Source organism: Holophagales bacterium (assembly GCA_016719485.1).
Classification (GTDB): domain Bacteria; phylum Acidobacteriota; class Thermoanaerobaculia; order UBA5066; family UBA5066; genus UBA5066.
In genome coordinates, this window is sequence record JADJZB010000004.1 from 380,001 (window position 1) to 437,671 (window position 57,671).

Below are 57,671 nucleotides of genomic sequence, written 5' to 3' on the forward strand. Positions count from 1 at the left end.
TGCGCGTGTAGGCGAGGTTCGTCTCGGCCTGCCTGAGGGCGGCCGTGGATTGTTCGACGGCGGCCGCCGCTCCGTCGCGGTTCGCCTTCGCCGTGTCGTACTCCGACTGCGCCTGCAGCTGCGCCTCGAGGAGCTTCTTCGCACGGGCGAGGACGAGCTCGGCGTTGCGCAGCTCCACCCTCGCCCGCTCGAGGTCGGCGCGCCGCTGGTCGACCGAGGTCTGGAAGGGGGTCGGGTCGAGCCCGGCGAGGAGCTGCCCCTTCTTCACCTCGGAGTTGAAGTCGGCGTGCAGGCTCGCGATGATCCCGGAAACCTGGCTCCCGACCTTGACGGTCGTCACCGCCGAGAGGGTTCCCGTCGCCGTGACGGTCGCCACGACGTCGCCCCTCGTGACCTTCTCCTTGCGGAACTTCGGGCCGCTCTTCTTGTCCTTCGAGAGGATCAGGACGCCTCCCGCGACGATGGCGGCGACGATCACCGCTCCGATCAGGGCCTTCTTCATCGAATCAGCCTTTCCCTCCCCGGCCGGCGCCGGGAGACGTCCCGAACGGGAACCGGACGACCAGCCCGAGCCGGAACGCGTTGAAGGTCCGTACGGATTCCCCGTTCCGGATTCTTCGCGCGGCGTACTCGACGGTGGCCTCGATCCCCTTGCGGCCGATCCAGACGGCCGCGGGCTGGTGGATTCTCTCGTTCGCATCGGCGTCCGTGTAACGCCACTCGCTGTAGGTGTAGCGGAAGATGACCGTCGGGAGCTCGAACCGGAACGCTCCGCGCCACGCCAGGCCGTCCATTTCGGCCGCAGGGCGGAACTCCCCCGCGGAAGGATCGCCCGCGGCCCGAACGAGCACCTGGAGCTCCAGCGAGATCGGTCCGAGGGTTCCCGTGACGTCGGCGAGGCCGTCGCTCCGTCGGTACTCGGCCCTTCCGTCCGTCGGGACGATGCGCGCCGTGCCGCCGGAAAGGCCGGGACGAAGCGTCCAGAGCCCCTTGTTGTAGAGGAATGTGACGCGGCCCGAAAAGCCGTCGTGAAGGAGCGCCGCCGGGTCCGATTCGACGCCTTTCCCTTCCTCTTCCCAGGCGACCCGGTCGTTCTGTCCGGCCCATCGCACCGCCCAGTCGATCGCGTGCCAGCCGAGAGGCCGGCTCCCCACGATCTGGACGCCCCAGTCGGGGTTCCGGTTGACGCCGTTCAGGGAGAAAAGGTCGCCCCCGAACGTCTGGTCGGCGAGACCGACGACGCTCACGACCTTTCCCGCACGCACCTCGCCAACGGGTGTGTCGACGAAGGCGTAGCCCTCCTCGAGCCAGAACGAGCCCGGGAAGTACTCCCGGAAGAGCCCTTCCCGGCCGCGCAACTCCAGGCGGGCACCCCATCCCTTCTCCCGGAAGGCGGCCGTCAGGAACGCGTAAAGGAGCTCCGCCTCCCGAAGGTCGCGGTCCCGCGTCGGTTCCAGGGCCGAAAGCGAGGCGCCGAGGACGAAGCGCGGGGGCTCGTCCGCCGGAGGATCGGCGGAGACGGGGCCGGGGATGACGAGGAGGCTCGGAACGAGCGCCCAGAGGAGCCGGGTAACTCTCAAGCCGGGCGATGATACGGCCCGGGGACGGAGAGGTTCTCGCACGGGGAGCATCCGCTCAGGCGGACGACTCGTCGGAGAGAGCGGAGAGGGCGGCGAAGCGGGCCGCGCGCCCCTCGACGACCCTGCGCACGCGCGTCCGGAAGGCGAGGACCTCGAGCTGACGAAGCCGGCTCGCCTCTCCGCTGCGACGCCGCTGCTGCTGCCTCGCGACGGCCAGCAGGAGGGCGCTCCTCACGTACTCCCGCCGCTCGTCGGCGCGGCCGAACCTCGGCTCCCGCCAGCGCCGCCAGGGGCTCACGAGGACGGCGAGGTCCTCGTCGGGAAGGATCCCGAGACGCGCCTCCTCGGAAAGCTCCCGCACGACGCGTCGACGCTCGAGGAAGACGGGAACGACCCAGGCGAGAAGACCGGCCAGCAGGCCCACGGCAGGCCCGACGGACCGAAGGTGGGGCGGAAGCGCTCCGCCCAGCGCCAGGAGGCCTCCCGCGATGACCGCCGGAAGGACGACGGCACTCGCCCACGCGAGCCCCCGGCGCCAGCCGACCTCCGTGTTTGCGCGGCAGCCCTCGGCGCCCCAGGTCGAAAGCGCGGCCGCGACCACCGTGCCGCCCAGGAGAGCCCCGGCGAGCCCCGCCCCTCGGAACGCGAGTCCGGCGACGGCACCGGCGCTCAGCGAGAGCGCGGCCGTCGCCCTCGCCGCCTCCGCGATGAGCGGCGAGTGACGCTCCGCCCCGAGAAACACCAGAACGAGAGACGCCACGAAGAGGCCGGCTCCGAGGACGACGGGTTGCGGGAGCGGATGGGGCCAGGCGCCGAACGCGGCGGCCGCTCCCGCCAGCCCCACCACGGCCGCCCCCTTCGGGCCGCGCGCCCGCCGGGCCGCGCCGACGGCGAGGAGCAGCAGCGCGAGGCGGGCGGCGAGAAGGACGGTCACTCTTCGCCTCGGGAGAGGAACCAGAGGCGCGTCGCCTCCACGTCGCGGCGGATCTGCGCCGTCAGCTCGAGCATCGAAGGGAAGACCTTCTCGTCCCGCAGGCGCTCGAAGAACGTCAGGCGGATCGGCTCGCCGTAGACGTCGGAGGAGAAGTCGAGGATGTAGGACTCCACCGTCGTCGCGTAGTCCTCGTAGACGGTCGGCCTGCGGCCGATGTTCGTGACGCAGGTGAAGGTCCGCTCGAAGGAGCGGAGGATGGACTTTCGTCACGTAGACGCCGTCTCGCGGGTAGAGCTCGTTGTCGGACTTCAGGTTGATCGTCGGGAACCCGATCTTCCGACCCATCCGGTCACCTTTGGCGATGAGGCCCTCCATCGCGAAGGGGCGCCCGAGGAGCCGCCGCGCCTCGGAGACCTTCCCCGCCTCCAGGAGGCTGCGAACCCGCGTCGAAGAGACCGGTTCCCCGTCCTCGGAAACGACGTCGAGGGGCACGACCTTGATCTCGGCCTCCTCCCCCAGCTGCGAGAGGAGCGTGACGTTGCCGCGCTTTCCGCATCCGAAAGCGAAGGCGGAGCCGACGTGGACTTCGCGCGCGCCGAGCGAGCGGCCGAGGAGGTCGCGGACGAACTCCTCGGCAGGCATCGCGGCGAACTCCCGCGTGAAGGGGACGACGACGAGGGCGTCGACCCCGAGGGCCGCGATCGCCTCTTCGCGCTGGCGAAGCGTCTGGATCAGCTTCGGTGCCCGCTGGGGATGGAGAATCCTCATCGGATGCGGGTCGAACGTCAGCACGACCGAAGGCGCGTCGAGCTCCCGGGCCCGGTCGACGACGCGGCGGAGCATCTCCTGGTGCCCGGTGTGGACACCGTCGAAATTCCCGATCGTCACGACGCCCCCTCGCGGGAGGTCCGTGCGCCGGAATGGGTCGACGTAGATGTTCACGGCTGGCGCGGGCTCACGTGACGATCCGCCCCACGAGATCGTAGTCGTGCGCTTCCGTCACCCGGACCTTCACGACGGTCCCGGGACGCGGAACGAAGCCATCGGGCGCGTCGTTGACCAGGAGCTTTCCGTCGATCTCGGGCGCCTGGCGCTTCAGGCGTCCCTCGAGGAGGAGCTCCGACTCGTCGGAGACCCCTTCGACGATCGCCTCGTGGACCTTTCCCTTCAGCAGGCGGTTCTTCCTGCGGGAAATCTCGCGCTGCGCCTCCATGACGGCCGCGCAGCGCTCGGCCTTCACCTCGGACGGGACCGGGTCGCCCAGACCCTCCGCCCCCGAACCAGGCTCCGGGGAATAAGGGAAGACGCCCAGGTGGTCGACCTCGACGTCCTTCACGAAGGAGAGGAGCTCCTCGAAGTCGGCGTCGGTCTCGGACGGAAAGCCGGCGATGAACGTCGTCCTGAGGGCGATCCCCGGAACCGTTTCGCGCATCCCGGCGAGCATGCGGGCGTAGCTCTCGGGATCGCCGCCCCTCTGCATCGCGGCGAGGACCCGGCGCGACACGTGCTGGAGCGGGATGTCGACGTACGGCACGAAGCGGGGCTCTTCCGCCATGAGCGCCAGGACCGACGCGTGCAGCGTCTTCGGATAGGCGTAGAGGAAGCGGATCCAGGGCAGCGACGTCTCTCTGAGGAGCGTCCTCACGAGCGTCGCGAGCCCCTCCCGGCCGAGACCGACATCCTCCCCGTAGCGGGTGGTGTCCTGTGAGATCAGGACGAGCTCGGAGATCCCCTGTGCCTCGAGGGAGAGCGCCTCGCGAACGAGGGACTCGACGGTTCGCGACCGCTGGAGCCCGCGCATCTGGGGGATCGTGCAGAACGTGCAGGGGTTGTTGCACCCCTCGGCCACCTTCAGGTACGCGTAGCCGCGCCGTCCCGTCAGGACGCGCGGCGCGAGGTCGTCGTAGAGGCGCGTGGCGAGCGGCTTGGCCGTGAAGCGCGGGAGCGACGGCAGGCCGAGCGCCGCGGCCGGCGCCTTCTCCAGCTCGTCGAGCCCGATGAAGTGGTCGACCTCCGGGATCTCCGCCGCCAGCTCGGCGCCGTACTTCTGGACCATGCAGCCTGCGACGACGACCCGGTCGATCTCCCCCGCCTCCTTGCGCCGGACCTGCTCGAGGACGGCGTTCACCGACTCCTCCTTGGCCTGGTCGATGAAGCCGCAGGTGTTGACGATGACCACCCGGGAGGTGTCCGGGTCACCGAGGGTCAGCCCCTCGCGCTGCAGGTAGCCGAGCATCACCTCGGTGTCGACGAGGTTCTTCGGGCAGCCAAGGGAGACGATTCCGACGGAGGGAAGCTTCAAGGCCATTTGCGGGTTCCTCGGGCGACGCGAAGCGGTCGCCGCGCGAACCCTTGATTATACCTGCCGCTCTCTTCCGGGGCCCCGCGACCCGGGAAGAGCGGAATCCGGGCCGGGCGGGGCGTGGAGCGTCACCACATCTTCACGCCCAGTGCCTGGGCGACGCGGCGAAGGTCCCCCATCATCGCCACGAAGAGGTCGGGCGTCAGCGCCTGGGCCCCGTCGCAGAGCGCCTCGGCGGGATTCGGGTGGACTTCCACGATCACGCCGTCGGCTCCCGCCGCGAGCGCCGCGCGCGCCATCGGCGCGACGAACGCGGTGATCCCCATCGCGTGCGACGGGTCGACGATGACCGGCAGGTGGGAGCGGGCCTTGAGGACCTGCACGGCCCCGAGGTCCAGGGTGTTCCGCGTCGAGGTCTCGAAGGTCCGGATGCCGCGCTCGCAGAGGACGACGTGCCGGTTCCCCGCCGACAGGATGTATTCCGCCGCCAGGAGGAGCTCCTCCACCGACGACATCATCCCGCGCTTCAGGAGGACCGGGCGCTTGCTCTGACCCACTTCCTTCAGCAGTGCGAAATTCTGCATGTTCCGCGCGCCGATCTGGAGCATGTCGGCTCCCAGCGCCACTTTCTCCACGTCCTCCGGCGACATCACCTCGGTGACGATCGGCAGGCCGTACTCCTGGCCGGCCCGGACGAGGATGTCGAGCCCCGCCATCCCGAGCCCCTGGAACGCGTAGGGGCTCGTGCGCGGCTTGAAGACGCCCCCCCTGAGGACCCGGCCTCCCCCTTCCCTCACGACGCGCGCCGCCTCGAAGACCTGGCCTTCGTTCTCCACGGCGCAGGGCCCCGCCACGACGACGAACCCCTCTCCGAAGACGACGTCGCCCACCTTGACGAGCGTCCGGCCGGCCTCGTCGCCCGCACGCCGCGCGGCGAGCGGGTAGGCGACCTTGCTCTCGGAAGCGAGGGGCGGCGCCGCCGGGCCCGGCGCCGCAGCCTCCTCGGCCGGGGAGAGGTCGACGTCCCTCGGCACCTGCAGGGACGGGTCCGCCTTCCGCGGGTAGCAGCCGAGGACGCGCAGGTACCGGGCGTTCCGTCCGATCCCCTCGAGGGCCGTCGCGACGCGCGGCTCCTCCACGTTCCCTTCGATGTCGACGTAGAACTGGTACTCCCACGGGGTGTTCTGCATCGAGCGGCTCTCGAGCTTCGTCATGTTGACCGAGGCGCGGGCCAGCTCGGAGAGGCACCTCTCGAGAGCCCCTTCCTTGTGGTCGGTCACGAGCAGCAGCGAGGTCCGGCAGGGAATCCGCACGTCGAAGCGAAAACGCCGCTTGTGGACGACGACGAACCGCGTCTGGTTGTTGCGCTGGTTGGCGATGTCGCGCCGGAGGACGACGAGGCCGTGGAGCTCTCCCGCCTCGGCGCTCGCGATGGCCGCGTTCTCCTCGCTCCCCAGCTCCTTCACCCGCCCCACGCTCGCGGCCGTGTCGAAGAAGCTCTCCGCGGTCGCCCCGGGCAGGCTCTCGAGGAACTCGGAACACTGCATGAGGGCCTGGGGATGGGAGTAGATCCGTTTCAGCCGGGCCAGGGGCACCTTCGAGATGCCGAGCAGGCAGTGCTCGACCGGCCAGACCTCCTCGCCCATGATGTGCAGCTTCGAAGTACCCAGGAGGGTGTAGGTCTCGTTGATGCTCCCGGCGACCGAGTTCTCGAGCGGCAGGATCGCGTAGTCGCACTCGTCCCTCTCGACGGCGTCGACCGCCTGCCGGAACGAGCGATAGCCGACGAATATCGGCTCTTCCGGGCGGTCTCCGAAGAACTTGCGTCCCGCGAGGTGGCTGTAGGCCCCCTCGGCTCCCTGGAACGCGACCCGCAGGACGTCCGGCTCGGCCCCCTCGTTCGCCTCGCGCGTCAGCCGGCTCTCCTGCCGTCGCACGGAAGCCTCGATGACGTCGCGGAAGATCTTGACGACGTGGAAAGCGTTCAGACCCCTTTTCTGGGCCTCCCGGCCAACCCGGGAGAGGAGGTCACGCTCCCGCTCGAGGTCCCTGAGGGAGAGATCCGACTCCCGGCTCTTCAACGCCGCCACCTCGTCGACGACCGCCGACCTCTCCGCGAGGAGATCGAGCATCGCGGCATCGATCCGGTCGAGGGCGGCCCGGACCTTCGGCAGGTCGCTCATAGCCTTCTCCGGGGCCGCGGCGGGGGGGGGGGGGCCCGCCGGGGGGGGGGGGGGGGGGGGGGGGGGGGGGGGGGGGGGGGGGGGGGGGGGGGGGGGGGGGGGGGGGGGGGGGGGGGGGGGGGGTCCCCGGCTTCATGGATAGATCCTGTACAGCATCCGGGGGTACGGGATGCACTCGCGCAGGTGCGGCACGCCGCACATCCACGCCGTGAAGCGCTCGAGCCCCATGCCGAAGCCCGAATGCGGGAACGTCCCGTACTTCCTCACGTCGAGGTACCACTGGAACGCCTCGATCGGCAGCTCCTGCTGCCGGATCCGCGCGAGGAGGAGGTCGTGGTCGTGGATCCTCTGCGAGCCGCCGATCAGCTCTCCGTAGCCCTCCGGCGCGAGGACGTCGACGCAGAGCGCCACCTCGGGGTCGGCCGGATCCGGCTGCATGTAGAAGGCCTTGATGGACGACGGGTAGCGGGTGACGAGGACGGGCGTGTCGAACCCCTCGGTCAGGGCCGTCTCCTCGTCGCCGCCGAGGTCGTCCCCGAACGTCACCGGGAATCCCTTGCCCGCCAGGTTCTCGATCGCCTCGCGGTAGGTCATCCGCGTGAAGGGCCTCGTCGCCGTCGCCTCGAGCTTCGTCGTGTCCCGCTCGAGGCGCTTCAGGTCCTCTTTCCGGCGGTCGAGAACGCGCGTCGTCAGCTCCTTGATGAACTCCTCGGCGAGGTCGAGAAGGCCGTCGATCTCCATGAAGGCGACCTCGGGCTCGACCATCCAGAACTCGCGCAGGTGCCGGCGGGTCTTCGACTTCTCGGCCCGGAAGGTCGGCCCGAAGCAGTAGACCTTCCCGAGCGCGGCGCAGGCGGGCTCGAGATAGAGCTGGCCGGACTGTGAGAGGTAGGCTTTTTCGTCCTCGGTGTACTGCGTCTCGAAGAGGTTCGAGGTCCCCTCGCAGGCATTCGGCGTCAGGATCGGCGAGTCGACCTTCGTGTACCCGCGGGAGTGGTAGAAGTCGTGGATCGCGCTCTCCACCTCGCTCCGCACTTTCAGGATCGCCACCTGCCTCGCCGAGCGGAGCCAGAGGTGCCTCTGTGACATCAGGAAATCGACGCCGTGCTCCTTCGGGGTGATCGGCCAATCGTGGCAGAGCGAGAGGACGGCGAGGCCCGTCACGCCCAGCTCGACGCCCCCTTCCTGGCGGGGCGCCTCGCGTACGACTCCCGTCACCTCGAACGACGACTCCTGCGTCAGGGTGCCGGATGATTCCCAGACTTCTTCCGGGACCTCCTTCTTCACGACGACGCACTGGAGGTACCCGGAGCCGTCCCGGAGGACGAGGAAGCGGATCTTCCCGCTGTCGCGCCGGTTGTAGAGCCACCCCTTCAGGGTGACCGTTTCGCCGACGGAAGAAGAGAGGCCGGAGATGGGGGGAGCGGAGCCGTTCGACATAGACGCCGAATTTAGCAGGCGGCGGGCCGAACGCCCCTGAGGGCTGCGCCCTCTACCTCCCGCGGACGCGGAAGGCCTGGATGACCGTGAGAGCCTGGGAGATCCGGAGGAGCCTCCGGTTCTTCTTCTGGCTGGCGTCCGCGTCGTCCTGGGCGACGACCGTTCCGCGGGTCTCGCGGGCGGCCCGCTCGAGCTCGGCCTGGAGCGCCGCCAGCTCGTGCGCCTCGAACTTCTTCAGCATCACGCTGTTGAGGGTCAGGTACCCCTCGGCCAGGTCGGCGGCGGACTTCCAGGCGGGAGCGGCCATGAGGCAGGCAGGATGCGCCCCGGCCGCCCGGCCCGTCAACGCCCGCGTGCTAGATTCCTCCACGTCCGCGCGCGGCCCCCCACCGTAGTGCGTCCGAGGAGGCATTCCGTGGCATTTCAGGGTGTCGATTTCTTCCAGCTCGACGGGCTCCTTTCCGACGAGGAGAGGGCCGTGCGAGACCTCGTCCGCGACTTCGTCGACAACGAGGTCCTGCCGATCATCGAGGAGTGCGCCTACGAGGGGCGATTCCCGCTCGAGCTCGTCCCGAAGATGGCCGCCCTGAACCTCTTCGGGCCGACGATCTCCGACTACGGGCTTCCCGGCCTGTCGAACGTGGCCTACGGGCTCATCACCCAGGAGCTCGAGAGGGGCGACTCCGGCATCCGGTCGTTCGCCTCCGTCCAGTCGTCCCTCGTCATGTTCCCGATCTGGAAGTACGGGTCGAAGGAGCAGAAGGACCGATGGATCCCGGCGCTCGCCAAGGGGGAGGCGATCGGCTGTTTCGGCCTCACCGAGCCGGACTTCGGATCGAACCCGGGCGGGATGCGCACCGTCGCGAAGCGGGACGGCGACGCCTGGGTCCTGAACGGCGCCAAGGCGTGGATCACGAACGGCTCGATCGCCGACGTGGCCGTCGTCTGGGCGAAGGTCGGCGGATCCGACGGGAGGATCCAAGGCTTCCTGGTCGAGAAGGGAACACCGGGGTTCACGACGTCCGAGCACAGGATGAAGATGTCGCTGCGGGCCGCCGTCACCTCGCAGCTCGCGTTCGAGGACTGCCGGATCCCGGCGGAGAACGTCCTGCCCGGCGTCGACGGCCTCAAGGGGCCGCTCTCCTGCCTGACGCAGGCCCGCTACGGCATCTCCTGGGGCGGCATCGGCTCCGCCATGGCGACGTACACCTGTGCCCTCGACTACGCCAAGAGCCGCAAGCAGTTCATGGACCGGCCGATCGCCTCCCACCAGATGGTCCAGGAGAAGCTCGCCTTCATGATCACCGAGATCACGAAGGGGCAGCTCCTCTCCCTCCAGCTCGGCCGGATGAAGGACGCCGGGACGATGAAGCCGGAGCACGTCTCCATGGCCAAGAGGAACAACGTCTGGGTGGCCCGCGAGTGCGCGAAGCTGGCCCGCGAGATCCTCGGCGCGAACGGGATCGTCGGCGAGTACCCCGTCTTCCGGCACCTCGCCAACATCGAGTCGGTCTTCACCTACGAGGGGACTCACGACATCCACACCCTCGTCCTGGGCCAGGCCGTCACCGGGATCCCCGCCTACAACCCCCCCGCCGAATAGTCCGGCGCTTCCCCTTCCGGGACGGGCCTCTCAGACGGTCCGTTCCGGAAGGCACCCCGGAACGCCGATGTCCCCTTAGAATGCCATCCGGATGGCCATCACCGGGAACCTCCGGACGATGCAGTTGTCGGAGCTGCTCCAATGGCTCTCCATGGGGCAGAAGACAGGTACGCTGGCCATTCGGGGCGGCTCGGGTGAGAAGCGGATCTACTTCCAGAACGGGCGGATCATCTCCTCCTCCTCGACGATCGAGCGCGAGTACCTGGGCCACTTCCTCGTCTCGTACGGCTACATCACGGAGGAGGAGCTGACCAAGGCGATGGAGGTGCAGGAGGAGTCGAAGATCCTCCTGGGGAAGATCCTCGTCATGATCGGGGCGATCGCCGAGGAGGACCTCGTCGAGCTGATCCGCCTCAAGGCCTGCGAGACGATCTTCGACATCTTCCTCTGGCCGGAGGGCGCCTTCCACTTCATCGACGGCGAGATCCCCCAGCGGCCGATGATCCCGATCGCCATCGACGTCACGGGGATCGTCATGGAGGGCCTGCGCCGGTACGACGAGTGGCAGCGGCTCAAAGAGCGGATCGTCTCGATGCGCGACATCCCGACCGTGGTCGCGCCGGTCGCCGCCGATTCCCTCGCCGAACCTCAGCGCATCATCCTTCGCAGCATCGACGGCGTCCGAAACCTCGCGGAGATCGCCGAGGCGACCCACAACCCGGACTTCCCCGTCGCCAAGCTCGTCTTCGACCTGCTCGAGAGCGGCCACGTCTCTCTGGCGTCCGCTTCGAGCATCGTCCCGCCGCGCAGCTCCGAGCTGACGCCGGAAGACCCCTACGAGACGGTGTTCGAGGAAGCGGCCACGCCTCACTTCGAAGGGATCCCGGACACCGCGGACGAGCTGAACATTCCGCCGCCGCCCGCGGACGCCCGACCGGCGCCGCAGAAAGACTTCACGCGGTTCCTTCGCCGAGGCCCCGACAGCAGCGGCCACATGGCCCGCCCGCCGGGCCCGGTGACGACGTCGATGTCGGCGCCCGTCGCTGCCCCGCCGCCCGTACCTCCGCCCTCGACGAGCTTCCGGCCGTCCCCACCCGTTTCCAGCCCCGTCCCGCCGCCGTCGTCCGGCTCGTTCAGGACCACGGACCGTTCGGCGGCCTCATTCCTCGAGGTCGGGGCCCCGCCGGCGTCCGTCCCCTGGCCTCCGGCCTCCGCCGTGTTCCGTTCGCCGCAGTCCGCCCCGGCGCCCCCCGTCTCGGTCTCCGTCCGGGTCCCGCAGTCCCCTCCGCCCTCCCAGGGCAACCTGCCTGCCCCTTCCTCCACCTCCTTCTCGAGCGCGATCGCCGCTGCGGCCATCCCGTCGCTGACGCGGCCGATGGAAGAGCTCATGTCCTGGTCGTTCACGCCGAACGAGGCGTTCATCCTGTCCCGGATCAACGGCCTGTGGGACGTCCGCTCGATCGCGAAGATCAGCCCGTTCCCCGAGGGGGAGGTCCGCAGGGTCTTCGAGAAGCTCCACGACGGCGGGCTCATCCGCTGGCGCTGACCAGAGGACCTCGGCATCCGGTGGACCTCCTCTCGCTCACGAACCTGCTCGCTCCCTCCCTGATCGCGGCCGGGGGCTTCGTGGCGTTCCAGATGTGTCGCCGGAATGCCGAACAGGAGCGCCGGAGGCGTGAAACCAGCGCTGCCGCTGAGCGCACGGCACTCCTCCTCGAGGACGAGGCCCTGCGCACGAGGCTTCACGCGGCGAACGAGGCGCTCCGCCTTCGCGCGGAGGCTCTTCACCGGATTCTCCGCGCGTCCACCGAGCTCAAGGCGCACCTCCCTCTCGAGACCGTCCTCGCCAACATCGTCCGGGCCGCCTCGGCGAGTCTCGGCTACCGGTTCGTCCTTCTTTCCCTTCACGACCGCGCCGACGGCGTGCTCGCACCGCGGGCGCACGTCGGGCTCTCCGACCGGTGGCCGGAGCTCGAGCCTCTCCGCATCCCATCCGAGCGGATCGCCGGCACGCGCTCGGCCGCCGGCTCCCCGTCGCCGTTCTCCGCGCTGCTTCCACGGTCCCCGCTCGACGAGGTCGTCTCCGTCGCCCTCGTCGCCGGCGAGCAGCTCGTCGGCCTTCTCGAGCTCGCGGGCCCCGACCGGGCCGACGCCGTGGGCGAGGAGGACCGGATCGTCCTGGAGCTCTTCGGAAGCCAGGTGGTCAACGCGATCCGGCTCGCCCGCGCCCACGAGACGACGCGCCTCGGCTCGCTCCGAGACCCTCTCACAGGCATCGCGAACCACGGACACTTCCAGGAGACTCTGTACCGCGAGGTGACGCGCCACGCCCGGAGCGGAGAACGGCTCGTTCTGCTGATGGCGGACCTCGACGACTTCAAGACGGTCAACGACCGGCACGGACACCCCGCCGGCGACGCCGTCCTGAAGGCCGTCGTCGCCCGCATCCTGGAGTCGGTCCGGGAGATGGACACCGTGGCCCGGTACGGCGGGGAGGAGTTTTCGATCATCCTCCCCCAGACGGACGCCGACAGCGGACGACGCGTTGCGGAGAGGCTCCGGGCCGCCGTCGCCTCCTCGCCCGTACAGGCCGGCGCCCCGGAGCCGCTGCGACTCACCATCTCGATCGGGCTCGCCGTCTACCCCGACGACACGGTCTCGAAGGGGGGGCTCGTCGAGTGCGCCGACAGGGCGCTCTACGCCGCGAAGAGAACGGGAAAGAACCGGGTCGTGAGATTCACGAAAGTCCCCGCGTCCGCGGAGTCGCTCCTCACGGGACGGACCTGAGCCGGGACCGGCGCGTCACCGCGGGGCAATCGGCGACGGCGAATCGGAGGGGCCAGGCGGCGGCTTCGCCCGCGTAGTCGACGCCGACGCGCGGGCCCGAGAGGACCCCGCGCGGACCTCCAGCGAGAGGCAGGAGAAGGTCCAGGCCGGGGCCCCGAAGCGGGATTCCCGACATCTCGCGGCCGACCGAGAGAGTCCGGCAGAGCCGTCCCGGTCCGGAGGCCGAAAGCAGGTCGTGGCGGGACACGTCCCGTCCCTTCCACCACTCCACGGGCACGGCCGCCCGCAGCAGGACTGCCTGAGGCAACCCCTCCGCCCCCGTGACGACGTTGAGGCAGTCGTGGACTCCGTAGACCCGATACACGTACGCGTGGCCCGGCGGACCCCACATCGGCTCGACGCGCGGCGTCCGCCGGCCGTTCCAGGTGTGGGCTGCCCGGTCGGTGATTCCGAGGTAGGCCTCGGTCTCGACGATCACCACCGTTCGCGCCGGAAGGCCCGGAAGGCGCCGGACGAGACGGCAGCCCAGGAGAGCGCGCGCCACCTCCTCCGTCGGTTTCTCCCAGAAGGCCCTCGGCGGCCGTGTGGCTTGTCCGGCTGGCGTCACACCGCTATTCTCGCGGACGATCATGACAGTCCACGTTCCGCAGCCCTCCGCCGGCTGCTCGGTCCTCGTCACCGGGGGCGCCGGGTTCATCGGTTCCCACGTGGCCGACGCCCTGCTGGCGCAGGGCCATCGCGTCGTCGTTCTCGACGATCTCTCGACGGGCGATCTGAAGCGCGTTCCGCCGGGCGCCCGATTCGTGAAGGCGGACATCCGGGAGCCGGGCCTCGACGCGCTTCTGCTCGAGGAGAGGATCGACACCGTCTTCCATCTCGCCGCCCAGGTCGACGTGAGGAAGTCGGTCGAGGACCCCGTCCACGACGCCGGGGTGAACGTCCTCGGGACGATCCGCGTCGCGCAGGCGGCCGGCCTCGCGGGCGTGGCCCAGGTCGTCTTCTCCTCGAGCGGAGGGGCGATCTACGGCGAACCCGAGGGACTGATGGCCGGCGAAGACCATCCCCTGAACCCCTGCTCGGCCTACGGCGTCGCCAAGCTCGCCGGCGAGAAGTACCTCGCCGCGCTCGCCCCGGCCGCGGGCTACCTTCTCACGGTCCTGCGCTACGCCAACGTCTACGGGCCCCGGCAGGACGGGCGCGGCGAGGCGGGTGTCATCGGGATCTGGATGAACCGCCTCCTCTCGGGGCAGGACGCGGTCGTGAACGGGGACGGCCGGCAGACACGCGACTTCGTTCACGTCGCCGACGTCGTGGCGGCGAACCAGGCGGCCTTCCTGCACCGTGTCGGCGGGACCTTCAACGTCGGGACGGGTGTCGAGACGAGCGTTTCGGAACTCTACGGCCTCGTTGCCGGCGCCTGTGGCGTTCCCACGCCCCCGCGCTTCGGCCCGGCGAAACCCGGCGAGCAGCGCAGGAGCGTCCTCGACCCGTCGCGCGCGCGGGCGGCGCTCGGCCTGAGCGAGTTCGTGGCGCTCGCCGAAGGGATGCAGGCCACCTCGGAGTGGTTCCGTCTCCACCGGGCCCAGCAGGGCCTCGGCTGACGGCCGTCAGGAAGACACGGGAGGCGACAGGGTCGGCGCGGGGAGACGGGGCAGTGACGCGTCCCTGGGACGCCCCGTCCGCCGGATCACGATGACCGTCCGGTCGTCTTCCGCCGGACGGCCCGCGCTGAAGTCGCTCACCGCCGACATGACCTTCTCCGCGGTCTCCTTCGCGGACCTCTTCCGGTAGTCGAGGAGGATGCGCCGGACGCGGTCCAGGCCGAACTCGCGGCCCCTCAGGTCGTGGGCCTCGACGATGCCGTCGGTGTACAGGAAGAAGAGATCGCCCGGCTCCATCTTCACCGCCCGGCGCGTGTACGGGGCGTTCGGGGACGGGCCGAGCACCATCCCGGTGGACTCCATCTCCGTGAAGCTCCGGCTCCGGGCGTGCAGGTGGAGCGGCCCGGGATGACCGGCGTTGGCGTAGATGATCTCGCCGTTCGCCTCGAACTCGCCGTAGAACAGGGACACGAACTTCGTGGAGAGGCGGCTCTTGTTCAGTATCCGGTTCAGCCTCTCGATGACCCGGGCGATCTTCAGGTCGCCGCCGATGCCCATCCTCAGGCCCACGTAGACGTCGCGCACGAGGAGTGCGGCGAGGAGCCCGTGCCCGGAGGCGTCCGCGATCGCCGCTCCGAAGCCGTCGGGGCCGAGCTTCAGGAAGTCGTAAAAGTCCCCCCCGACGGCGTCGGCTGGCGTCGTCACCGCGTAGACCTCGTAGTCTCCGACTTCGGGGAACGTGCGCGGGAGGATCGACTGCTGGATGCGGCGGGCTTCCTCGAGAAGGCTCTCGAGCTTCTCGCTCCTCACCTTCGAATCGAGCACCGTCCGGATGATCCCGAGCGATACGAGCAGGTCGTCGGCCGCGACGCGCGGGTGGACGTCGAAAGAGAGGATGTAGGCGCTGTCGCCGAACGAGACCGCGGCGAATCGCGAGACGCCGAGACGCGCCTCGAGCTCGCGGTCGACCGAGGGGTCCTTCAGGTCGGCGAGGACGACCCCCTCGTCGAGGGCCCTGCGGATCGGACCGTACGACCTCGGAACCGAGAGACCCTCGGGGACCTTCCGGGAGCGGCCGAAGCCGCGCTTGAGGACGTAGTCGTCGTCTTCCAGCTGGTAGAGGCGGCCTCCGATGATCCCGAGCTCGGAGCGGAAGTTTCCGACGACGGCTTCGCCGACGGCGGTGACGGTGGAGAGGACGTCGTCGCCCCCCTCGATGGCGGAGAGGGTCTTTTCGACGTTCTTGAGGAGCGCTCTGTAGTCCATAGGCGAGCCGTCGACTATACGCCCCGCCCGGATCCCGGTCCTCCCGGGAGGCTCAGCCCCAGCGGGCCAGCTCGGCGAGGATCCGGTCCTGCCAGGCGTGGCCCCGTCCCTCGGAGCAGCCGCCGTTGGCCAGGATGACGAAGGCGTAGCGCTGGCCGCTCCGGGCTTCGACGTAGCCGGTGAGGGTTACGACACCCGCGATGTTCCCGGTCTTGGCGAAGACCTTCCCGCGGGTGTCCGCCCCGAGCATCCGGTAGCGGAGGGAACCGGCCATGTCGCCCGTCACGGCGAGCGTCGGCTCGAACGCCTGGAAATGCCGCCACCGGGTTGCGAGGGCCTGGAGGAAGTCGAGGTAGGCCGCCGCCGTCGAGCGGTTCTCGCGCGAACGACCCGAGCCGTCGGCGATCCGGTAGCGGGACGGGTCGAGTCCGAGTGACCGGAGGAACTCGGCGACTTCGCTCCGGCCAGCTTCCCAGGTTCCGGACCCGCGCCTCTCGGCCCCCAGCGTCTTCAGGACCTGCTCGGCGTAGAAGGACTGGGACCTCTTGTTGCAGACGGCGAGCACGGGGAGGATCGGGGTCTCGTGGACGTGAAGGACCGTCTGCGGTGTGCCCTGCCTGGGCGCCTGCGTCCGGACCTCGGGGGGGCCACCCACCTCGATCCCCGTTTCCCGGAGGACTTTCGTGAAGGCCGCCGCGAGGTAGAGAGGCGGGTCCACGACGGTGACGTCGCCCGACCACGTCGTCCGCGAGCCGACGACTCCCGATGCGACGACCCGCGGGCTGCCCGCGCGCCGGGAGACGCCGACGTTCGCCCCTCGCCCGCGATGCGTCGAGACCCGGCCGACGACCGACATGAGGAACGGCTGCGCCGGGTAGAAGCCCAGGCTGGCCCTCCCGCCGGGGCGGAACGCACCCGTCACCCGGACGAGGACGACGTTGTCGTTGTAGGACAGGGCCGAGACCGGGGCCTGCCACCAGTGCTGCTCCTGCGCGGCCGGCCAGTCCGGGTGCGTCCTCTCGTCGTCGAAGAAAGAGGTGTCGAGGAGGAGGCCATCCCGGATCGACCGCACCCCGCGTGCCGCCAGGGCCTCGGACCAGGGACGAAAGACGGCCCACGGATCGTTGTCGTAGAGGCGCCCGGAAATGGCCGGATCGCCCCCGCCGCGAATCACGAGACGCCCCGGCAGGGTCCCGTCCGGCAGGAGCTCTCCCTCCCGCAGCAGAGTCGTACGGAACCGGTAGCCGGGTCCGAGCCGGTCGAGGGCGGCCGCGGTCGTGAAGAGCTTCGTCGTCGAGGCGAGGATCAGCTCGGCATCGGCGTTGTAGGAGAAGACGACCGGCTGTCCGACGGGCGCGATCGCCACGGCGACCTGGGAGCGGTCGCGGACCGGTCCCCGGCGGGCAACCGCGGCGAGCCGTTCGGAGAGGGTCATCTCCCGCGCGGGCCGGAAGACCGTCAGCTTTCGGGGCGCCGTCGCCTTCCTGCTGGAGGCGGACTCGGCGGGACCGCCCGAGAACGCCAGCACGGCCACCACCCAGACCGCGCCCCACGAGCGACTGCGTTTACGCTCTCTCGTCGTCACCGGGTCTGATTGTAGGCGACGCCGTCCGTAGAATGCAGCGTGCCGATCCGGGTCGACCTCGCCTCCAGGACCGTGACGCTCTCTCCGGGCGCGCTCCTCGCCCCCACCGCCCGCCGCATCGGGGACGGCCGGGGCGATGCGATGGAGCGGCGCTGGATCGGCCAGGCGGTTCACCGCCGCGTCCTCTCGGACGCGCTCGCCACGATTCCCGGCTACGCGGTGGAGAAAGCCGTCCGCCTCACGTTCCCCGTCGACGGCTTCACGGCGATCCTGGAGGGACGTCTCGACGGCCGCTTCGAGGACGAGGACGGAACGACCGTCGTGGACGAGGTGAAGTCGGTCCACTTCGCCGAGGAGCTGCCGCGCCTGCTCGGGTCGCCGCGCCTGGACCGCTTCGCCAGGCAGCTCCAGTGGTACCTCCTCGCCGTCTCGAGAACGGAGGGCCGCCCCGTCCGAGGGCGCCTCGTCCTCGCCGACATCGAGACGGGCGACACGAGTCTCGTTCCGGTCCCGCTGGACCAGGGCGAGGTCGAGGCGGACCTCGTCGAAAGGGTCCGGGGCGCCCTCGCGGCGTTCTTCGGAGAGCTCGCGCTCGCCGAGGCCAAGGCGGCCGAGGCCGACGACCTCGTCTTTCCGTTCGGCCGTTTCCGCCCCGGGCAGCGCGAGATGATGGCGGCCGTGGCCCGGGCGGTGCGCTCCGGCGAGCAGCTCCTCGTCGAAGCGCCGACGGGCATCGGAAAGACCGCGGCAGCCCTCCTGCCGATGCTCGTGGAGGCGCTGAGGCAGGGCCGCAAGCTCTACGTCCTGACGTCGAAGACGACCCAGCAGGAGATCTTCCGCAAGACTCTGGAGGCGATCGCCTCGTCCTCGGCCCGCTCGGTCCGCCTGCGCGCCAAGGAGAGGATGTGCGCCAACGGCGTCGTCCTCTGCCACGAGGACCACTGCGCGTACGCGAGGGATTACGCCGCCAAGCTCGACGCCTCCGGCCTCCTCGACCGGCTTCTCGCCGTCACGCCCCACCTCGAGCCCGACTTCATCTTCGAGGAATCGCGGGCCGAGGAAGTCTGTCCGTTCGAGGTCTCGCTCGAGCTGGCGGAGCGGGCCGACGTCGTCCTCGGTGACTACAACTACGCGTTCGACCCCGTCGTCGCACTGTCGGGACTGCGCGATCCGGCCTCGCTCGAGGGGGCGCTCCTGCTCGTCGACGAAGTCCACAACCTCGTCGACCGCGGCCGGGCCATCTGGTCTCCGGAGCTCTCCGAGACCGAGGTGCGGCGCCTCTCCGAGGTCATCGGCACGACGAACCCCAGGACCGCGGCGGCGGCGCAGGAGGCGGCAGCGGAGGTCCTCGCCCTCGTCCACGAAGCCGCTTCGGCGCTCGGGCCCTCGAGCGACCCGTGGAACCCGGCCACCGAGCTCGTCCCGCTCGACCTCGACCGGCTCGACGACGTGCGTCTCTCGATGGAGTCTCTCCTCGTCCGCCATCTCGCCGACCTGAGGAACGGGGCCGACCGCGTCCCCGACGACCCGGTCCTCGGCCTCTACTTCCTTTTCGCGGGGTTCCACGACGTGGCCCGGCGGGCCGCGCCGGCGGGCCGCCTCGCCGAGGCGTTCGACCTCATCGCCTCCCGCGGGCCCGGCGGAGCACGCCTCTCGATTCTCTGCAAGGACCCGTCGCGCCTCCTCGCCGAGACGTTCGACGCCGCCTTCGCGACGGTCGGCATGTCGGCGACGCTGAGCCCTCCCGAGTTCTACCGCGACCTCCTCGGCTTCGACCACGACCGGACCTCCGTCCTCCTGCTCCCCTCTCCGTTTCCACGCGAGAACCGCGTCGTCGTCGTCGCGCCACACGTCGACACGACCTGGAAAGGGCGGGCGGCCGCGATGCCAGAGATCGCCCGCGTCGTCGCGGAGATCGCCGACGCCTGTCCCGGGAACGTCCTCGCACTCTTCCCTTCGTATCGCTTCGTCGACGACGCCAGAGCTCTCCTGCCGCCCCTGCCGGGGCACCGCGTCCTGCGCCCGTCGGACCGTTCCACCGAGCTGGAGAGGAACGCCGTTCTCGACGCGCTACGGGAAGACAAGTCGCGGATCCTCCTGCTCGCCGTCTCCGGCGGTCCGTTCGCCGAGGGGGTCGACTACCCCGGCGAGATGCTCCACGGAGTCGTCGTCGTCTCCCCCGCTCTCCCGCAGGTCCGCTTCGAGCAGGAACGCATGCGCCTCTACTTCGAGGAGCGCTACGGCCGCGGCTTCGAGTACGCCTACGTCATCCCGGGAATGACGAGGGTGGTCCAGAGCGCAGGTCGTGTGATCCGGTCGGAGACCGACGTCGGCGTCATCGCTCTCGTCTGCCGCCGTTTCCTGCAGAACCCTTACAGGAAGTTCCTGCCGTCCCACTGGTACGACGAGAGCCCCGCGGAGCTCGCCTGCACAGCGCCGCGCGAGCCGGTCCGCGCTTTCTTCGACAGGGCCTTCGCTCTGCCTGCGGCCGTTTCCCCGGCCGGTGCCCCGCCGCTTCTGCCCGGTGCCGGAAAAGGAAAAGGCCCCGCGCGACGGCGGGGCCGGAAGGTGTCGGAGGAAAACTGAGCTTCAGCGCACGAGGGTGTTGTTGTTGACGATGAAGCGGCGGGTACCGGCCGAGCGGTAGTTCCCCCGCCCGTCGATGACCTCGACGAGGAGGTCGTGCTCCGAGTTGGCGATCTTCGTCGTGTCGAGGTAGAAGCGCCAGCGGGAGTTTCCCCTCTGCGGGTAGTTCGGGTAGATCGCGGAGACGTCGGGGCTCGGGAGCCCGTACTCGGCGTAGTCGCGCCCCGTGACGGCGTCGACCTGCGCGACCCCGTCGATCAGGACACGGACGCGGATGACGCCGTCCAGGTCGAGCGCCCAGCCGAAGACCGGGAAGATGCCGCCGATGAACTCGTAGTTCGACGGGTCGTCCACGTAGCCGAGCGGCGGGGGGTCGAGATTCTGCGTCGCACACTCGAGGTTGACCGGCAGCTCCTTGAGGAGGGTGACGTTGTCCTCCTTGTCGGCAGCCTTGATCTGGAGCATGTGGTTCCCCTCCTTGATCCCCATGTCGGTCAGGAGGTATCCCACGTCGACGGCGAAGAAGAACCCGGCGTTCGCCGACTGCGTGAAGCCGGGGTAGAGGACGTTCAGGTCGGGCCGGTAGAAGCCGTAGCAGTCGACGAGCGCGTTGTTCAGGTTGAACTCGCGCCGGCAGCCGAGCGTTCCGAACGCGCCGCGGGTGTCCTTGAGGACCGCCCCGTCCAGCTCGAGGAAGACGTGCGAGACGCCGCCGCGCTCGGCATAGATCGATGTGTCGAGGGCCCACCCGGTGACGGTCATGATGTACCGGGTGTCCCGGATCTCGCCGCCCGAAGGCCCGCCGGGGAGCCGCAGGCAGTTGCCGAACCACGTCGCCTGCAGGAGCGGGTACTCCACCTCGCCGAACGGCGGGAGGTTGGGCGCGTTGTTGAAGACCTGGAAGCGGCGGGTGGCCAGGAGCCCCTGCTGCCCCTGGTCGTCGGTCGCCTTGACGGTCAGCGTGTGCACGCCGTTCGTCAGCCGCGTCGAGTCGATGAAGATGACGAACCCCGAGCTGGTGGCATCGGGCACGTTCGGGTAGTACGCGGCGACGTCGGGACGGTTCACGCCAATGACGGCCTCGCGCTCGAGGAGTCCGTCGATGAAGACGTCGACGTGCTCCACGCGCCGGTCGTCGAGCGCCCAGCCGGCCACCGCGAGGACCCCGTTGGCGTGGACGGACGAGTCCGGAATCGGGACGTCGAGGACGCCGAACGGCGGCTGGTTCTTCGCGTTGTCGATCCGGATCGTGCGCGGCGCGAGGAAGTAGCAGCAGCCCGTGACGTCGGTGATCCGGACGTAGAGCTTGTGCGACCCGTTCGAGTAGTTCGCCGCGCGGAACGACATCTCGAAGCCGGGGGCCGCGCCGGGCGTCCCCGCATACTGCGGAAAGGCCTGCATGACGTCGGGCCGCGGCAGGTTGACGTTGGCGCCGCCGGCCGGCGTCACGCGGTTCGCCTCGTCTGTTCCATCGACGTAGAGGTCGATGTTCGAGACGAGGTTCCCGTTCAACGCGAACCCGGCCACGCGAACGTAGCCCGAGACGAGCGCCCCTTCCGCCGGGACCTCGATCGTCCCCACGGTCTGTCCGGGACACCCCTCGGTCGGGCAGTCCGCGAACGCGGGTGCTCCGACCGTCAGGAGGACCGCCGCCATCACCGGAAGGACCAGAGCGTTGAGCTTCATCAGTCTTCCTCCCCAGGCCCACGAGGTCTCAGGTTCACGGCTTCCGGCCACCTCGCGGAACAGACCGGGAACCTTGAGAACGTGCGTTCGTTTGCAGCGATTCTAGGAGCGGCCCAAAGCCCTGTCAATGCGGGGGTTCGCGGGATTCTCCGGCGGCCCGGGCGTGAGCGAGCGCCCCCTCGGCCGTCCCCGCCGGGTCGTAGCCCCCCTCGAGAACCGAAACGAGGCGGCCGGAAGCGAAGGTGTCGGCCGCTGCGACGAGAGCCTTCGTCATCCGGGCGAACCCCTTCCCGGACAGCCTCATGCCGCCGAGGGGATCGGAGCGGTGGGCGTCGAAACCGGCGCTGACGAGAACGAGGTCGGGCCGAAAGCGCCTGAGCAGGGCGTCCAGAGACGCCTCAAACCCACCCGCGTACGCGTCGTCGCCGGCACCGGCGCCGACCGGGACGTTCGCCGTCAGGCCGAGCCCCGGGCCGGATCCCGTCTCGTCCCTGCTCCCGGTCCCCGGATAGAAGGGATACCGGTGAACCGAGAGGTACGCGACGCTGCCGTCCTCCCAGAACGTCTCCTGAGTCCCGTTTCCGTGGTGGACGTCGAAGTCGGCCACCAGGACCCTGTCGGCACCGTGGCGCCGCTGGGCGTCCCGCGCCGCCACGGCGACGGCGTTGAAGAAACAGAAGCCCATCGCCTCCGCCGCCCGGGCGTGATGTCCGGGCGGCCGCGTCACGACGAAGCCGCGCCGGGTCGCCCCCGTCATCACGTCGTCGACGGCTGCGAGCAGGAGCCCGACGGTCCGCTCGGAAACGTCGTACGTCGAGCGGGACATCGGGTTGTCCGGGGAATCGAACAGCGTGAAGGGCCGGCCGAGCTCTTCCGGGCCGCGAGAAGCAGCCTCGCGGACCCGCTCGACGTACGCGGGGTCGTGGACGAGCGACAGGGAGCTCCACGTTCGCTCGGGAGACGGGGGCCGCCGCATCCCGAACCCGCCGGTCTCGAGCGCCTTCACGACCGAGACGACCCGCTCTGGCCCCTCTGGATGAAACGCCCCGGTCCCGTGCCGCAGGACGAGCGGGTCGTGGTAGATGCGAAGCGGGTCCGTCACCGGTCTTCGTTATACGACGGGACCCCGGGAAACCCGTGCATTACCATTCGCCCGTGTCGAAGACCGCCGCGAACGCGCTCCGGATCGCCGTCTCCCTGGGGCTGGCGGCTCTTCTGCTCTGGCTCTTCTTCCGCAACCTCGATCTCGCGGAGCTGGCGAAGACTCTGTCGGCCGCCCACCCGGGCTGGCTGGCCCTCGCCCTGGCGATCACCTTGTTCAACTTCCCCTTCCGTTCGTGGCGGTGGACGCGGCTTCTCCACCACGTCCAGCACGTCCCCCAGCGCGAGGCCCTCTCGGCCACGTGCATCGGATTCGCGGCGTCCGTCCTCCTTCCGGCCAGGGCCGGAGAGATCGTCCGGCCGGCGGTCCTCTCCCGGCGGACCGGCCTTCCCTTTGCGCCCGCGCTCGCCTCGATCGCCGTGGAGCGTCTCATCGATCTCGTCGCGGTCGTCTTCCTGTTCGTCGTCTATGCCATCGGCGGCTGGGAGCCGGCCGACCTTCCGGCCGAAGCCCACGGTCGGCTCGAGCTCCTGCGCCGCTCCGCGTTTCTCCTCGGCACGGCAACCCTCGTCGTCTTCGCCGGTCTCGGCCTCCTCGCGGCCAGGCCGCACCTGGCCGACGGGTTCCTCGGTCCGCTCGAGCGTCGGCTCCCGGCCCGGATCGCGACCCGGGTCGTCGCGCTCCTGCGCTCGTTCCTGGGTGGACTCGCGTCGATCCGCACGGGCAGCGACGTGGCCGTCATGAGCTCCTCCACGCTCGTGATGTGGCTCCTGAACGTCCTCCAGTTCTACGCGGTGGCGCGAGCGTTCGAAGTGGTGCTGCCATTCCCGGTGTTCTTCTTCGTCCTGACGTGGGCCGTCCTCGGCCTCGCCGTCCCGACCCCCGGAGGTGTCGGCGGCTACCACGCGGCCGTCGCCTACTCCCTGGCGGGCTTCTACGCCGTGGCGGCCGCGCCCGCGGCCGCCACGGCGCTCGTGACGCACGCCATCGCCTTCGTTCCGGTCACGATCGCGGGCGTCGCGTTCCTCGCCGCCAGCGGTCTGACGTTCCGGCGGCTCGCCGCCGGGCCTGCCGGGACCGGCACGGGCGGGAGTAGTCTCTCCACGTGAAGTGCCCCTTCTGCGACGGCGTCGCCGACAAGGTGGTCGATTCCCGCGAGAGCCGGGAGGGTGAGGTCATTCGCAGGCGCCGCGAGTGCCTCGCCTGCCAGAGGCGCTTCACGTCCTACGAACGGGTCGAGGAGGCGCCGCTCGTCGTCGTGAAGAGCGACGGACGGCGCGAGGAGTTCGACCGCGCGAAGATCCTCAGGGGCCTCCGCAGGGCCTGCGAGAAGCGACCGGTGGAGCCGTCCCGTCTCGAGGCGCTCTGCGACGAGGTGGAAGGCCTCTTCCCGACCCGCGAGCCGCGCGAGCTGAAGACCGGGGAGATCGGGGCCCACCTCATGGACCGCCTCAGGGAGGTGGACCAGGTCGCCTTCGTGAGGTTCGCCTCCGTCTACAGGCGCTTCGAGGACGCGGGCGACTTCGTGGAGGAGGTCGAGACCCTGCTCTCGGACGCGCGCGACGCTTCACGGAGGAGCCGATGACGAAAGGACGCCCCCAGGTCCGGTGGGCTTTCAGCTCCGGAGCGGGTGACCCCGGGGCTCCTCCTCCCCACCTTCCCCCCGTCGACGTCGTCGAGCACGCTCACGGCTGGCGCCTCGTCTTCGAGATCCCGGGGACCGACCCCGCCAGCGTCCGCGTCGACGTCGCGGGGCGCGTCGTCGCCGTTCGCGGCGAGCGGCGACCGACCGAGCGCACGCACGGCACGTTCCTCTGCGTGGAGCGCGCCGCCGGCCCCTTCGAGCGCCTCGTGGAGCTGCCGGACGAGCTCGATCCCGACGGGGCCGCTGCCTCGTACGCAGACGGCCTCCTGACGCTCGAGATCCCCCGCCGCCCGGCGTCGCGGCATCGGACGATCCCGATCCGCCCGGCCCGGAGCGTCGAGAAGAAGTGAACGGGATGCCGGAGGAAACCGCGAACGCCGACGCCGTCCAGATCCCGGACCTTCTCCCGGTCCTCCCGCTGAAGGACGTCGTCCTCTTTCCCTACGTCATCGTCCCCCTGTCCGTCTCGCGGGAGAAGTCGATCGCCGCCGTCGACGCGGCCCTCGCCGAACAGCGGATCCTCCTCCTCCTCGCCCAGAAGGACCCCTCCGTCGAGGACCCCGGCCCGGCCGACCTCTACGAGACGGGGACGGCGGCCGCCGTGATGCGGATGCTCAAGCTCCCCGACGGCCGGATCCGCCTCCTCGTTCAGGGACTCTCGCGGGTCCGGGTCGACGGATACGTCCAGGAGAGCCCGTCGCTCCGGGCCAAGGCGGTGAGGATCCCCGAGCCCGAAGCCGCTCACTCCGCATCGGAAGAGGTCGAGGCGCTCCTGCGCGCCGTGAAGGAGGGCCTCGAGAAGGCCGTGGGCCTGGGCAAGACGATCTCGCCCGAGGTCATGCTCGTCGCCGCGGGCCTCGACGACCCCGCCCGCCTCGCCGACCTCGCCGCCTCGAACCTCGACCTGAAGCTCGACGAGGCGCAGAAGATCCTCGAGACCCTCCCTGGCGTCGAGAGGCTGAAGGCGGTCCTCGAGATCCTGCGGCGCGAGATCCGCGTCCTGACCGTCCAGCAGGAGATCTCGGGGATGGCGCGTGGCGAGATCGACAAGAGCCAGCGCGAGTACTTCCTCAGGCAGCAGCTGAAGGCGATCCAGCAGGAGCTCGGGGTCACCGACGACGTGGCCGAGGAGGTCGAGCAGTACCGCAAGAAGCTCGAAGGCAAGTCGCTCCCGGCCGAGGCGCAGGAAGAGGTCGACAAGCAGCTCAAGCGTCTCGAGCGCAGCAACCCCGACTCGGCCGAGACGGCGATGATCCGGACGTTCCTGGACTGGATCACCGGCCTTCCCTGGGGCGTCTCCTCGCAGGACAACCTCGAGCTCGCCCGCGCGCGGGCCATCCTCGACGAGGACCACTTCGGCCTCGAGAAGCCCAAGGAGCGGATCCTCGAGTTCCTCGCCGTGCGCAAGCTCGCGCCCGAGAGCAAGGGACCGATCCTCTGCTTCGTGGGTCCTCCCGGCGTTGGAAAGACGTCCCTCGGGAAGTCGATCGCACGCTCCCTGGACCGGAAGTTCATCCAGATGTCGCTCGGCGGCGTCCGCGACGAAGCCGAGATCCGCGGACACCGGCGGACGTACGTCGGAGCGCTCCCAGGCCGGATCGTCCAGGGGATCAACCAGGCCGCCACCTCGAACCCCGTCTTCATCCTCGACGAGGTCGACAAGATCGGCGCCGACTTCCGCGGTGACCCGTCGTCGGCCCTCCTCGAGGTCCTCGACCCCGAGCAGAACCGCACCTTCCGCGACCATTACCTCGGCGTCCCTTACGACCTCTCGAAGGTCCTCTTCATAACAACGGCGAACGTTCTCGACACGATCCAGCCGGCGTTCCTCGACCGGATGGAGGTCATCCGGCTCTCGGGGTACACGCTCGAGGAGAAGCTCGCGATCGCCAGGCGGCACCTGGTCCCGAAGCAGCTCAAGGAGAACGGCCTCACGGCGAAGGGGCTCGCGTTTCCCGAGGACGCCCTCCGGACCGTGATCGAGGAATACACCCGGGAGGCGGGCCTCCGGAACCTCGAGAGGGAGATCGGGAGCTGCTGCCGGAAGGTGGCCGTGAGGATCGCGTCGGGCGACGCCCGGGCGGTGAAGATGACGCCGGCCCTCGTGCGCGCGCTTCTGGGCGTCCCGAAGTTCCGCAGCGACGAGGCCCTCTCCCGCAACGAGGTCGGCGCGGCGACCGGCCTCGCCTGGACCGCGGTCGGCGGCGACGTCCTGATCGTCGAGGCCCGCGCCCTGAAGGGAAAGGGACGGCTGCAGCTCACGGGCCAGCTCGGCGACGTCATGAAGGAGTCGGCCCAGGCGGCGCTGACGCTGCTGCGGTCGCGGGCGAAGGAGCTGGGCCTCTCTTCGGGCTTCTTCGAAACCCACGACGTGCACGTCCACGTCCCGGAAGGCGCGATCCCGAAAGACGGCCCGTCCGCCGGCGTCACGATGCTCACGGCGATGGTCTCCGCGTTCACCGGGATGCCGGTGCGGCGCGACGTCGCGATGACGGGAGAGATCACGCTGCGGGGAGAGGTGCTCCCGATCGGCGGCCTCAAGGAAAAGGCGCTCGCCGCCCGCCGGGCCGGCATCTCGACGATCGTCCTCCCCTCCCGCAACGAACGGGACCTCGCCGACATCCCGGAAGACCTTCGCCGCGACCTGCGGTTCGTCTTCGTCGATCGCGCCGAACAGGTTCTCGAGGCGGCACTCGTGAAGCCCCGGAAGGTGCGGGCCTCCGCACCCGCCCGGAGAACCCTCCGCGGAGGAAACCGGCATGAGAACGCTCCCGTCCGAGAACGACCTCCTCCGCCGCTTCGAGAGCCTCTTCGCGACGCGCCGCCGGGACGTGAAGGTGGGCGTCGGCGACGACGCCGCCGTTCTCGCGGCGCCCGCATCCCTCGCCGTCTGCACGGACGCTCTCGTCGAGGGTGAGGACTTCACCTCCGGCACGGACCCGTATCTGGTCGGACGCAAGGCGCTGAACGTCAACCTGTCCGACCTGGCCGCGATGGGAGCGGCTCCGCTCCACGCGCTCCTGACGCTCGGTCTCCCGCGCCAGACCCCGGTGGCCTGGCTCGACGGATTCCTCGACGGGTTCCGGGCGGCCGCCCGCGAGCAGGCCGTCGCCATCGTCGGCGGAGACCTCTCGGCATCCCTCGAGCGTTTCGTCTCGGTCACCGCGCTCGGGCGCGTCCCCCCATCGGGGCCGTTGCGCCGGGCCGGCGGCAACCCGGGCGACGAGCTCTGGGTCTCCGGCACGCTGGGCGCCGCCGCCGCGGGCCTCTCGCTCGTCCTGCGCGGGTATCGCCGCGATCGCGAAGGAAAGGTGACCGCTCCGCGCGGGCGCCGGGTGTCGCCGGCGCGGCGCGACGAGATCGCGCGCCTCCTCCGGCACCTCCTCGACCCTCGCCCGATGGTCGACCTCGGCCGGATGCTCGCGGAAGGAGAGATCGCTTCGGCGGCCATCGACCTCTCCGACGGCCTCGCCCGGGACCTCCACCGCCTCTGCAGGGCGTCGGGGACCGGGGCCTCCGTCGAACGGGAAGTGCTTCCGGTCGACTCCGGCCTCGCGACGCTGCCCGGACTGCCGTCCGACCCTCTCGAGCTGGCACTGTACGGGGGCGAGGACTACGGCCTCCTCTTCGCGGTCCCGCCCCGGCGGGTCGGTGCGATGGCGAGGGTCGCGGCCCGCTTCGCGGTGCGACGGATCGGCCGCCTGGACGCCACGTCGAGAGTCCTCCTCGTGGCGGCCGGCCGCCCTTCCCCGCTGCCGGACCGGGGCTTCGACCACTTCGCCAGGAACGCCGGGTGACGTTTCGGGGCCCTGACCCGCACGGTCGCGACGATCCGGCCCGCGAGCCGGGGGAAACGAGACATCCGGCCGCGCCCCTGCCGTCCGGGACCGGCTGGTTCGGGCGATTCAAGTCACAGTTCCTCGAGATGCTCGGCCGGCACGACGAGCCGGAACGCGTCGCCGCGTCCTTCGCGATCGGGGTCGCCATCGCCTTCACGCCGCTCCTGGGCTTCCACTGGATCATCGCCGTCCTCGTCGCGATCCTCCTGAAGCTCAACAAGCTCGACGTCTTCCTCGGAACGCTCGTCGTCAATCCGCTGACCCTGGGTCCGGTCAGCGCGGTCGCCCTGCCGCTCGGCCGCCTCGTCGTCCGCGCGCGGCAGGAGGCCGTCACGATCATGCCGTGGGGCGACCTGCTGCGGCCCGCCTCGTGGGCGCAGGCCGCGCCCGCGATGAGGACGATCGGGCTCCAGTGGGCGATCGGCATGTTCACCCTGTCGATTTTCTTCGGGGCGCTGACGTACCTCGCCCTCGTGAGGATCCTGCGGAGCCGACGCGCCCGCGTAGCGCTGATCCCTCCCGACTTCGCGGACTGACGTCGCCGGCAGGCGCCGGACGCGAATCGCTTCGCGGTGTTCCCTTTGCCCCGTCGACCGACCGGGTGGCCCGATCACGAGGGCGCATCCCCGGCGAGCGGCCGCTTCAGGGGCCCCCGACGGAGGACGGCGCTTCCATTGCTCGAAACGCCTCGATCCGCTTCCTCAGAGCGAGGTTCCTGGCGGGACGGCCGAACGACCGCTCTATCCCGGACAGCGCCGTGAACGCGTTGCCTCGCGCCAGGGGTGCTCGGACGGCGAGCTCGAGGAGCCGCCCCGCGGGGTCCGGGTTGCGGGGGGCCGCGCGCGTGGCGCGGCCGAGCTCGGCGGCGGCGGCGACGACGTTTCCCCGGGCTTCGTAGCGCTCCGCGAGGAAGAATCGGGCCTCGAGCCAGCCGGGGGCGGCCGCAAGCACGCGGCGCACCTCGGACAGCGCCGCCCTCTCTCGCCCGAGGGCTGACAGGGTCCGTGCCAGGCCGAGGCGCGCGCGGACGTTCCCGTCGTCGGCCCCCAGAGCCTGCCGCCAGGCCGCGAGGGCGTCTTCGAACCGGCCGCGAACGTGGAGCAGTGCCGCGCGCTGAAAGAGGAGCGGCCCGGATTCCGGCTGGCGCCGAAGCCCATCGACGCAGGCCCGCTCCGCCTCCTCGAGCCGCCCCGACTCCTCTTCGGCCTTCGCGAGTCCCTGCCACCCGATCTCGTAGTCCGGCTTGATCGCGAGCGTCCTCTCGTACGCGGCGCGGGCGTCGTCCCACCGGCCCTCCTTGCGGGCCACGCGACCGAGAAGCGCGAAGGCGTCGTAGTAGCGCGGGAAGAGCCCGGCCGCTTTCTCGAGGCTCGCGCGAGCGGAGACCGTCTCGCCCCGGCCCCACGCCAGGTATGCGACGTTGTAGTGGGCGCGCGCCGAGCGGGGGACCTTCTCGACCATCTCTTCGAAGAGCCGTTCGTCGTTTCGAAAGACCTCGTTCCTCTCGACCGTGGCACCCGCGTAGGTCACGAGCACCACTCCGAGCACCGCTGCGCGGAAACCGTCCGAGATCGACGGGAACGCCGCGGCGAGCCCCGCCGCCGCCGCGAGAAGGCCCGCGGACGGAAGGTAGGCGAGTCGATCGGCAAAGATCGTCCCGATGGGAAAGAAGACGTTCGACGTCGGGAGGATCGTCCCGAGGAAGAACGCGATTCCGAGGGACACGAGAGGCTGCCGGCGAAGCGTCGCCAGGCCCAAAGCCGCGAGGCCGAGTACGAAGGCGAGACCGGCGCCCGCGCGCGGGTCGGAAAGGGACGCGACGAGGTCGAGGGCGTGGGCCGAGTGGTCCCCCGAGAGCCCGAGAGGGACGAACGTCTTCGCGACGTACCGCAGGAGGATCCAGAGGCCGTTCGCCGCCCGGATGAGGTGCGGCAATGGCGCGAGCGGGTTGTCGAGCTCGAAGAAGGCCTCCTTCTTCGAGACGAGCCCTCCCATCGCGAAGAGCCGGACGGCCGCGAACGCCGCCAGGGGAACCAGAAGGCCGCACGTCGCCAGGGCCTTCCTCCTGACCCGCGCGACGAGCGGCTCGCCCGCGTCGCGCCGCAGGAGCTCTCCGAGGACGACGACGCCGGGAAGGACGACGGCGTTCTCCTTCGTGAAGACGGCGAGGAGGAACGCGACGAGCGCCCCCGCGTACGGCCATGGGAGGAGGCGCGACCCGTCGGTCGCGCGCCGGAAAAGGAGCGCCGCGAGGAAGGTGAGCGACGCCACCAGCAGCTCGGCCCGTCCGACGATTCCCGTCACCGCCTCGACGTGGATCGGCACGACGGCGAAGAGAGCCGCCGCCGCCAGCGAGGGCGCACGGGGCATGCCGAGCGCGAGGACCCACGCGGCGAACAGGAGCGTCGTCGCGACGTGCAGCACGACGTTCACGACGTGGAACGGCAGCGGGTCCTTCCCCGTCGTCCACCGCTGGACGGCATAGGTGAGAAGGACCACCGGCCGGAAGTTCTTCGCGGTGGACAGCGGCCCGCCGAAGTAGTGCGACGTGAAGATCTCCCCCGCGCGGCCGGGAGACGAGATGCGCGGGTTGTCGCGCACGATGGCCTTGTCGTCGAACGTGAAATCGGCCCGAAGGCCGTTCAGGAAGGGCAGGAACGCGAGGAGGGCGAGCGCGACCGCCGCGCGACGTCCGAGCCGTCCCGTCGGGGTGCTCGCCGCGCCGCGCGCCGCCCCGTGAAGGGGGAGGGCGGTGGCGCCGGCACGCGGGGACAGGAGCGGAAGGAGACGCATCGGGGCGCTGGAGTCTAGTCGTTGATCGAAAGACGCTTCATCTCGTAGAGGAGCGATTGGCGGGAGAGGCCCAGAAGGGCGGCTGCCCGTGTCCGGTTCCCCGCTGCCTCCGCGAGCGTCTCGAGGATCACCCTCCTCTTCGCCTCGTCCACCGCCGCTCTGTACCGGCCTCTCCCCTCCGCCGGTGCTGCCGCCGGGACGCGCAGCGGCTCGGGAAGGTGTTGACGTTCCACGCGGCATCCCGGTCCGGCCATGGCCTTCGCCAGCTCGACCGCCGAGATGAGCTCGCGGACGTTCCCGGGCCAGCTCCATGAGAGAAGCGCCGCCCTGGCCTCGGGCGCGACCGAAGTTCCGGCGAGCGCCCGGTCGAGAAGGACACGCAGGTCCCTCGGCCTTTCCCGCAGCGGCGAGAGGGTGACCGTGATTCCGGCGATCCGGTAGAGGAGGTCGCCCCGGAAGCGGCCTTCCCCGACGAGCCGGGCGAGGTCGCGATGGGTGGCGGCGACGAGGTGCAGGTCGACCGCCCGCGTCCGCGTTTCGCCCAGGCGCCGGACCTCGCACTCCTGCAGGACACGCAGGAGCTTGGCCTGGACCTGGGGCGAGAGGTCACCGATCTCGTCCAGGAACAGCGTTCCGCCGGACGAGGCCTCGAACACCCCCTGGCGGTCCCGGTCGGCGCCGGTGAAGGCTCCCCGCGCCGCACCGAACAGCTCCGCTTCGGCGAGGGTATCGGGAAGAGCCGCGACGTTCACTGCGACGAACGGGCCGGTCCTTCCCGATGCGCGGTGGACCTCCCGCGCCACGAGCTCCTTGCCGGTGCCGCTCTCGCCGAGGACGAGGACGGAGATCCGGTGGGACGCCACGCGCCTCACCGTGTCGAAGACCTCGCGCGTCGCGACGTCCTCGGCCACGAGGGAGGTCGGCGCCGGCACGGTGACGGCCGCTTCGGTTCGGGCGGACGCGGACGGCTCCTGGAATCGCGCGACGGCACCCTCCAGCCCGGCACGCCGCGCGGCGCGCAGGCCGAGATGCCTGAGAGGAGCGGAATCCTGACGCGCGAAGAAGCCGGGAAACCGGCCGCGCCACTCGAGGAGGCGCGTGGCGACCTCGAGCGGACCGCCCGGCCGGTCGAGGAAGCCCGGCGAGCGCCTGGCGTGCCCCGGGTTGTGGCATGAGGCCCTTCTCGAGGCGGTCCTCGGCCTCGAGGAGCGTCCGTTCCGGCGCGTCGAGCGCCGGCGCATCCGGAACGGTCCGGTGCAGGTCGCGCCGGGCCGACGCCACGAGCCGGGCGCGAAGCGGCTCGACGCCGCTGCGGGCGTCCGGCCAGGGCTCGGCCTCCTCGAGGCGAACGAGCGCCTCGACGGCCGAGCCACTCGCGAGGAGCCGGGCCCCTTCGAGAACGAGGATCTCCCGGAACGCGGGATGCCCGGCACATTCCTCGAGCCGCGAGACGGCCTCCGCGAAGGCCTCGGCCCCGTCCGCATCGTCGCCGTCGGCGAGTGCGAGGCGCTGCCGGGTGGGAATCGAAAAGAGGAGCTGGAAGGACCGTCCCGGCACCCGGTCGTGCGCGAGGACGGTCTTCAGGTCGCGCTGCGCGCCCTGCGCGTCGCTTCTCCGGACGGCCAGGGAGGCCCTCTGTCCGAGGGAGGTGAGGTAGCGATCTCTCTCGCCGAGAGAGGAGAAAAGGACGAGGGCCTCCTCGAGTGACGTCTCGGCCTCCGCCAGCTCTCCGTCCTCGGCGGCGGCCACGGAGAGGTCGAAGAGAGCGTCCGCCTTTCTGGAGGGCGTGCGGGCCCCGTCGCGCGCGGCCCGGAAGAAGGCCCTCGCCTCGCGCGGACGACCGAGGCCGAGCGCGAGGTACCCCGCGGTGAAGCCCGCGTCGACCGGCGCCGGACCCCCGCCGGAACCCGCGAGAACGGCGGCCACGGCCTTCAGCTCCACTTCGGCCGCACCCAGTTCCTGCCTCCGCTCGTGAAGCTCTGCGCGCAGGAGGTGGAAGCGGGCCGCCCGCGGGCCCTCGCCCGGGCCGAAGGAACCGAGGACCCCGCAGCCTCCGGTTCCCGGCGCAGAAGCAGCAGGATCTCGGCCCGAGCCAGGAGCTCTTCGCCCTCCCCGTTCTCCGGCAGGAGCGCGAGCGCCTTGTCTCCGTCTCCGAGACGGGCCAGGAGCCGTGCCGCTTCCTGGCGACGGGCGAGCGGCTCATCCAGCGCCTTGCGCGCGTCGATGCGGGCGGCTGCCCGTCGCGCGTCGTCCATCCTGCCCGCGGCCGCGTGGACGTGCGCGGCGAGAAACGGCTCCCCGAGGTCGGGAGCCGCTCCGGGGGCCCGGGCGAGAAGGGCGGTCGCTTCCTCCGCACGGCCCGAACCGACAGCGTCGGCGAGTCGGACGCGGGCCTCTTCGATGTCGGTGGCCGCGCCCCGGGCTGCCAGTCGCGCGAGAAGGAGCCGGAGGTGCCCCGTGCCGGAGGCCTCGAGTCGCGCCAGGCACGAGATCCGCTCCGCCCTCGTCAGATCCGATTCGAGCCGCCGCCTCCGCTCGTCGCGCGTGAAGTGATACGCCCCGCGCGCCGAACGCTGCAGCGTACCGGCGTCGCACTCTTCCTCCAGGACGTCGGCGGCCCTGTCGGGCGAAGCGCCACTGGCGGCGGCCGCCTCGGCGAGAGAAAAGCCGTCTCCGAGAAGCGCCGCCGCACGAAGGACGATGTCGACGGGAGCGGCAGGCCGTCTCGCACCATTGCTCCGCGGGGAGGCCGCGAGAAACGCGCGGGCTCTCTGCCTCGCGGCGCCGAGAAGGCGTGCCGGATCGCCCGCCGCCTCCGCGGCCAGTTCCTCCCAGAAGCGCGAGAAAGCGGGTGCCGAGGCGAACGGGAGGTGGACGAGCCCCGAGATCTCCTCGCGTCCGAGGCGGGGAACGATGATCGGCAGGCTCTGCCAGGGCGGCGGAGCCTCGGCGCGGGTCTCGATCCTGGAGACGCCGGCCAGGGTATGCGGCAGCTCTTCCCACGCCCGGAGTGAACGCGGGTCCCAACGATCGAGGTCCCGCGCGACGAGCACGAGGGGTGGGCCCACCTCCGGAGCCGGCGATTCCCCGCGCGCCAGGGCGCGAAGGGCTCCCGCACGTGGATCGGGCCCGAGCCCTTCGGCCAGCTCCGAAAGCGGGGTCCCGTCTTCCACGGAAACCGGCGGTCCCGCTTCGGCGAACGCCGTTTCACCCGGAGCACGGCGGGCCGCGCCCCTCGCCAGCCAGTCGGCGGCGCCGCCAGCGGCGACGAGCCGCGCCCCGGACGCGGGGGCGAGCTCGCGCGGGACGGCGAGACCCAGCAGGTCCAGCGCGACCCTCTCGCCTGTGTCGCCCGTGCGGGCCAGGTCGAGAAGCAGGGCATCGGACGGGCGCGCGCCGTCGGTCGAACGCAGGACGGCCGCCACCACCTCGGCCGACCTTGCCGGAAGGCCGTCGGCGAGCGATTCCTCGAGACTCCTCCGCGCCTCCCCGACGCGCCCACTGGCCACCTCCCGCCCTGCGAGCCGGAGCGCGGTCACCCCGAGCACGATCGGCGCCGGAACCGCTCTCCAGGAAGGGACGGGCGGAGAGGCGAGCCAGGGGACGTCGCTGCTCCCGGGGCGCGTCCCGAGCTCCTTCACTCCCTCCGTGGAGAGGCCGAGACCGTGGACGCCGAGAAAGGACAGGAGACCCGCGAGCCGGACGAGGAAGCCGGCGTGCCCGGCGTCCGAAAGATCTGCCGGGAGTTGCCGGGGAGGGGGCGCCGGTCCGAGCACCCACGACCCGCCCTCCCGGCGGCCCCACGAGAAGGCGGGTAGCGAGACGTGCAGGAGTCGCCCGACTTCCGCCGCGCCGGCGAACACGTCGGGCCCGGGAATCACCCACGCCGACCGCTGCCCGGTCCTCCGCGCTGCCCGCCCTCTTTCTCCCACTCACTCTCCGAAGGTCGACGGAATCTTCGCACGCCGTGGGATCGCCACCGTGCGTCGTGCCGGGTTCCTCTCACCGGGGAGCGAGAAGGTCTGCCCAGTCATCCCAGAAGCGCGGGTACGACTTGGTGACGACCTCGGGCGTGTCGAGCGTGCACCCTCCCGGAAGCGTGAGCGCGAGGACCGCCGCCGCCATCGCCACGCGGTGGTCGTCCGAAGCGGCGAAGTCGGCACGGCGGGGCAGGCCCGAGGGGCCGTCGATGAGCAGGGCCGGGTCGCCCTCGGGGCCCTCGGTGCGAGCCGTGGCCCCCGAGCGCTCGAGAAGGTCGAGGGCTGAATGCAGGCGGTCGGACTCCTTGGCTCGGAGCCTCGACACGCCGCGAAGCCGGGAAGTCCCGCGTGAGAAGGCCTGGAGAGCGGCGAGCGGCAGCGCCGCGTCGGGCGCGGAGTCGACGTCCGCAGCGACGGCTTCGACGGCGCCGGCGCCCCTGCCTTTCACGACGAGCACGGCTCTTTCGCCGCTCCCTTCCCACCGGAGATCGCCTCCGGCCTCTGCCGCCCATCGGCGGAAGACCGCGTCGGGCTGGAGCGAGTCCGGCTCGAGGCCCTCGAGCCGGACGAGGCCACCGGAGAGGAGGGCGCCGGCGATCGGAAAGCAGGCCGCCGAGTCGTCCCCGGGCACGACGAACCGGGCCGGACGGTACGCGCCATCGGGCGCGAACGCCTCGAGCACGCGGCGGGTCAGATCGACGTAGGCCCCCGAAGCGGCGCGGCCCTCGGTCCGAACCGAGAGGCCCCCTGCTACGAGCGGCGACGCGAGGAGCAGCGCCGAGACGAACTGGGACGACACGTCGGCGCGGATCGAGACCTCGCCGCCCGTCAGCGTCCCACCTTCGATCCGAAGGGGCAGGAACCCCTCCGCCCCGAGCGCCTCGATCCGGGCGCCGCGGGCGCGCAGGGCCTCGACGAGGGGGCCCATCGGCCTCAGCCTCATCCTCGGACTGCCATCCAGTACGAAGCGGCCCGGGAGGGCCGGCAGAATCGCGAGGAGGAAACGGCCGGGGGTCCCGGCAGGACCGACGTCGAAGACCACTTCCTCCCGGCCGGATCCCGAGAGCGGTCCGACGACCTCCCAGGAGTTCCGTCCTGCCACGATCGTCGCCCCCAGCCGGACGAGCAGGCCCGACAGGACGCGGGTGTCGTCCGCGTCGAGCGGCCCGACGATCTCGCTCGGCCCCGTGGCGAGCGCGGCCGCCACGAGGGCCCGGTTCGTGACGCTCTTCGAACCCGGAATGCGGAGGGTCCCGCCAAGGCGCCCGCGAGGAAGCCTCACGCCGGCACCGGGCGGCGGACTGCCCGCGAGGCGCTCTCCTCCTCGACGAGCCGGAAGACCCCGTCGGGGCCGATCTCGGCGTGTCGCCGCTCCTCGAGCCAGGCGGGGAGTATCCGGGTGACCACGCCGTCTCCCTCGTAGAGCTTCTCTACGTGGAAGTGCCCCACGAGAAGCTCGTCGAAGCCCGCTGCCCGGGCTCTGGCTCCCTCCCGCCGGAGTTCCGCCTCAGGCAGCACCCGCTTGTGCCGGAAGTTCGTCCGGTAGAGGCGGGCCTCGGTCTTCTGGACGATCCGGCGGGCGAGCGGCCCCGGGATCAGGCCGAGCGCTGCGCGGGAGCCGGGGTTCTTGGAGACGCGCCGCCAGAACCGGTACGGAAGGTCGCGCGTGTTGATCCGGTCTCCGTGGACGAAGGCGTACCTCCGTCCGCCGACCTGGAGCCCGTCCGTGTCACCGTACGAGGCAAAGGCCCTCGCCCAGCGCGTTCCTCGAAGGAAGAAGTCGCGGTTGCCTTCGATGTACCGAAGCTCCAGGCCCTGCCGGGCCAGCTCGTCCCAGCCCACGAGGACCCGCCGGATGAGGGGGGTCTCCAGCTTCTCGCTCCCGATGAAGTAGTGAAAGATGTCCCCGAGGAGGACGATCGTCCGGAAACCCCGGGCCACGACCTCGTCGAGCGCCGCGAGGAAGTCTTCCCCGTCCCCTTCCGCCTGACCGAGGTGGGCGTCGGCGAAGACAGCGACGCCCCCGTTCCCGACCTGGCGCGGCTCCGGATAAGGGATCACGGGTGGGATTCTATCGGCCGGAGGCACTCCCCTCCGCGCACCCGATGACGGCCCTCACGCCTTCGTCCGGCTCGCGGTGGTAGTTTTCACACTTTCTGATGCGTGCTTTCGGCGCCGCAGGCGCCCTCCTCGCTGCCGCGGTCCTGACCCCGGCCCCATTCCCGGTTCACGCCGCGGCGGTGAAGCCGTTCGTCGCGGAGGGCGTCCGGGAGGGATTGACAGCCGGAGGGCGGCTCCGGGTCCTCATCGCGCCCCACGAGCCCGGTTCCAGCCCGTTCGCGGCCCCGCCCGGTCTCGAGATCGTCCGCTCCCTGTCGAGCGGACGCATCCTTTCGGGCTGGCTGACTCCCGCCGGCCTGGCGCAGCTCGAGCATGAGGGCGGGACCGCCGCCGTCGTCCTGGACCGCGTCGTCCGTCCCGCCGGGCAGGTCGGTACGGCCCAGATCGGCGCCGACCGGCTCCTCGCGTCCGGTGTCACGGGCGCCGGGCGGGCGATCGCGATCGTCGATACCGGGATCGACCTCTTCCATCCCGACTTCGGCGCGACCGCCTCCGGAGGCGGCCGCATCGTGGGGGGCTGGAACTTCGCGGACGGAAACGACGACATCTACGACTGCGACGGACACGGGACCTCGGTCGCCGGCGTTGCGGCGGGCGCCCAGGGAATCGCGCCGGGAGCCTCGATCGTCGCGCTCAGGGTCTTCGGCGCCCGCGACGGCTGCCGGGGGGCCCTCGCATCGGACGTTCTCGCGGCCGTCGACTGGGCCCTGGAGCGCCGCGCCGATCTGGGAATCGAGGTTCTCAACATCAGCCTGGCCGACGACCGGGTTCGAAGCGGCTTCTGCGACTCCGAGGATCCCGTTTCCGCTGGGCTCTTCGCCCGCGCCCGCACGGAGGGTCTCGCCGTCGTGGCTGCCTCCGGGAACTCCGGTCAGATCGCGAGCCTCTCGTGGCCAGCGTGCCACTCCGACGTCGTCAGCGTGGGGATGGTCTATTCCGCAGGACAGGGGCCGGTGGCGTGGGACGGCGCCGCGGAGTGCAGCGACTCCGTGACGGGACCAGACGTCGTTCCCTGCGTCAGCAACGCAGGGCCCGCCCTGTCGCTCCTGGCGCCAGGCATCCGGTGGGTCACGCCGACGGCGGGAGGCGGCCGGCGCACGACGTTCTCCGGAACGTCGGCGGCGGCACCGGCGGCGGCCGCCTCGCTCCTCCTCTCGAGGCAGGTTGCGTCGTTCCCCGATCCCGCTCTCGCCACCGATTTCCTCCGGCTCACGGGGGTTCCGGTGACCAGCAGCCGATCCCTGACGACCACGCCCCGGGTCGATGTCGGCGCCGCGTTCGTTTCGACCTCGCCATTCACCGGACCGTGTGAACGCGTCGCGCCGTCCGGGACGGCCGGCGGTGCCGTGGTCTGCCGCGCCACGATCACGGCCCTCGTCGGCAAGGTCTCTTCGCTGGCGGTCGCTCTCTCGATCGAGCGTCCCCGGCTTCTGAGCTTGAAGGCGTCGCTCACGGGTCCCGACGGGACCTCCGTGCGCCTCCTCGAAGACCCCGGCCTCGAAGGTACGGTCTTTCGCGAGGTCATCGGCAGGACCGTCGAAAGCAAGGAGCCCCTCTCCCTCTTCTCGGGCCGCCCGGCGTCGGGAGTCTGGACCCTTCGCCTCGAGGATGGCGTCGACCCGGCCGGCAGCCGGTTGACGAGCTGGGCGCTCGTCATCGAGCCGGAGGCGCCCCTCCTCGCCGAGCCCTCCGGGGCGCCCGCACGTCTGCTGCCGACGATCGCCCGAAACGCCGGCCGTTTCGGCTCGTTCTTCGCAACGGACATCGTCCTGTTCAATCCGGACGAGCAGGCTTCCGCCGACGTGACCCTTTCATTTCTTCCCTCCGGCCGCCCGCGCGACGTCGCATCGACCGTGAGCCTTTCACTCCCACCCCGATCCACGCGAGCGCTCGGCGACGTCGTCGGCAACGCGTTCCGCACGACGGGGTTCGGGCCCGTCCACATCTCGGCCCCGAACGACGTCGTCGTGGCCAGCCGCATCGACACGACGTCCGCCGGCGGGGGCTCCTACGGACTCCTCGTTCCCGACGTCGGTCCCGAGGGCGCGATCGGCCGGCTCGATTCTCCGGCCTGGCTCGTACCCGTCTTTCGCCCGGGAAGCTCCAGAGTCAACGCCGGCTTCGTCGAGGTCACGGGCGCCCCGGCGTCCGTCGAACTCCTCGTCCGCGACGGAAGCGGCTCGGTCACCGGCCGCATCGCGCTCGACCTCCTCCCGTTCGAGAGCAGGCAGATCAACGACATCCACCAGTCCGCGGCCGTGGCGCCGACCTCGGGAGACCTCTTCGAGGTCCGGGTCCTCTCGGGCTCGGGTCGGGTGGTGGCCTGGGCGACGGCGGTCGACAACGGCTCGAATGACGGGCTCCTCGTGACGGCCTCACGCCTCCGCCGGGATGCCTACCTCCCCGCCGCAGCGCGCTCTCCGGGGCGGTTCGGCTCGTTCTTCCGCACCGATCTCAAGCTCGCGAATCCCTGGTCCTCTCCCGTGAACGTCCGGGTTTCCTATTACCCCTCCAAGGGGGCGGGCCCCTTCCAGCTGGTCCTCAGCCTGGGAGCGTGGGAGACACGCCTCTTCGAGGACGTCCTCTCCAGCGTCCTCGGCCTGTCCGAAGACTCCGCCGGCGCGCTGAGGCTCACCGTTCTCGGGGACGTCCCCGGCTTCGTCGCTTCGAGCCGCACCTACGCCGAAGAGTCCGCCAGGAGCTACGGACTCGCCATCAGCGTCCTCGAGAACGCCGAGGCGGTGGCGGGAGAGAGGATCGCCCTCACCTTCCTCTCCTCCTCTCACGAGACGCGAACGAACCTCGGCTTCCTCGAGACGTTCGGCATCCCGACGCGTGCACGGGTGACGCTTCTCGACGCCGCCGGCAGGAGCCTCGCCGTCCAGGAGCTCCTCCTCGACCGGCACGGGGCGGTTCAGTGGAACGACGTCTTCGCGGAGATGGGCGTCGGCCCGCGGCAGAACGCCTCCGCTCTCGTCGAGGTACTGGACGGCGGGGCCGTGATCGCGCACGCGATCCGCGTCGACAACCTCACGAACGACGCGAGCTTCCTCCCCGGGCGGGTCCTCAGGCCGAGGCCCCCGGGCCCCCTCTCCGCCCGCTGACGACCTCGAATCCCGGCGCCCGCGTCCTCTCGACGCGGGCGGAGAGGAACTCCGCCCCCTCCAGGTCGATGCCGTAGCATCGTCGCGTGCCTCCCCACGCCATTCGCTGCGAGGGCCTCGTCAAGCACTACGGGGACGTCGTCGCCGTCGACGGACTCGACCTGGAGGTTTTCCGCGGCGAGTGCTTCGGGCTCCTCGGCCCGAACGGCGCCGGGAAGACGACGACGATCGAGATCCTCGAAGGGCTCACCTCGGCCGACGCGGGAGACGTCGAGGTGCTCGGGGCCCGCTGGAGCCGCGACGGGCACGCCCTCCGCGAGCGGCTGGGCATCTCCCTGCAGGAGACGCAGCTCGCCGACAAGCTGACGGTCGAGGAGACGCTCCTCCTCTTCCGCTCCTTTTACCGGAAGGGTCGCGACCCCGAAGAGCTCCTCGCCAGCCTCTCCCTCGGCGAGAAGCGCCACGCCCGGGTCGGGAAGCTCTCCGGCGGGCAGAGGCAGCGGCTCGCCGTCGCGTGCGCTCTCGCGGGCGAGCCCGAGCTCCTCTTTCTCGACGAGCCGACGACCGGCCTGGACCCGCAGAGCCGCCGCGACCTCTGGGAGCAGGTGGAGCGCTTCAAGCGGGACGGCGGGACTGTCCTCCTGACGACGCACTACATGGACGAAGCCGAGCGGCTCTGCGACCGGGTGGCGATCGTCGACCACGGCAGGCGGATCGCCCTCGGCACTCCGGAGGAGCTGATCGCCCAGCTCCACGCCACGAACGTCGTCGAGTTCGCGACGGAGCCGCGCCTGCCGCAGGAGTTGCTCGCGGCGCTGGCGGGAGTCTCCGAGGTGCACGCCACCGGTGACGGCTGGGCCCTCGGCGTCAGGACACTCGCCGAAACGGTTCCCGCCCTTCTCGCCGCCGTCGACGCGTCTTCCGCGCGCCTTCTCTCCCTCGCAACCCACCGGGCGACGCTCGAGGACCTCTTCGTCGCGAAGACCGGGCGGAAGCTTCGCGATGCGTAAGCCCCTTCCGCCCCTCGCCGAGCTGACCGTCGCCCGCCTGCGCGAGTTCCTCCGCGAGCCCGAGGCGCTCTTCTGGGTCTTCGCCTTCCCGGTCCTGCTCGCGCTCGCGCTCGGCCTGGCGTTTCGCGGCAAGGCCCCGGAGAGAATCCCCGTCGGCGTCGCCGACGGCCCCGGCGCCGCGGCGGCCGCCGCGGCCCTCGGACGGTCCCCTTCGCTCCTGCCGCGCGTTTACCCTGGCCCCGCCGGCCGCGAGGCGCTCCGCACCGGAAAGATATCCCTGCTCGTGGAGGACGACGGCGGAACCGTCTACCGTTTCGATCCGACCCGGCCAGACGCCCGCGCCGCCCGCCTCGAGGTCGACGACGCCCTCCAGCGGGCCGCCGGCCGCGAGGACCCTTTCCTGCCCCGCGAGGCCCGCGCGACGGAGCCCGGGTCGAGGTACATCGACTTCCTCGTCCCGGGCCTCCTCGGGCTCAACCTGATGGGAACCGGGATGTGGGGGCTCGGTTTCTCGATCGTCAGCGCACGGACGAGGAAGCTCCTCAAGAGGCTCGCGGCGACCCCGATGCGCCGGAGCGAGTACCTCCTCTCGCAGATGCTCGCCCGCCTCGTCTTCCTGGTCTTCGAGGTGGCGATCCTCGTCGGCTTCGGCTGGCTCGCGTTCGGGGTCGCCGTCCGTGGCTCTCTCGGCGCGCTCGCGCTCGTCTCGCTCCTCGGGGCGGCCTCGTTCGCCGGTCTCGGACTCCTCGTCTCCTCGAGGACGAAGACCGTCGAGGGCGTCAGCGGCCTGATGAACGTCGTCATGCTCCCGATGTGGCTCCTGTCGGGGACGTTCTTCTCCTGGGAACGGTTCCCCGACGTCGTGCACCCGTTCATCCGGGCGCTGCCGCTCACGGCACTGAACGACGCGCTCCGGGCGGTCATGACGGAAGGACGCCCGCTCTCGGCCCTCGGCCTCGAGCTGGGCGTCCTCGCAATCACCGGAGCGGTCTCGTTCCTCGTGGCCGTCCGAATCTTTCGGTGGCAGTGACTACCAGGGAACGGTCTTGCCGTCGGCGTCCTTCTTCGCTTCGTCCGCGGGGAGGTTGAACGGCAGCTCCACCTTCATCGTCTTGTTCTCGAGAACGAGGGTGTAGCGCCCCGCTTTCCAGGCGCCCGACGGCGCCTCGAAGAAGAGGTCTCCTCGGGTCAGCGTCGTGGGCCCGCCGCCGATCTCGTCCTGGACGATCTGCTCGCCCGGGATCGCGAAGAACGGGAGGCGCTGCTCCAGGGTCTGCCGGGAGAAGTAGCCGGTGAGCGGATCGCGGGCTACCGAGGCCTTCTGGACGACCCAGCGAACGTCCTTCAGACCCTCTGCGAGCCGTTTCTGGCCCGGCAGGCCGAGGCGCTCGCCGCCCGGCGTGAGGAGCGACACGTCCTCCCGGTCCAGGTTGACCGCCTTGCCCTCTGCCGCGAACGCGAGCTCGAGGAGGAGCCACTGCTCCTTCTCGAACGTCTGGCTGGCATAGCGCCACGAGAGCACCGCCTTCACGTTCTCGTCCTGGTGCTGAATCACGGTCTTGCCAAGGCGTTTCACCGGTGACGTCGCCGGGGCCGCCGCGGCGCTCGCGGCGAAAACGACGCTGGCCAGCAGGGCCGTCCATCTCTGGTTGCGGTGCATCGGATCCTCCTAGCGTCCCCGGGAGGGGTCGGTCCCCTGCCACGAGGGCGATCTCACGCCCACCTTTGCACATCTTGCGCCAGCTTCAGGAATCGCCTTGCCGGCGTAAACGGAATGATCCCGGGAGCCGTCTGTGTGGGTGTCCGGCCAGAAGGGAAACCCCGGGGCCGGGCGAGGAAAGGAGACACCCCATGAATACGACGACGAGGAGGCTCGCGACCGGTGCCATGGCCCTGAGCCTGCTCCTTGCCGGGAGCGCCGCCGACGCGGGACAGGGATTCCGCGGAGGGCGGGAGGGAGCTCCCGGCCGGGGCATCCGGGCCGCGCTGGCCAGCCTCGACCTGACCGACGACCAGAAGGCGAAGGTGAAGGAGCTCCTGGAGGGCGAAAGGCCGAAGTACGAGACGCTCCGCCAGGAGGGGCGCACCGCCCGCGAGGCGCTCCGGACGGCCACGAAGGCCGCCACGCCCGATCCGGCCACGGTCGGGGCAGCCTTCCTTCGCGTGGACGCCCACCGGAACGCGATGCGTGCCGAAAGGGACGCGTCGCGGCAGAAGCTCGAGGCGCTCCTCACCGCCGAACAGCGGGCGAAACTGGAGGGCTGGACCTCGGCTCATCGGCAGATGCGCCGGGCCGCCGCCGGCGCCGGTCCTCGCGCGGGTCGAAGGGGCGCCCCGAGGGCTCCGTCGAGCTGATTTCCTGCTTCCTGCCCGATCCGCGGGAGCGGCGGAGCGCAGTCGCGCTCCGCCGTTCTCGTTTTCGGGGCCCGCCCGGGCAGCGCAGGCCGCAGGCCAGGCCACTCCCGGCCGGACCCTATAATTGCCGCTCGCGAAAGCGCCCCGGACACGCACCCGCGCCGGCGAGCCGCCCACGAGACACGGGAGATACGTGACATGAGCAGCATTCCCTCCGCGTCGTACGACGTCATCGTCATCGGCTCCGGCCCAGGCGGCTACGTCGCCGCCATCCGCGCCGCCCAGCTCGGTCTGAGAACCGCGATCGTCGAGAAGGACGCCAAGGCCCCGGGCGTCGGCCTCGGAGGCACCTGCCTTCACCGGGGCTGCATCCCCACCAAGGCGATGCTCAAGTCGGCGACCCTTTTCGACGAGGTCCGGCACGCCGCCGACTTCGGGGTGAAGGTCTCGGGCGTCGAGCTCGATTTCGACGCCGTGCGCAAGTTCCGCGACAAGGTCGTCGTCAAAGGGGCCCGCGGGGTCGAGTACCTCATGAAGAAGAACAAGGTCGACGTCGTCGCCGGCTTCGGCCGGCTCGACGGCGCCGGCCGGGTGGCCGTGGCGAGCCCCGAGGGCGAGAGGGTCCTCGAGGCGAGGAGCATCCTCCTCGCGACCGGGTCGGCCCCCCGCGACCTTCCATTCCTGAAAGCGGACGGGGTGAAGATCCTCAACTCCGACCACGTCCTGAAGTCGACGCACGTCCCGAAATCGGTTCTCGTCATCGGCTCCGGCGCCGTCGGCTCCGAGTTCGCGTCGTGCTACTCGCGCTACGGGGCGAAGACGATCCTCGTCGAGGTCCTCCCCCGCCTCCTCCCCGTCGAGGACGAGGAGGTCTCGAAAGAGGTCGAGAAGTCGTTTAGGAAGCGCGGCATCGAGTGCTGGACGGGGACCGCGGTCGAGGCCGTCGGCGAGAACCCTGACGGGACTCTCAAGGTCGCCGCGAAGACGGCCGACGGAGTCTCGAAGAGCTGGGACGTCGAGTGGGTCATCCTGGCGGTCGGCCGCCGCCCCGTTACCGATGGCGTCGGTCTCGAGGCCGCGGGCGTCGTGACCGACCGCGGCTACGTCAAGGTCGACGCCTACCAGCGGACGAACGTCTCCGGCGTCTACGCCATCGGCGACTGCACCCCGACCATCTGGCTCGCGCACGTCGCCTCGGCCGAGGGCATCGTCGCCGCCGAGACGATCGCGGGGCACCCCACGGTGCCGATCAACCGCGACCAGGTCCCGGGCTGCACCTACTGCGACCCCGAGGTCGCTTCCATAGGCCTCACGGAGGCGAGGGCGAAGGAGCGCGGCTTCGAGGTGAAGGTCGGGAGGTTCGGCTTCCAGGTCCTCGCGAAGTCGGCCATGGAGCACACGAACGAGGGATTCGTGAAGATCGTCTCCGACGGCAGGTACGACGAGGTCCTCGGCGTCCACATCGTCGGCCCCCACGCCACCGAGCTGATCGGCCAGGCGGCGGCCTTCCTGCGCTGCGAAGCCACGACCGAGGAGATGGTCCGGACGATCCACGCCCACCCGACGCTCTCCGAGGCGCTCCACGAGGCCGCCGAGGCGGTCGGCGGCCACAACATCCACGGGTGACGGCCCGGACCTCTCCGTACACGGCGGCCCGGCGTGCCTCGCCGGGCCGTTTCGCTTCCGCGGGGGCAGAATGAAGATCCTCCAGCTCTGCCCGAAGGTCCCCTGGCCTCCCGACGACGGCGGGCGGGTGGCGATGCGCGTCCTCGCCCTCTCGCTCCGGCGGGCCGGGGCCGACGTGCGGACGCTCTGCCTCAACCCCCGCAAGCATCACGTCGAGCCGTCGTCGCTGCCGGAGGAGGCGAGGGACCTCCGGCTGGAGGCGGTCGACGTGGATACGTCGGTCACCCTCGCAGGGGCGCTGAAGAGCCTCGTCACGGGCACCTCGTACAACGTCGACCGCTTCTTCTCCGAAGCGTTCAGGCGGCGGCTGATCGAGGTCGTCCGCGAGGAGCGCCCCGACGTCGTCCTCCTCGAGAGCCTCTTCATGGTGCCGTACGTCCCTGCCCTGCGCGCGACGACCCGTGCGTGCGTGGTCCTGCGCTCCGTCAACGTCGAGCACGAAATCTGGCAGGGGCTCGCGCGGGGCGAACACCATCTCTGGCGCCGGCTCTATCTTCAGCACCTCGCGAGGCGCCTCCGGCAGTACGAGGTCGCCACCCTCGACGACGTCGATGCCATCATTCCCGTCGCTCAGGAAGACGCCGACTGCTACCGCCGGCTCGGCGCCACGCGCCCGATCCACGCGGCCCCGGTCGGCATCGACGCGGCCGACTACCCCGATCGCTCCGGGCAAGGCGACCCGCTCACGCTCACGTTCCTCGGCTCGCTCGACTGGACCCCCAACCTGGAGGCCGTCGACTGGTTCCTCGGAAACGTGTGGCCGCTCGTCCGGGAGGCCATTCCTCAGGCCCGCCTTCACCTGGGTGGAAGCAACGCCTCCTCCGACCTCGTGGGGCGCCTCCGCTGCGAAGGGGTCCGTTTCCTCGGAAGAGTGCCCGACGCTCGCGAGTTCATCTCCTCCGGGACCGCGATGGTCGTTCCCCTCCTGTCCGGCGGTGGCATCAGGGTCAAAATCCTGGAAGCGATGGCCCTCGGAATCCCGGTCATCTCGACCCGGCTCGGCGCAACGGGACTTGGAGTGAACGACGGGAAGCAGCTCCTTCTCGCCGACGGTGTCGACAGCTTCACCCAGGCCTGTGTCGCCCTCCTCTCGGACCGGGAAAGGGCGGCCACGATCGGTCGGACCGGCCGAACGTATGTCTCGCAGGCATTCGATACGGACGCGATCGGCCGCAGGCTCGTCGAGTTCCTGAGAACCCTGTGACCTTCATCGAAGGCTCGCGACCCTTCCCCCGAGCGAGCAAAAGGGTCCGAACCAGACCCATGGTCAACGATTAGCCCTTCTCGTCTGCGCCAAACGGGCGGAATCTGACCCAATATTGATCTGAATCGCTGGATGGGGGATGGCACGACTCTGGCAACGGGGCCGCAAGACCGGGCCGTCGATCCCGGAAAAGGAGAGCGCATTGAATACCAAGACTTTGCTGGCCGCCATGATGCTCCCGTTCGCCCTCAGCGTCGTCGGCGCGCCGCCGTCATCCGACGGGCGCGGATACAGCCAGGACGATGAACCCGCCTCGGTCGAGGAGCCTTTCGTCATCGAGGGACACGAGTTTCAGAGCCAGCAGTCTTTCGTCCAGGCCGGCAAACGGTGCGGCACCGTTCACCCGAACGACGAGGTCATGGAGGCGATCGAGGAGCAGCTCGAAATGGCGGGAACGCACCCGAGGTTCGGTGCCCTCGCGACCGGCGGGACGATCAACGTCTACTTCCACGTCATCAACAAGGGAACCGGCATCGCCAACGGCGACATTCCGCTCTCGATGATCAACGACCAGATCGCCGTCCTCAACGCCGCGTACGGAAAGTGGGCTTACTCCTTCAACCTCGTTTCCGTCGACCGGACGACGAACGCCACCTGGTACGCGATGTCGTACGGCTCCACCGCAGAGAGCCAGGCGAAGAACACGCTCCGGAAGGGCAGCGCAGCCGACTCAACCTCTACTCGGCCAACCTCGGCGGCGGCCTCCTCGGTTGGGCGACCTTCCCCAACAACTACGCGTCCAAGCCGAAGATGGACGGCGTCGTCCTCCTCTATTCCTCCCTGCCGGGCGGGTCCGCGGCTCCCTACAACCTCGGCGACACGGCGACGCACGAGGTCGGGCACTGGATGGGCCTCTACCACACGTTCCAGGGCGGCTGTAACGGCAGTGGCGACTACGTCTCCGACACGCCGGCCGAGCGCTCGGCCACCTACGGCTGCCCCTCGAGGAACCCCGACACCTGCAAGAACAAGGCGGGTCTCGACCCGATCCACAACTTCATGGACTACACCGACGACGCCTGCATGTTCGAGTTCACGGTCGGTCAGGACACGCGCATGGACTCCTTCTGGACGACCTACCGGCTCGGCAAGTAAGCAGACACGCACACGCTGACGCCTTCGCAACGGGGAGCACCCGCAGGGTGCTCCCCGTTGGGCTCTTCGGGCGCCCGCGCGACATGGGCGTTTCCTCAGATCATCCGTGAAAACGAGCCCCCGATCGAGATGGCGGCACGTTCCCACGTACTGACCCGTGCCACACTTCGCGAGATGCCCATTCCCCTCCAGCGATCCCGCGTGGCCCGCGCCGGCTCCGCTGTCCTCGTCCTCGTCCTCGTCGGCCTCGGGATCCGTACTCTGCGAGGGCGCCCGGTCGAGGCCGTCCCCGTGGTGCGTCAGGACCTCCTCGAGACTCTCGTCGTCAGCGGCCGGGTCCTGGCGCGATCGAAAGCGTCCCTCGGCGCGACGGTCACCGCGAGGGTCGAAGCGGTCCTCGTCGAGGAAGGTGACCGCGTGAAGGCCGGCCAGCTCCTCGTCCGCCTCGACGACCGGGAGGCGGCCGCCGCGCTGGCCGAAGCCCGCGCCCGGCTGGAGCAGTCGCGTGGCACGGACCGCCGGTCGGCCGAGGAAGAGCGGACGCAGGCGGCGCTGAAGCTCGCGATCGAGCAGCGACAGCTCGCGCGCATCGCCGCCCTCAGGACCGAGGGCTTCGTGAGCGAGCGCGAGGAGGACGCCGCGCGGCAGGCCCGCGACCTGGCCCGCAGCGCCGTCGCCGCCGCGACGGAAAAGGCCCGTTCCGCCGCTGCGGGCGGAGCAGACGAACGCTCCGCCGCCGCAGCCGTTGAAGCCGCCGAGGCACGCGTCGCGCAGCTGCGCGTTCTCGCTCCCGAGCCCGGGGTCGTCCTCCTCCGCGCCGTCGAGCCGGGCGACGTCGTCTCCCCCGGAAGGGCCCTCCTGACGTTGGCGCTGGACCGGGAGACACAGATCCTCGCGCAACCCGACGAGAAGAACCTTCCCGCCCTCCGGGTCGGCCAGAGGGCCCGCGCCTCGGCCGACGCATTCCCCGACCGGTCGTTCGCTGCGGAGGTGATCTCGATCTCCCCGGGCGTGGATCTGGCCCGCGGCACGGTCGACGTCAAGCTGCGTGTCCCGGATCCGCCCGACGAGCTGAAGACCGACATGACCCTCTCCGTAGAACTGGAAGTCGGGAAACGCGAGCGCGTCCTCGTCGTGCCACTGGAAGCGGTCCGCGACGCGGCTTCCGATCCGTGGGTCCTCGCGTTCCGCGGCCGGAGGGCCGTCCGGATCGCCGTGACTCTCGGCGCACGCGGCGGCGCCGTCGCAGAGGTCGCGAAGGGCCTCGCCGAAGGAGACCTCGTCGTCCGGCAGCCCGGGAAGCTCAAGGTCGGTCAGCGGGCCCGGGCCGTCTTCCCGGCGGGACGCTGAGATGCCGTTCGAGGTGCTCGTCGCCCTCCGCTTCCTGCGGGAGGGACGGATCCAGACGATCCTGATCCTCTCGGGAATCGGCGTGGGCGTCGCCGTCATCGTCTTTCTCTCGGCCCTCATCGGAGGCCTGCAGGACTCCCTCATCGAGAGGACGCTCGGAACACAGGCCCACGTCGTCGTCCGGGCCCCGGAGGACGTCGTCCGGCCGGTCACGCAGGCGTCGCCGGGGCTCGCCGTCGCCCCGCGGGTCGAGCGCCCGGCCCAGCGCCTCCGCTCGATCGTCGGATGGCCGCAGACCCTCGACCTCCTCCAGAGCCTTCCCGAGGTCCGGGCTGCTTCGCCCACCGTCGCGGGTGCGGCGTTCGCACTCCGGGGCCTCGCGAACCGCTCGGTCGCCCTGCGCGGCATCGAGCCGTCGAGCTTCCGACGGATCATCGACATGGGGCCCCGGATGACGGCGGGGGAATTCCGGGTCGACGCGACGAATGCCGTCCTCGGCGTCGAGCTCGCCGCAGACCTCGGGGTCACGGTCGGCGACAAGGTGCGTCTCGCGACCCCCGCCGGCCGCTCCGACACCTTTCTCGTCGCGGGCATCTTCGACGTCGGAAACAAGGACCTGAACGAACGCTGGGTTTTCGTGTCCCTACGGGCCGCCCAGACGCTCCTCGACCTCGCGGGCGGCATCTCCACCATCGAGCTGAAGGTCGACGAGATCTTCGCCGCCGAACGGGTCGCTGAGGAGATCGTCGCCCGGACCGGCCTTCAGGCCGACAGCTGGATGAAGCTGAACCGGCAGCTCCTCACCGGCCTGAGGTCCCAGAGCGCCTCGAGCTGGATGATCCAGTTCTTCGTCGTCGTGGCGGTCGCCCTCGGCATCGCGAGCGTCCTCGTCGTCTCGGTCGTGCAGAAGTCCCGCGAGATCGGGATCCTGAAGGCGATGGGGACGCGGACGGCCCAGGTCGTGCGGATCTTCCTCGTCCAGGGAACGATCCTCGGGCTCGCCGGCTCGGTCCTCGGATCGGCCCTCGGCGCGGGCCTCTCCTTCTTCTTCGCCTCGCTCGCGAAGAACCCCGACGGCACCGCCACCTTCCCGGTGAACCTGTCACCCGGCCTCTTCCTCGCGGCCGCCGCCATCGCCACGTTCACGGGCCTCCTGGCGGCCGTCGCGCCGGCCGAGCGGGCGGCGTCGCTCGACCCCGCGGACGTGATCCGCTATGGCTGATCCGCTCGTCGTCCTCGAGGGCGTCACGAAGTCCTTCGGCACGGAGATCGTCACCCAGGTCCTCCACGGTATCGACCTCGACATCCAGCCCGCCGAGTTCACGGCCCTCGCCGGTCCATCCGGGTCCGGCAAGAGCACCCTCCTGAATCTCCTCGGCCTCCTCGACCGGCCCACCTCCGGCCGGATCCTCCTCGCGGGCCGGGACACCGGCGGCCTGTCGGACGACGAGAGGAGCGCCGTGAGGGGGCGGAGCCTCGGCTTCGTCTTCCAGTTCCACCACCTCCTTCCCGAGTTCACCGCGCTCGAGAACGTGATGATGCCGATGCTCGCGGCGAAGGGGCGCGAGGAGAAGGGAATGCGAGAGCGGGCCTTCTCGCTCCTCGACGAGATCGGTTTGGCCGACCGCGCCTCCTACCGCGCCACGAAGCTCTCGGGCGGCCAGCAGCAGCGCGTCGCCGTGGCGAGGGCGCTCGTCCTCGAGCCGCCTCTCGTCCTGGCGGACGAGCCGACAGGGAACCTCGACACCGAATCGGGGGTGCAGGTCTTCGAGCTCCTGCGGAGGGTCTCTGCCGAACACCGGACGGCGTTCCTCGTCGTCACGCACGACGAGCGGATCGCCGCCCGCTGCGACCGGATTCTCACGATGGTGGACGGGAGAATCCGCTCGGACGAGCGCAACGCGAGGACCTGAAGGTCGAGTGCCGCCCGGCACCGCCGGGCGGCACTCCCTCCAGGCGACCCACGTCGCCTCAGAGGTACCGAAGCTCGATCGCCTTCCGCTCCAGCTCCGCGCGGAAATCGGGGTGGGCCACGTCGATGAGGGCCTTCGCCCTCTGGCGGATCGTCCTTCCGTAGAGGTTCGCCACGCCGTACTCGGTGACGACGTAGTGGACGTCGTATCGGGGCGTCACGACGCCGGCGCCCGGCTTGAGCATCGAGACGATGCGCGTGAAACGCGTCCCGTCCTTCCCGTCGCCGCTCGAAGGCAGACCGATGATCGGCTTGCCGCCGCGGGAGCGCGCTGCGCCGCGGATGAAGTCGAGCTGCCCGCCGACGCCCGAGTAGAGGCGCGGGCCGATCGAGTCGGCGCAGACCTGCCCCGTGAGGTCGACCTCGATCGCCGAGTTGATCGCCACCATCTTGTCGTTCTGCCGAATGATGTACGGGTCGTTGACGTACTCGGTCGGACGCATCTCGACGACCGGGTTGTTGTCGACGAAGTCGTAGAGCTTCTTCGAGCCGATGAGGAACCCGGCGACCATCTTCCCCTTGTCGATCGTCTTCTTCTCTCCCGTGACGACGCCCTTCTCGTAGAGCTCGATGACCCCGTCCGAGAACATCTCCGTGTGGATGCCGAGGTCCTTCTTGTCTTTCAGGTAGTAGAGGACGCCGTCGGGAATCGCGCCGATCCCCATCTGCATCGTCGAGCCGTCCTCGATCAGGCCGGCCACGTGCCGGCCGATCTGCATCGACAGGTCCGATGGAGTTCCCATCGTCGCCGTGAAGATCGGGTAGTCGACCGGGACGATCTTGTGGATCCGGCTGATGTGGATGAAGGCGTCGCCGAGCGTCCGCGGCATCTGCGGGTTCAGCTCCGCGATGACGAGCTTGGCGGACTGAGCGGCGGACCGGTTCGTCGAGACCTCGACGCCGAAGGAGCAGAAGCCGTGCTCGTCGGGCGGCGTGACGTGGATGAAAGCGACGTCGAGCGGGAGGATTCCCTCCGTGAAGAGACCGGGGACCTCGGAGAGACGGATGGGCGTGAAGTCCGCGCGACCTTCGTTGACGGCGGCGCGGACACCCTCGCCGATGAAGAGCGTATTGACCCGTATGTGCCCGGCGAACTCCGGGTCGGCGTAGGGCGTCTTCCCGAGCGTCAGGATGTGGCACACCTCGACGTCCGTGAGAAGCGGAGCCCGCTCGATCAGGGCCTTCATGAGGACCTGAGGTACCGAGCAGTTCCCCGTCAGATAGACGCGATCGCCCGACTTGACGGCCTGGACGGCCTCTTCGGCGCTGACGATTCGGTTGTGGTACGTGTGGAGCCAGCTCATCGTGGTTCGTTCGCTTCCTGTCTTCAGATGACCGGACGGGTGTAGGAAACCCGCCTGAAGTTCCGGAGCTCGCCCGCGTGGGTCACGACCCCGTGAGCGAGGGCCGGGTCTGCCGCGGCAGCCTCCTCCAGGCCCTGCACGACGACCCTCTCGATCCAGGGCGCCGCCGCGTTGAGGAAGGCGTGCGTCGAGGTCCGGGCGACGACGCCGCCGAGATTCGGGATGCAGCAGTGGACGACGCCGCTCTCGACGTAGGTCGGCGACTCGTGGGTCGTCGGCCGGGAGGTCTCGGCGCAGCCCCCCTGGTCGATGGAGAGGTCGAGGAAGAGGGCGCCCGGCTTCATCTTCCGAAGCATCGCCCGCGTCAGGATGACGGGCGCCCGCTCGCCCGGGACCATGACCGCACCGACGACGACGTCGGCGTACTCCGCAGCCCGCGCGACGTGGAACGGGTGTGCGACGACGGTGTTGAGCTTGCCGAAAAGCAGCTCGTCGATCCTCTGGAGGCGCGCAAGGTCGCTGTCGAGGACGGTGACGTGCGCTCCCATTCCCAGGAATGCCCGCGCCGCGGCTTCGCCGGCCACACCGGCGCCAACGACCACGACCTCCGTCGGCGGGACACCTGCGACGCCTCCGATCAGGCGGCCGTGCCCCCCGGCGTCGTTCTGGAGCAGGCGGGCGGCGACCTGCGCGGCCATCCGGCCGCCGATCTGGCTGAGAGGCTTGAGGACGGGGAGGGTGCCGTCGGCGAGCTGGATCTGCTCGTAGGCGATCGCGGAGACGCGTTTCTCGAGGAGGACGTCGACCTTCCCGGGGTGCGCCGCCGAGAGGTAGAGGTACCCCATCAGCGCCTTGCCGGGCTGGAGCCATTCGAGCTCCCGCATCGTGGGGCGGCTCACCTTCAGGACGAGGTCCGCCCGGCGCCACGCTTCCTCGGCGGTGTGGACGATCGTCGCTCCCGCCTGGCGGTACTGCTCGTCGGTGAACCCTGCGCCGTTGCCGGCGCCCGCCTCGACGAAGCAGGGGTGCCCGGCCCCCCGGAGCATCCGCACCCCGACGGGCGAGATCCCCACCCGGAACTCGTCGGGGCGGCACTCCTTCGGAATGCCGATGTTCATCGTGCGCTCCATCACTTCAGACCGGCCAGCTTCGCCCGGTCGACCGAGCTCCACACCTCGCGGACGAGCTCGGGAGTGATGGCCGAACCTTCGATCTCGACGAAGAAGCGCTTTCCGACGACGACGTTCAGCTCGGCGTCACCGCCGTCCTTCCTCCACTTCTCGACTCCGGGGTTGCCGTCGAGCGTGACACCCTTCTCGTACCCTTCGGTCGACTCGCGGGCGAACTGCGCGGCCATCGTGATGACGGTGTAGAGCGGCGCGTTGAAGGCCCCGTCGGTGATCTTCACCCGCAGGCTCCGGCCCTCGGCAGAGTAGCTCTGCTCGGCCGTCGACACCTTGAAGCCCATGGCGTTCGTCGTCTCGCCGCGCGGCTCGCCGTCGGCCGCAAAGTCCGACGGGGCTTTCGGCAGGAGCTCGATGAGCCTGGAGAAGTGGATCGGCTCGACCGCCTTCATCTCCGCCGATTCCTTCGCCGCCTGCTCGGCTCTCTTGACGGCGTCCTGGATCTGGCCGAATGCGGCGATGGGGTTCTTCGAGAGCTCCTTCCCCTCGGCCTCGGGCGCCTCCTTCTTCCGGCAGCCTACGGACAGGACGAGGGCGCAGGCCCCCAGTACGACGAGAGTGCGGGTCGCCTTCACGGTCACGAATCCTCCTTCGCGCGGGGGCGGCTCGGACGGTGCGCCGGCACGGCCGCCCACCGGATCGCGATGCGGCGAATTCTACAGAGTGAAGGCTTCGCCGCACCTCCCCGCGCGGTCGCATTCCGGGGGTCCGGGTCGTAAAGCGACAACGGAGCCGGTTCGGGCCCGGACCGCACCCGTGACCCCGTCTGGCACGACTCTTGTAACGCCTTCGTTCGAGGTCAGACGCAGATGTCCCAGGCGAACGTGGAAAAGATCGTCGGAAGGCTCGTCACGGACGAGGATTTCCGGCGTGCTTTCCACGCGGATGCCGAGCGCGTCGTCCGAGACCTCGCAGAGAGGGGCTGCGAGCTCACACGCGCCGAGATCGCGACGCTCGTGGCACTCGACCCGCTCACCCTCGAGCGATTCGCCGACTCTCTCGATCCCCGCCTCCAGAAGGCGAGTCTCCGCGGCCCCGTGCCGCCCGCGGGGAACGCCGGGAGGCACCCTTGAGCATCCTCATCGATCGCTGCCCCGGCTCCCGGACCTGGCGGAGGAGTCCCATCCCCTTCTTCCCACCTCCTTTCCGCACCATTCCGCCTTCCACACAGGTCCACACCTCCATTTCCCCATCCTCTTTTCTCCTGCGAGAGGGCCGGGACGCCGGGGCATAGCGATCGCGAGCGGGGTGCGGTGTCCTCCGCGCCCCCCGTCAGCGAAGGCGGGTCTCGATCCAGCGGAGAAGGTCGACCCGTTCCGCCCAGCCCTGGGCATCGCTGACCTGGACGAAGGCGTCCCTCTCGGCCCCTCCGAGCATCGCGAGGACTTTCATCCGGGCCGCGACGTCGAAGAATCCCGCCACGACGCGACCGGTCGCGTCCGACGTGGCTTTGACGGCCGAGGCGGTTCCCATCAGCTCCTGACGGAATCGCCGCCCCGTGGAGACGGCCGGGATGTCGAAGAGGGCCGCGACCGGGCGCGTCAGCCCCGCCTGCGTGGGTGACGGCTCGTCGGCGCCCTCGGGCGGCGGAGGGACGAAGAAGACGAGCTGCGGCGACACCGTGGCCAGCGTGTAGCCGGCCTCCTCGAGGGCCGCGAGGCCCTCGGCCACGCGACGCAGGATCGCGACGCGCTCGGGGAGGGAGGCATCCGGCCGCTCCGTCGACAGGTAGCGGTCGAGGTCGATCGCCCCTTCGAGAAGCGGCCGGACGATCCAGACGAGGAAGAGATCGTCGCCGATCCCCTGCCGCACGAGGTCCCGGAAGCTCCCCGGGAAGAGCTCGGGGTGACGGAGACGCACCCCGTTGAGATCTCCGAGGAGGGCCCGCCTCTGCTCGTAGAACGCGGCCTCCTCGGTCGCCGAACGGAACTCGAACGGGACGCCGACGAGGCGGCGGCCGAACGGGTCGTGCAGCTCCGCGAGAGGCCGCGCCTGGCCGTCCCCCGGGGTCCGGGCCGCGAAGGCGGCGTCGACGAGCCGGTAAGGTCCGACGAACTCCTCCGGCACCCGGGCGGGCGCTTCCACCACGGGCTCCACGCGCGGAGAGGCGACGAGCCGGGCGCGATCCCCCGGCGTCGCGGCGCCCCGCAGCGACTCGAGAGCCCGGACGACGACCGGGAGCCCAGGACGCTCCCGCCAGTTGGTGGCGCACATCGAGAGAACGAGCCTCCGCAGGGCTTCCGGCAGTGCCGCCGGGAGGGCCACGGGCATCTCCTCGAGTCGCTCCTTCTTCAGGACGAGCGACGTCATGCTCGTGTAGAAGCCCTCGGGGAAGCGGCCGTTCACGATGCGGACGAGGGTGATGCCGAGGGCGTAGACGTCCTTCGTCAGGACCATCCGGCGGCAGTCCTCCTGGTCCTCGGGCACCGTCTGAACGAAGTTCTCGGGGGGCATGTACGGGAGAGTGCCGTCGAGCGTGTTCGAGAGGCGGTACTGGTACAGCTGCTCTTCGACGGTGGAGACGATGTCGAAATCGATGAGGCCGACGCGCAGCCGCGCGTCGCCCCCCGTCCGCCTCTCGTCTACGCAGAAGTTCTCCGGCTTCACGTCTCCGTGGACGAGGCCGTGCCGCGCGAGGTGAAGGAGGCCCCGCGCGCCATGCCAGGCGAGGTCGAGGAGCGCGCCGTAGGTCAGGCCCTTCTCCTTGACGTACCGTGCCAGCGTCGTTCCGGGAGCGAAGTCGAAAAGCTCGCACGGCTCGCCGTCGACGGACCCGCTTCCCCAGAAACGTTGCAGCACCGGGTGGCGGTGGAGGACGGAGAGGCGCTCCCTCACGAGCTCGTTGCGGCGGCGCCGCATCTCCTCCTCCACGGCCGACTCGGCCGGGATGAGCCGCCTGACGACGAGCGCCCGCCCGGCGAGAAGATCCGCCGAGCGGGAGACCGAGTTCATCCCTCCCTTGCCGAGGGGCTCGAGGCGCTCCAGGGGAAGGAGCGCTGGACGCCCTTCCTCTTCCGCCCACAGGAGAGAGAACCCGCGCGGCCCGACCACGTCCGTCCCGAGCGGCTCTCGGCCGAGCTCGGCCCGCACGCGATCCACGACCTGAACCCAGGCCCCCGGCGACGCGGCGATCTCCAGCGCGGCCCGCCCGACGAGCAGGCGCGCTGCGCGCAGAGACCTCGCGGCGCGCCGCCGCGGCCCGTCGGACGAAGCTCGGTTCAAGCCGCCACGGCCACCGCCCCGGGAAGGGCGGAGACCTCTCCACTCGATCGGAGCGCCAGGAACGGCATCGTCGACACCTCCGGGGACTCGGGAAGTCTAGCGGCTCGGCGGTCCCGCTTCACCTGTCCTGCGCGCTCGCGCCGGGACCGGGGCCCGGACCGCCGGCCGGCTCAGAGCGCCCAGACCCTCACCCGTCCGTCGGATCCCGCGTTCGCGAGTAGCCGTCCATCGGGCGACCAGCCGAGGCCGTAGACCCCCTTGATCGGCACGTCGATCGTCGAGAGGAGGGTACCGTCGACCGCGGAGCGGATCTGGATCGCGAAGTCGATCGACACCGCGATCCGCGTCCCGTCCGGCGAGAGTGCCGCCTGCAGCGCGCCCGGCCGCCCGAGGCGGACGGCAAAGAGCTCCTCCCCGCCGGAGACGCGTCGGAGACGGAGGGTCCCCTCGGCACCGGTCGTCGCCAGGAGCGCGCCGTCCGCCGAGAGCGCCATCGACGCCACCGCGGTCTGGTGCCCGGGATACGCCCCCGACTTCGCCCGCCCCTTCACGTCCACGCGGTGGACCGATTCCGTCCCCGCCACGAGGAGCGAGCCGCCGTCCGCCGTGAAGGCCAAAGAGAAGAGGCGCCGGTCGAGGAGCGGGAGCGTCGCCACCTCGTCGTAGTTGCCGTCCCAGAGGACCGCCCGCGCCTTCGTCGAGATCGTTGCGAAGCCGCCCGTCGGCGACACCGCCGCGGCCACCTGTCCGTCGAGGACGTCCAGCTCCCGCCCGCCCGGAAACGACCAGATCCGGACGGTACCGTCAGAAGAGCCGCTCGCCAGAAGTCCGCCGTCTGCCGAGAACGACAGCGTGTTCACGCTGGCTTCGTGCCCCTCGAACGCGCCGTCGGGCGAGAACGAGGGAACCTTCCAGAGCCGGATGCGAGCGTCCTGGCCGCACGATACGAGGGTCTCGCCGTCGGCCGTGAAGACCGCGCGCTGGGCGTGCTTTCCGTGGGCATCGAAAACCGCGATCGGCTGGGCCATCGTCGTCCTCCTGTCGGTCTTCCCGCCACCGGTCCGCGTGAGCTTACGCGCTCCGCTTCGCCCC

Annotated in this window: 44 protein-coding genes and 1 pseudogene (1 of these 45 only partly in view); 22 read left to right on the forward strand and 23 right to left on the reverse strand. The window is 70.5% G+C overall.

The features are described 5' to 3' along the window. From IPN03_04585 to IPN03_04615, 7 genes are all read right to left on the reverse strand, one after another. A protein-coding gene (locus IPN03_04585; GenBank protein MBK9373005.1) for an efflux RND transporter periplasmic adaptor subunit crosses the window boundary here: on the reverse strand, positions 1–502 show its 5' end (the start). Its footprint begins 833 nt before the window's first position; 502 of the gene's 1,335 nt are visible here — the first part of the coding sequence; the start codon lies at positions 500–502; its stop codon lies off the left edge, out of view. A 4-nt stretch (positions 503–506) separates the two neighbouring features. Then, on the reverse strand, positions 507–1,580 hold the full coding sequence (locus IPN03_04590; GenBank protein ID MBK9373006.1) for a hypothetical protein: 1,074 nt from the start codon (positions 1,578–1,580) through the stop codon (positions 507–509). A 55-nt stretch (positions 1,581–1,635) separates the two neighbouring features. Then, entirely contained in the window at positions 1,636–3,456 is a 1,821-nt protein-coding gene (locus tag IPN03_04595; protein ID MBK9373007.1) for a bifunctional riboflavin kinase/FMN adenylyltransferase, read from the reverse strand. A gap of 13 nt (positions 3,457–3,469) precedes the next feature. Further along, entirely contained in the window at positions 3,470–4,795 is a 1,326-nt protein-coding gene (gene rimO, locus IPN03_04600; protein ID MBK9373008.1) for a 30S ribosomal protein S12 methylthiotransferase RimO, read from the reverse strand. Positions 4,796–4,944: 149 nt separating this feature from the next. Then, entirely contained in the window at positions 4,945–6,999 is a 2,055-nt protein-coding gene (aroF, locus tag IPN03_04605; protein ID MBK9373009.1) for a 3-deoxy-7-phosphoheptulonate synthase, read from the reverse strand. Between the two features lie 132 nt (positions 7,000–7,131). Continuing rightward, positions 7,132–8,439, reverse strand: coding sequence for an asparagine--tRNA ligase (gene asnS / locus IPN03_04610; protein ID MBK9373010.1), 1,308 nt, complete (start codon positions 8,437–8,439; stop codon positions 7,132–7,134). Positions 8,440–8,491: 52 nt separating this feature from the next. Beyond that, positions 8,492–8,746, reverse strand: a complete 255-nt coding sequence (locus tag IPN03_04615) for a hypothetical protein (protein MBK9373011.1) — start codon at positions 8,744–8,746, stop codon at positions 8,492–8,494. A gap of 12 nt (positions 8,747–8,758) precedes the next feature. Between IPN03_04615 and IPN03_04620 the strand changes: the two genes are divergently transcribed. The 3 genes from IPN03_04620 (at position 8,759) to IPN03_04630 (ending at position 12,829) form a co-directional block, all read left to right on the forward strand. Then, positions 8,759–10,042, forward strand: coding sequence for an acyl-CoA dehydrogenase family protein (locus IPN03_04620; protein ID MBK9373012.1), 1,284 nt, complete (start codon positions 8,759–8,761; stop codon positions 10,040–10,042). Positions 10,043–10,133: 91 nt separating this feature from the next. After that, positions 10,134–11,588, forward strand: coding sequence for a DUF4388 domain-containing protein (locus IPN03_04625; protein MBK9373013.1), 1,455 nt, complete (start codon positions 10,134–10,136; stop codon positions 11,586–11,588). A 20-nt stretch (positions 11,589–11,608) separates the two neighbouring features. Beyond that, entirely contained in the window at positions 11,609–12,829 is a 1,221-nt protein-coding gene (locus tag IPN03_04630; protein MBK9373014.1) for a sensor domain-containing diguanylate cyclase, read from the forward strand. On the opposite strand, the gene IPN03_04635 is transcribed toward IPN03_04630, so the two are convergent. Beyond that, positions 12,813–13,460 carry a DNA-3-methyladenine glycosylase gene (locus tag IPN03_04635; protein MBK9373015.1) on the reverse strand — a complete coding sequence of 216 codons (648 nt, stop codon included), beginning with the start codon at positions 13,458–13,460 and terminating at the stop codon, positions 12,813–12,815. The genes IPN03_04630 and IPN03_04635 overlap by 17 nt on opposite strands. Between IPN03_04635 and IPN03_04640 the strand changes: the two genes are divergently transcribed. Continuing rightward, positions 13,459–14,430 carry an NAD-dependent epimerase/dehydratase family protein gene (locus IPN03_04640; protein ID MBK9373016.1) on the forward strand — a complete coding sequence of 324 codons (972 nt, stop codon included), beginning with the start codon at positions 13,459–13,461 and terminating at the stop codon, positions 14,428–14,430. The two genes, IPN03_04635 and IPN03_04640, sit on opposite strands and share 2 nt — an antisense overlap. A gap of 6 nt (positions 14,431–14,436) precedes the next feature. Here IPN03_04640 and IPN03_04645 read toward each other — a convergent pair whose 3' ends face one another. Then, positions 14,437–15,696, reverse strand: coding sequence for a PP2C family protein-serine/threonine phosphatase (locus IPN03_04645; GenBank protein ID MBK9373017.1), 1,260 nt, complete (start codon positions 15,694–15,696; stop codon positions 14,437–14,439). Positions 15,697–15,748: 52 nt separating this feature from the next. Beyond that, positions 15,749–17,281, reverse strand: a complete 1,533-nt coding sequence (gene dacB, locus IPN03_04650) for a D-alanyl-D-alanine carboxypeptidase/D-alanyl-D-alanine-endopeptidase (GenBank protein MBK9373018.1) — start codon at positions 17,279–17,281, stop codon at positions 15,749–15,751. Between the two features lie 39 nt (positions 17,282–17,320). Here dacB and IPN03_04655 point away from each other — a divergent pair, with 39 nt between their 5' ends. After that, positions 17,321–19,867, forward strand: a complete 2,547-nt coding sequence (locus tag IPN03_04655; GenBank protein MBK9373019.1) for an ATP-dependent DNA helicase — start codon at positions 17,321–17,323, stop codon at positions 19,865–19,867. Between the two features lie 3 nt (positions 19,868–19,870). Here IPN03_04655 and IPN03_04660 read toward each other — a convergent pair whose 3' ends face one another. Further along, a complete protein-coding gene (locus IPN03_04660; protein MBK9373020.1) occupies positions 19,871–21,553 on the reverse strand; it encodes a hypothetical protein in 1,683 nt (560 codons plus the stop codon). A gap of 124 nt (positions 21,554–21,677) precedes the next feature. Then, complete coding sequence (locus IPN03_04665; protein ID MBK9373021.1) at positions 21,678–22,655, reverse strand: histone deacetylase; 978 nt, start codon at positions 22,653–22,655, stop codon at positions 21,678–21,680. A 53-nt stretch (positions 22,656–22,708) separates the two neighbouring features. Between IPN03_04665 and IPN03_04670 the strand changes: the two genes are divergently transcribed. The 5 genes from IPN03_04670 (at position 22,709) to IPN03_04690 (ending at position 28,675) form a co-directional block, all read left to right on the forward strand. Next, complete coding sequence (locus IPN03_04670; GenBank protein MBK9373022.1) at positions 22,709–23,764, forward strand: flippase-like domain-containing protein; 1,056 nt, start codon at positions 22,709–22,711, stop codon at positions 23,762–23,764. Beyond that, complete coding sequence (nrdR, locus tag IPN03_04675; GenBank protein MBK9373023.1) at positions 23,761–24,240, forward strand: transcriptional repressor NrdR; 480 nt, start codon at positions 23,761–23,763, stop codon at positions 24,238–24,240. The genes IPN03_04670 and nrdR overlap by 4 nt, the downstream gene beginning before the upstream one ends. After that, complete coding sequence (locus tag IPN03_04680; GenBank protein MBK9373024.1) at positions 24,237–24,650, forward strand: Hsp20/alpha crystallin family protein; 414 nt, start codon at positions 24,237–24,239, stop codon at positions 24,648–24,650. The genes nrdR and IPN03_04680 overlap by 4 nt, the downstream gene beginning before the upstream one ends. Before the next feature lie 5 nt (positions 24,651–24,655). Beyond that, complete coding sequence (gene lon, locus IPN03_04685) at positions 24,656–27,217, forward strand: endopeptidase La (protein MBK9373025.1); 2,562 nt, start codon at positions 24,656–24,658, stop codon at positions 27,215–27,217. 876 nt (positions 27,218–28,093) lie between these two features. Next, the gene (locus IPN03_04690; protein MBK9373026.1) at positions 28,094–28,675 is read left to right on the forward strand and encodes a DUF2062 domain-containing protein; all 582 of its coding nucleotides are present in this window, start codon (positions 28,094–28,096) and stop codon (positions 28,673–28,675) included. Between the two features lie 106 nt (positions 28,676–28,781). Here IPN03_04690 and IPN03_04695 read toward each other — a convergent pair whose 3' ends face one another. Further along, positions 28,782–30,932 carry a tetratricopeptide repeat protein gene (locus IPN03_04695; GenBank protein ID MBK9373027.1) on the reverse strand — a complete coding sequence of 717 codons (2,151 nt, stop codon included), beginning with the start codon at positions 30,930–30,932 and terminating at the stop codon, positions 28,782–28,784. 14 nt (positions 30,933–30,946) lie between these two features. Continuing rightward, on the reverse strand, positions 30,947–31,864 hold the full coding sequence (locus tag IPN03_04700) for a sigma 54-interacting transcriptional regulator (protein ID MBK9373028.1): 918 nt from the start codon (positions 31,862–31,864) through the stop codon (positions 30,947–30,949). Positions 31,865–32,030: 166 nt separating this feature from the next. On the opposite strand from IPN03_04700, the gene IPN03_04705 reads away from it, so the two are divergent. Next, positions 32,031–32,639, forward strand: a complete 609-nt coding sequence (locus tag IPN03_04705; protein MBK9373029.1) for a hypothetical protein — start codon at positions 32,031–32,033, stop codon at positions 32,637–32,639. Between the two features lie 224 nt (positions 32,640–32,863). Here IPN03_04705 and IPN03_04710 read toward each other — a convergent pair whose 3' ends face one another. The 3 genes from IPN03_04710 to IPN03_04720 all read right to left on the reverse strand — a co-directional run bounded on the left by IPN03_04710 (position 32,864) and on the right by IPN03_04720 (position 36,973). Continuing rightward, the gene (locus IPN03_04710; protein MBK9373030.1) at positions 32,864–34,795 is read right to left on the reverse strand and encodes a hypothetical protein; all 1,932 of its coding nucleotides are present in this window, start codon (positions 34,793–34,795) and stop codon (positions 32,864–32,866) included. A 139-nt stretch (positions 34,796–34,934) separates the two neighbouring features. Beyond that, on the reverse strand, positions 34,935–36,194 hold the full coding sequence (aroA, locus tag IPN03_04715; GenBank protein MBK9373031.1) for a 3-phosphoshikimate 1-carboxyvinyltransferase: 1,260 nt from the start codon (positions 36,192–36,194) through the stop codon (positions 34,935–34,937). Further along, positions 36,191–36,973, reverse strand: a complete 783-nt coding sequence (locus IPN03_04720) for a metallophosphoesterase family protein (protein MBK9373032.1) — start codon at positions 36,971–36,973, stop codon at positions 36,191–36,193. The genes aroA and IPN03_04720 overlap by 4 nt, the downstream gene beginning before the upstream one ends. Positions 36,974–37,071: 98 nt before the next feature. Here IPN03_04720 and IPN03_04725 point away from each other — a divergent pair, with 98 nt between their 5' ends. From IPN03_04725 to IPN03_04735, 3 genes are all read left to right on the forward strand, one after another. Beyond that, complete coding sequence (locus IPN03_04725; GenBank protein ID MBK9373033.1) at positions 37,072–40,137, forward strand: S8 family serine peptidase; 3,066 nt, start codon at positions 37,072–37,074, stop codon at positions 40,135–40,137. Positions 40,138–40,223: 86 nt separating this feature from the next. After that, positions 40,224–41,147, forward strand: coding sequence for an ABC transporter ATP-binding protein (locus IPN03_04730; protein ID MBK9373034.1), 924 nt, complete (start codon positions 40,224–40,226; stop codon positions 41,145–41,147). Beyond that, the gene (locus IPN03_04735) at positions 41,140–42,177 is read left to right on the forward strand and encodes an ABC transporter permease (protein MBK9373035.1); all 1,038 of its coding nucleotides are present in this window, start codon (positions 41,140–41,142) and stop codon (positions 42,175–42,177) included. Before IPN03_04730 ends, IPN03_04735 begins: the two co-directional genes overlap by 8 nt. On the opposite strand, the gene IPN03_04740 is transcribed toward IPN03_04735, so the two are convergent. After that, positions 42,178–42,807 carry a hypothetical protein gene (locus IPN03_04740; protein ID MBK9373036.1) on the reverse strand — a complete coding sequence of 210 codons (630 nt, stop codon included), beginning with the start codon at positions 42,805–42,807 and terminating at the stop codon, positions 42,178–42,180. 191 nt (positions 42,808–42,998) lie between these two features. Between IPN03_04740 and IPN03_04745 the strand changes: the two genes are divergently transcribed. From IPN03_04745 to IPN03_04775, 7 genes and pseudogenes are all read left to right on the forward strand, one after another. Further along, a complete protein-coding gene (locus IPN03_04745) occupies positions 42,999–43,502 on the forward strand; it encodes a Spy/CpxP family protein refolding chaperone (GenBank protein ID MBK9373037.1) in 504 nt (167 codons plus the stop codon). A 198-nt stretch (positions 43,503–43,700) separates the two neighbouring features. Further along, a complete protein-coding gene (lpdA, locus tag IPN03_04750) occupies positions 43,701–45,128 on the forward strand; it encodes a dihydrolipoyl dehydrogenase (GenBank protein ID MBK9373038.1) in 1,428 nt (475 codons plus the stop codon). 70 nt (positions 45,129–45,198) lie between these two features. Then, positions 45,199–46,392: a glycosyltransferase gene (locus IPN03_04755; protein ID MBK9373039.1), complete on the forward strand. Its 1,194-nt coding sequence runs from the start codon at positions 45,199–45,201 to the stop codon at positions 46,390–46,392. Between the two features lie 232 nt (positions 46,393–46,624). Then, positions 46,625–47,547: pseudogene (locus IPN03_04760) on the forward strand (zinc metalloprotease). Between the two features lie 174 nt (positions 47,548–47,721). Next, positions 47,722–48,897, forward strand: a complete 1,176-nt coding sequence (locus tag IPN03_04765; protein ID MBK9373040.1) for an efflux RND transporter periplasmic adaptor subunit — start codon at positions 47,722–47,724, stop codon at positions 48,895–48,897. 1 nt (position 48,898) lies between these two features. Next, positions 48,899–50,119 carry an ABC transporter permease gene (locus IPN03_04770; protein ID MBK9373041.1) on the forward strand — a complete coding sequence of 407 codons (1,221 nt, stop codon included), beginning with the start codon at positions 48,899–48,901 and terminating at the stop codon, positions 50,117–50,119. Beyond that, positions 50,112–50,810 carry an ABC transporter ATP-binding protein gene (locus IPN03_04775; protein ID MBK9373042.1) on the forward strand — a complete coding sequence of 233 codons (699 nt, stop codon included), beginning with the start codon at positions 50,112–50,114 and terminating at the stop codon, positions 50,808–50,810. Before IPN03_04770 ends, IPN03_04775 begins: the two co-directional genes overlap by 8 nt. A gap of 58 nt (positions 50,811–50,868) precedes the next feature. Here the strand turns inward: IPN03_04775 and IPN03_04780 are convergent, their stop codons facing one another. From IPN03_04780 to IPN03_04790, 3 genes are read right to left on the reverse strand one after another with little or no spacing between them, the layout of a single operon-like run. After that, positions 50,869–52,173 (reverse strand): acetyl-CoA hydrolase/transferase family protein, encoded by a 1,305-nt coding sequence (locus IPN03_04780; GenBank protein MBK9373043.1) that lies wholly within the window; start codon positions 52,171–52,173, stop codon positions 50,869–50,871. 23 nt (positions 52,174–52,196) lie between these two features. Beyond that, positions 52,197–53,303 (reverse strand): alanine dehydrogenase, encoded by a 1,107-nt coding sequence (locus IPN03_04785; GenBank protein MBK9373044.1) that lies wholly within the window; start codon positions 53,301–53,303, stop codon positions 52,197–52,199. Continuing rightward, the gene (locus IPN03_04790; protein ID MBK9373045.1) at positions 53,303–53,932 is read right to left on the reverse strand and encodes a hypothetical protein; all 630 of its coding nucleotides are present in this window, start codon (positions 53,930–53,932) and stop codon (positions 53,303–53,305) included. The genes IPN03_04785 and IPN03_04790 overlap by 1 nt, the downstream gene beginning before the upstream one ends. Before the next feature lie 234 nt (positions 53,933–54,166). Between IPN03_04790 and IPN03_04795 the strand changes: the two genes are divergently transcribed. Further along, positions 54,167–54,430: a hypothetical protein gene (locus tag IPN03_04795; GenBank protein ID MBK9373046.1), complete on the forward strand. Its 264-nt coding sequence runs from the start codon at positions 54,167–54,169 to the stop codon at positions 54,428–54,430. 199 nt (positions 54,431–54,629) lie between these two features. Here the strand turns inward: IPN03_04795 and IPN03_04800 are convergent, their stop codons facing one another. Beyond that, positions 54,630–56,579 (reverse strand): protein kinase, encoded by a 1,950-nt coding sequence (locus IPN03_04800; protein MBK9373047.1) that lies wholly within the window; start codon positions 56,577–56,579, stop codon positions 54,630–54,632. 170 nt (positions 56,580–56,749) lie between these two features. After that, entirely contained in the window at positions 56,750–57,607 is an 858-nt protein-coding gene (locus tag IPN03_04805; GenBank protein MBK9373048.1) for a hypothetical protein, read from the reverse strand. Positions 57,608–57,671: the final 64 nt, after the last annotated feature.

Excerpts from the sequence above, each read along its gene's own strand:
- IPN03_04735 (MBK9373035.1), top strand. The coding sequence starts at position 41,140 with ATGCGTAAGCCCCTTCCGCCCCTCGCCGAGCTGACCGTCGCCCGCCTG.
- IPN03_04640 (MBK9373016.1), top strand. The coding sequence starts at position 13,459 with ATGACAGTCCACGTTCCGCAGCCCTCCGCCGGCTGCTCGGTCCTCGTC.
- IPN03_04765 (MBK9373040.1), top strand. The coding sequence starts at position 47,722 with ATGCCCATTCCCCTCCAGCGATCCCGCGTGGCCCGCGCCGGCTCCGCT.
- IPN03_04770 (MBK9373041.1), top strand. The coding sequence starts at position 48,899 with ATGCCGTTCGAGGTGCTCGTCGCCCTCCGCTTCCTGCGGGAGGGACGG.
- IPN03_04795 (MBK9373046.1), top strand. The coding sequence starts at position 54,167 with ATGTCCCAGGCGAACGTGGAAAAGATCGTCGGAAGGCTCGTCACGGAC.
- IPN03_04755 (MBK9373039.1), top strand. The coding sequence starts at position 45,199 with ATGAAGATCCTCCAGCTCTGCCCGAAGGTCCCCTGGCCTCCCGACGAC.
- IPN03_04725 (MBK9373033.1), top strand. The coding sequence starts at position 37,072 with ATGCGTGCTTTCGGCGCCGCAGGCGCCCTCCTCGCTGCCGCGGTCCTG.
- IPN03_04740 (MBK9373036.1), bottom strand. The coding sequence starts at position 42,807 with ATGCACCGCAACCAGAGATGGACGGCCCTGCTGGCCAGCGTCGTTTTC.
- IPN03_04635 (MBK9373015.1), bottom strand. The coding sequence starts at position 13,460 with ATGATCGTCCGCGAGAATAGCGGTGTGACGCCAGCCGGACAAGCCACA.
- aroF (MBK9373009.1), bottom strand. The coding sequence starts at position 6,999 with ATGAGCGACCTGCCGAAGGTCCGGGCCGCCCTCGACCGGATCGATGCC.
- IPN03_04775 (MBK9373042.1), top strand. The coding sequence starts at position 50,112 with ATGGCTGATCCGCTCGTCGTCCTCGAGGGCGTCACGAAGTCCTTCGGC.
- asnS (MBK9373010.1), bottom strand. The coding sequence starts at position 8,439 with ATGTCGAACGGCTCCGCTCCCCCCATCTCCGGCCTCTCTTCTTCCGTC.
- lpdA (MBK9373038.1), top strand. The coding sequence starts at position 43,701 with ATGAGCAGCATTCCCTCCGCGTCGTACGACGTCATCGTCATCGGCTCC.
- IPN03_04805 (MBK9373048.1), bottom strand. The coding sequence starts at position 57,607 with ATGGCCCAGCCGATCGCGGTTTTCGATGCCCACGGAAAGCACGCCCAG.
- IPN03_04680 (MBK9373024.1), top strand. The coding sequence starts at position 24,237 with ATGACGAAAGGACGCCCCCAGGTCCGGTGGGCTTTCAGCTCCGGAGCG.
- IPN03_04780 (MBK9373043.1), bottom strand. The coding sequence starts at position 52,173 with ATGAGCTGGCTCCACACGTACCACAACCGAATCGTCAGCGCCGAAGAG.
- IPN03_04645 (MBK9373017.1), bottom strand. The coding sequence starts at position 15,696 with ATGGACTACAGAGCGCTCCTCAAGAACGTCGAAAAGACCCTCTCCGCC.
- IPN03_04615 (MBK9373011.1), bottom strand. The coding sequence starts at position 8,746 with ATGGCCGCTCCCGCCTGGAAGTCCGCCGCCGACCTGGCCGAGGGGTAC.
- IPN03_04660 (MBK9373020.1), bottom strand. The coding sequence starts at position 21,553 with ATGAAGCTCAACGCTCTGGTCCTTCCGGTGATGGCGGCGGTCCTCCTG.
- IPN03_04625 (MBK9373013.1), top strand. The coding sequence starts at position 10,134 with ATGGCCATCACCGGGAACCTCCGGACGATGCAGTTGTCGGAGCTGCTC.
- IPN03_04785 (MBK9373044.1), bottom strand. The coding sequence starts at position 53,303 with ATGGAGCGCACGATGAACATCGGCATTCCGAAGGAGTGCCGCCCCGAC.
- IPN03_04620 (MBK9373012.1), top strand. The coding sequence starts at position 8,759 with ATGCGCCCCGGCCGCCCGGCCCGTCAACGCCCGCGTGCTAGATTCCTC.
- lon (MBK9373025.1), top strand. The coding sequence starts at position 24,656 with ATGCCGGAGGAAACCGCGAACGCCGACGCCGTCCAGATCCCGGACCTT.
- IPN03_04745 (MBK9373037.1), top strand. The coding sequence starts at position 42,999 with ATGAATACGACGACGAGGAGGCTCGCGACCGGTGCCATGGCCCTGAGC.
- IPN03_04695 (MBK9373027.1), bottom strand. The coding sequence starts at position 30,932 with ATGCGTCTCCTTCCGCTCCTGTCCCCGCGTGCCGGCGCCACCGCCCTC.